45 protein-coding genes (1 of these 45 running past the window's edge) are annotated in these 57,671 nt (G+C 62.9%); 38 read left to right on the top strand and 7 right to left on the bottom strand.

Going from position 1 to position 57,671, the window contains the following annotated elements:
• From acnA to BTM36_RS06730, 4 genes are all read right to left on the bottom strand, one after another.
• A protein-coding gene (acnA, locus tag BTM36_RS06745; RefSeq protein ID WP_006463273.1) for an aconitate hydratase AcnA crosses the window boundary here: on the bottom strand, nucleotides 1-1,356 show its start. It extends 1,356 nt beyond the left edge of the window; the window shows 1,356 of its 2,712 coding nt (coding positions 1-1,356); it begins with the start codon at nucleotides 1,354-1,356; its stop codon lies off the left edge, out of view.
• Nucleotides 1,357-1,508: 152 nt separating this feature from the next.
• Nucleotides 1,509-2,057 (bottom strand): hypothetical protein, encoded by a 549-nt coding sequence (locus BTM36_RS06740; protein ID WP_077235669.1) that lies wholly within the window; start codon nucleotides 2,055-2,057, stop codon nucleotides 1,509-1,511.
• 21 nt (nucleotides 2,058-2,078) lie between these two features.
• Nucleotides 2,079-3,080 carry a CoA ester lyase gene (locus BTM36_RS06735; RefSeq protein ID WP_077235668.1) on the bottom strand — a complete coding sequence of 334 codons (1,002 nt, stop codon included), beginning with the start codon at nucleotides 3,078-3,080 and terminating at the stop codon, nucleotides 2,079-2,081.
• Nucleotides 3,081-3,200: 120 nt separating this feature from the next.
• Nucleotides 3,201-4,190 (bottom strand): malate dehydrogenase, encoded by a 990-nt coding sequence (locus BTM36_RS06730; protein ID WP_034350453.1) that lies wholly within the window; start codon nucleotides 4,188-4,190, stop codon nucleotides 3,201-3,203.
• Nucleotides 4,191-4,654: 464 nt separating this feature from the next.
• Here BTM36_RS06730 and BTM36_RS06725 point away from each other — a divergent pair, with 464 nt between their 5' ends.
• From BTM36_RS06725 to rlmD, 20 genes are all read left to right on the top strand, one after another.
• Nucleotides 4,655-5,440: a GntR family transcriptional regulator gene (locus BTM36_RS06725; protein WP_006463277.1), complete on the top strand. Its 786-nt coding sequence runs from the start codon at nucleotides 4,655-4,657 to the stop codon at nucleotides 5,438-5,440.
• 162 nt (nucleotides 5,441-5,602) lie between these two features.
• The gene (gene sdhC, locus BTM36_RS06720; protein ID WP_039875248.1) at nucleotides 5,603-6,013 is read left to right on the top strand and encodes a succinate dehydrogenase, cytochrome b556 subunit; all 411 of its coding nucleotides are present in this window, start codon (nucleotides 5,603-5,605) and stop codon (nucleotides 6,011-6,013) included.
• Between the two features lie 2 nt (nucleotides 6,014-6,015).
• On the top strand, nucleotides 6,016-6,381 hold the full coding sequence (sdhD, locus tag BTM36_RS06715; RefSeq protein WP_041310935.1) for a succinate dehydrogenase, hydrophobic membrane anchor protein: 366 nt from the start codon (nucleotides 6,016-6,018) through the stop codon (nucleotides 6,379-6,381).
• Nucleotides 6,382-6,383: 2 nt separating this feature from the next.
• On the top strand, nucleotides 6,384-8,162 hold the full coding sequence (gene sdhA / locus BTM36_RS06710) for a succinate dehydrogenase flavoprotein subunit (RefSeq protein ID WP_077235667.1): 1,779 nt from the start codon (nucleotides 6,384-6,386) through the stop codon (nucleotides 8,160-8,162).
• Between the two features lie 11 nt (nucleotides 8,163-8,173).
• Nucleotides 8,174-8,884, top strand: coding sequence for a succinate dehydrogenase iron-sulfur subunit (locus BTM36_RS06705; RefSeq protein ID WP_006463281.1), 711 nt, complete (start codon nucleotides 8,174-8,176; stop codon nucleotides 8,882-8,884).
• A 132-nt stretch (nucleotides 8,885-9,016) separates the two neighbouring features.
• On the top strand, nucleotides 9,017-9,301 hold the full coding sequence (locus BTM36_RS06700; protein WP_008329929.1) for a succinate dehydrogenase assembly factor 2: 285 nt from the start codon (nucleotides 9,017-9,019) through the stop codon (nucleotides 9,299-9,301).
• A 159-nt stretch (nucleotides 9,302-9,460) separates the two neighbouring features.
• On the top strand, nucleotides 9,461-10,762 hold the full coding sequence (gene gltA / locus BTM36_RS06695) for a citrate synthase (protein WP_006463286.1): 1,302 nt from the start codon (nucleotides 9,461-9,463) through the stop codon (nucleotides 10,760-10,762).
• Nucleotides 10,763-11,135: 373 nt separating this feature from the next.
• Nucleotides 11,136-14,000, top strand: a complete 2,865-nt coding sequence (locus tag BTM36_RS06690; protein ID WP_077235666.1) for a 2-oxoglutarate dehydrogenase E1 component — start codon at nucleotides 11,136-11,138, stop codon at nucleotides 13,998-14,000.
• An 83-nt stretch (nucleotides 14,001-14,083) separates the two neighbouring features.
• A complete protein-coding gene (gene odhB / locus BTM36_RS06685; protein WP_006463290.1) occupies nucleotides 14,084-15,325 on the top strand; it encodes a 2-oxoglutarate dehydrogenase complex dihydrolipoyllysine-residue succinyltransferase in 1,242 nt (413 codons plus the stop codon).
• A 212-nt stretch (nucleotides 15,326-15,537) separates the two neighbouring features.
• Complete coding sequence (lpdA, locus tag BTM36_RS06680; RefSeq protein ID WP_006463291.1) at nucleotides 15,538-16,965, top strand: dihydrolipoyl dehydrogenase; 1,428 nt, start codon at nucleotides 15,538-15,540, stop codon at nucleotides 16,963-16,965.
• Between the two features lie 128 nt (nucleotides 16,966-17,093).
• Nucleotides 17,094-18,191, top strand: coding sequence for a cell division protein ZapE (gene zapE, locus BTM36_RS06675; protein WP_077235678.1), 1,098 nt, complete (start codon nucleotides 17,094-17,096; stop codon nucleotides 18,189-18,191).
• An 11-nt stretch (nucleotides 18,192-18,202) separates the two neighbouring features.
• Entirely contained in the window at nucleotides 18,203-19,123 is a 921-nt protein-coding gene (locus BTM36_RS06670; protein ID WP_077235665.1) for a hypothetical protein, read from the top strand.
• Between the two features lie 101 nt (nucleotides 19,124-19,224).
• A complete protein-coding gene (locus BTM36_RS06665) occupies nucleotides 19,225-19,431 on the top strand; it encodes a YdcH family protein (protein WP_006463294.1) in 207 nt (68 codons plus the stop codon).
• A gap of 254 nt (nucleotides 19,432-19,685) precedes the next feature.
• Nucleotides 19,686-21,803 carry an ATP-dependent DNA helicase gene (locus BTM36_RS06660; RefSeq protein WP_174616818.1) on the top strand — a complete coding sequence of 706 codons (2,118 nt, stop codon included), beginning with the start codon at nucleotides 19,686-19,688 and terminating at the stop codon, nucleotides 21,801-21,803.
• 1 nt (nucleotide 21,804) lies between these two features.
• Nucleotides 21,805-22,752 (top strand): flagellar brake protein, encoded by a 948-nt coding sequence (locus tag BTM36_RS06655; protein WP_077235663.1) that lies wholly within the window; start codon nucleotides 21,805-21,807, stop codon nucleotides 22,750-22,752.
• Nucleotides 22,753-22,824: 72 nt separating this feature from the next.
• Nucleotides 22,825-23,562 carry a 5'/3'-nucleotidase SurE gene (surE, locus tag BTM36_RS06650; protein ID WP_077235677.1) on the top strand — a complete coding sequence of 246 codons (738 nt, stop codon included), beginning with the start codon at nucleotides 22,825-22,827 and terminating at the stop codon, nucleotides 23,560-23,562.
• Complete coding sequence (locus BTM36_RS06645) at nucleotides 23,559-24,533, top strand: protein-L-isoaspartate(D-aspartate) O-methyltransferase (protein WP_077235662.1); 975 nt, start codon at nucleotides 23,559-23,561, stop codon at nucleotides 24,531-24,533. The genes surE and BTM36_RS06645 overlap by 4 nt, the downstream gene beginning before the upstream one ends.
• A 229-nt stretch (nucleotides 24,534-24,762) precedes the next feature.
• Nucleotides 24,763-25,749 carry a peptidoglycan DD-metalloendopeptidase family protein gene (locus BTM36_RS06640; RefSeq protein ID WP_077235661.1) on the top strand — a complete coding sequence of 329 codons (987 nt, stop codon included), beginning with the start codon at nucleotides 24,763-24,765 and terminating at the stop codon, nucleotides 25,747-25,749.
• Between the two features lie 3 nt (nucleotides 25,750-25,752).
• The gene (gene rpoS / locus BTM36_RS06635; RefSeq protein ID WP_077235660.1) at nucleotides 25,753-26,775 is read left to right on the top strand and encodes an RNA polymerase sigma factor RpoS; all 1,023 of its coding nucleotides are present in this window, start codon (nucleotides 25,753-25,755) and stop codon (nucleotides 26,773-26,775) included.
• 177 nt (nucleotides 26,776-26,952) lie between these two features.
• Nucleotides 26,953-28,314: a 23S rRNA (uracil(1939)-C(5))-methyltransferase RlmD gene (rlmD, locus tag BTM36_RS06630; protein WP_077235659.1), complete on the top strand. Its 1,362-nt coding sequence runs from the start codon at nucleotides 26,953-26,955 to the stop codon at nucleotides 28,312-28,314.
• 87 nt (nucleotides 28,315-28,401) lie between these two features.
• Here rlmD and BTM36_RS06625 read toward each other — a convergent pair whose 3' ends face one another.
• Nucleotides 28,402-29,091, bottom strand: a complete 690-nt coding sequence (locus BTM36_RS06625) for a Bax inhibitor-1/YccA family protein (protein WP_077235658.1) — start codon at nucleotides 29,089-29,091, stop codon at nucleotides 28,402-28,404.
• 279 nt (nucleotides 29,092-29,370) lie between these two features.
• Here BTM36_RS06625 and ndk point away from each other — a divergent pair, with 279 nt between their 5' ends.
• From ndk to BTM36_RS06550, 15 genes are all read left to right on the top strand, one after another.
• On the top strand, nucleotides 29,371-29,796 hold the full coding sequence (gene ndk, locus BTM36_RS06620) for a nucleoside-diphosphate kinase (RefSeq protein WP_077235657.1): 426 nt from the start codon (nucleotides 29,371-29,373) through the stop codon (nucleotides 29,794-29,796).
• 96 nt (nucleotides 29,797-29,892) lie between these two features.
• On the top strand, nucleotides 29,893-31,065 hold the full coding sequence (gene rlmN / locus BTM36_RS06615; RefSeq protein ID WP_039875259.1) for a 23S rRNA (adenine(2503)-C(2))-methyltransferase RlmN: 1,173 nt from the start codon (nucleotides 29,893-29,895) through the stop codon (nucleotides 31,063-31,065).
• Nucleotides 31,066-31,365: 300 nt separating this feature from the next.
• Nucleotides 31,366-32,451 carry a helix-turn-helix domain-containing protein gene (locus tag BTM36_RS06610; RefSeq protein ID WP_077235656.1) on the top strand — a complete coding sequence of 362 codons (1,086 nt, stop codon included), beginning with the start codon at nucleotides 31,366-31,368 and terminating at the stop codon, nucleotides 32,449-32,451.
• Between the two features lie 14 nt (nucleotides 32,452-32,465).
• On the top strand, nucleotides 32,466-33,728 hold the full coding sequence (gene ispG, locus BTM36_RS06605; protein ID WP_006463306.1) for a flavodoxin-dependent (E)-4-hydroxy-3-methylbut-2-enyl-diphosphate synthase: 1,263 nt from the start codon (nucleotides 32,466-32,468) through the stop codon (nucleotides 33,726-33,728).
• Between the two features lie 163 nt (nucleotides 33,729-33,891).
• Nucleotides 33,892-35,247 (top strand): histidine--tRNA ligase, encoded by a 1,356-nt coding sequence (hisS, locus tag BTM36_RS06600; RefSeq protein ID WP_077235655.1) that lies wholly within the window; start codon nucleotides 33,892-33,894, stop codon nucleotides 35,245-35,247.
• A gap of 43 nt (nucleotides 35,248-35,290) precedes the next feature.
• Nucleotides 35,291-35,935 (top strand): tetratricopeptide repeat protein, encoded by a 645-nt coding sequence (locus BTM36_RS06595; protein ID WP_077235654.1) that lies wholly within the window; start codon nucleotides 35,291-35,293, stop codon nucleotides 35,933-35,935.
• A 136-nt stretch (nucleotides 35,936-36,071) separates the two neighbouring features.
• The gene (gene bamB / locus BTM36_RS06590; RefSeq protein WP_077235653.1) at nucleotides 36,072-37,271 is read left to right on the top strand and encodes an outer membrane protein assembly factor BamB; all 1,200 of its coding nucleotides are present in this window, start codon (nucleotides 36,072-36,074) and stop codon (nucleotides 37,269-37,271) included.
• 27 nt (nucleotides 37,272-37,298) lie between these two features.
• Nucleotides 37,299-38,642 carry a ribosome biogenesis GTPase Der gene (gene der / locus BTM36_RS06585; RefSeq protein WP_006463310.1) on the top strand — a complete coding sequence of 448 codons (1,344 nt, stop codon included), beginning with the start codon at nucleotides 37,299-37,301 and terminating at the stop codon, nucleotides 38,640-38,642.
• 139 nt (nucleotides 38,643-38,781) lie between these two features.
• Entirely contained in the window at nucleotides 38,782-39,021 is a 240-nt protein-coding gene (gene hfq / locus BTM36_RS06580; protein WP_006463311.1) for an RNA chaperone Hfq, read from the top strand.
• A gap of 39 nt (nucleotides 39,022-39,060) precedes the next feature.
• Nucleotides 39,061-40,185 (top strand): GTPase HflX, encoded by a 1,125-nt coding sequence (gene hflX / locus BTM36_RS06575; protein WP_006463312.1) that lies wholly within the window; start codon nucleotides 39,061-39,063, stop codon nucleotides 40,183-40,185.
• An 89-nt stretch (nucleotides 40,186-40,274) separates the two neighbouring features.
• A complete protein-coding gene (gene hflK / locus BTM36_RS06570) occupies nucleotides 40,275-41,633 on the top strand; it encodes an FtsH protease activity modulator HflK (RefSeq protein ID WP_077235652.1) in 1,359 nt (452 codons plus the stop codon).
• The gene (gene hflC / locus BTM36_RS06565) at nucleotides 41,633-42,526 is read left to right on the top strand and encodes a protease modulator HflC (protein WP_077235651.1); all 894 of its coding nucleotides are present in this window, start codon (nucleotides 41,633-41,635) and stop codon (nucleotides 42,524-42,526) included. The genes hflK and hflC overlap by 1 nt, the downstream gene beginning before the upstream one ends.
• A gap of 292 nt (nucleotides 42,527-42,818) precedes the next feature.
• Nucleotides 42,819-43,979 carry an ATP phosphoribosyltransferase regulatory subunit gene (locus BTM36_RS06560; protein WP_077235650.1) on the top strand — a complete coding sequence of 387 codons (1,161 nt, stop codon included), beginning with the start codon at nucleotides 42,819-42,821 and terminating at the stop codon, nucleotides 43,977-43,979.
• A gap of 3 nt (nucleotides 43,980-43,982) precedes the next feature.
• Entirely contained in the window at nucleotides 43,983-45,296 is a 1,314-nt protein-coding gene (locus BTM36_RS06555; RefSeq protein ID WP_006463316.1) for an adenylosuccinate synthase, read from the top strand.
• Between the two features lie 50 nt (nucleotides 45,297-45,346).
• Nucleotides 45,347-45,877 (top strand): phosphoribosyltransferase, encoded by a 531-nt coding sequence (locus BTM36_RS06550; protein WP_077235649.1) that lies wholly within the window; start codon nucleotides 45,347-45,349, stop codon nucleotides 45,875-45,877.
• A 112-nt stretch (nucleotides 45,878-45,989) separates the two neighbouring features.
• Here BTM36_RS06550 and BTM36_RS06545 read toward each other — a convergent pair whose 3' ends face one another.
• Both BTM36_RS06545 and BTM36_RS06540 read right to left on the bottom strand, forming a co-directional pair.
• Nucleotides 45,990-47,075: an SDR family oxidoreductase gene (locus BTM36_RS06545; protein WP_077235648.1), complete on the bottom strand. Its 1,086-nt coding sequence runs from the start codon at nucleotides 47,073-47,075 to the stop codon at nucleotides 45,990-45,992.
• Nucleotides 47,076-47,091: 16 nt separating this feature from the next.
• On the bottom strand, nucleotides 47,092-48,273 hold the full coding sequence (locus tag BTM36_RS06540) for an MFS transporter (protein WP_077235647.1): 1,182 nt from the start codon (nucleotides 48,271-48,273) through the stop codon (nucleotides 47,092-47,094).
• 134 nt (nucleotides 48,274-48,407) lie between these two features.
• Between BTM36_RS06540 and BTM36_RS06535 the strand changes: the two genes are divergently transcribed.
• The 3 genes from BTM36_RS06535 to pbpC all read left to right on the top strand — a co-directional run bounded on the left by BTM36_RS06535 (nucleotide 48,408) and on the right by pbpC (nucleotide 57,539).
• Nucleotides 48,408-49,289 (top strand): LysR family transcriptional regulator, encoded by an 882-nt coding sequence (locus BTM36_RS06535; protein WP_077235646.1) that lies wholly within the window; start codon nucleotides 48,408-48,410, stop codon nucleotides 49,287-49,289.
• Nucleotides 49,290-49,392: 103 nt separating this feature from the next.
• Entirely contained in the window at nucleotides 49,393-55,272 is a 5,880-nt protein-coding gene (locus BTM36_RS06530; RefSeq protein ID WP_077235645.1) for an MG2 domain-containing protein, read from the top strand.
• Nucleotides 55,269-57,539, top strand: a complete 2,271-nt coding sequence (pbpC, locus tag BTM36_RS06525) for a penicillin-binding protein 1C (RefSeq protein ID WP_077235644.1) — start codon at nucleotides 55,269-55,271, stop codon at nucleotides 57,537-57,539. Before BTM36_RS06530 ends, pbpC begins: the two co-directional genes overlap by 4 nt.
• Nucleotides 57,540-57,671 lie beyond the last annotated feature (132 nt).

The raw sequence follows: 57,671 nt of genomic DNA, 5'->3' as shown, positions 1-57,671 counted from the left end.
GGCCAACAGGCCGGCAGCCAGCAGCACGCTCGGGTTGGACGTATTGGTGCAGGAGGTGATGGCGGCGATCAGCACGTCACCATTGTGCACATCCACGCCGTCGGCGTTCTTGTAGGCAGCGGTGAGGTCTTCAGCCTTCTTGTTGAAGCCGTTCTCGGAAGTCGGCTTGGTGAACAGGTCGGCGAAGGTGGACTTGACGTTGCCGATCTCGATGCGGTCTTGCGGACGCTTCGGACCTGCCAGCGAGGGAGCGACGGTACCCAGGTCCAGCGAGACTTCCTGGGTGTAGTCGATCTGGCCGGCCTTGGGCACGCCATACAGGCCCTGGGCCTTGAAGTAGGCTTCGAAGGCGTCGATCTCGGCCTTGGTACGGCCGGTACCCTTGAAGTAGTCGATGGTGGCATCGTCAACCGGGAAGAAGCCCATGGTGGCGCCGTATTCCGGAGCCATGTTGGCGATGGTGGCGCGGTCGGTCAGCGACAGCGATTCGGTGCCTTCACCGAAGAATTCGACGAACTTGCCCACGACCTTGGTCTGGCGCAGCAGTTCGGTGATGGTCAACACCAGGTCGGTGGCGGTGACGCCTTCGCGCAGGGCGCCGGTCAGGTTCACGCCGACCACGTCCGGGGTCAGGAAATAGACCGGCTGGCCCAGCATGCCGGCTTCGGCTTCGATGCCGCCCACGCCCCAGCCGACCACGCCGATGCCGTTGATCATGGTGGTGTGGGAGTCGGTGCCGACCAGGGTGTCAGGGTAGTAGACGCCGGTCTTGTTGTGCACGCCGCGTGCCAGGTACTCCAGGTTGACCTGGTGGACGATGCCGAAGCCCGGGGGCACCACACCGAAGGTATCGAAGGCTTGCATGCCCCACTTCATGAACTGGTAGCGCTCGTTGTTGCGCGAGAATTCCAGCTTCATGTTCAGGTCCAGCGCCTTCTTCTCGCGGAAGTGGTCGATCTGCACCGAGTGGTCCACCACCAGGTCCACCGGGACCAGCGGTTCGATGTTCTTGGGGTTCTTGCCCAGCTTGCTGGCGACATTGCGCATGGCGGCCAGGTCGGCCAGCAGCGGCACGCCGGTGAAGTCCTGCAGCACCACGCGGGCGACCACGAAGGGGATCTCATCCACGCGGGCAGCCTTGGCACCCCAGTTGGCCAGTTGCTTGACGTGTTCTTCGGTGACCTTCTGGCCATCGCAGTTACGCAGCACCGATTCCAGCACGATACGGATGGACACCGGCAGGCGCGAGATATTCACGCCCAGCGACTTTTGCAGGGCGGGCAGGGAGTAGAACTTGCCCTTCTTGGAATCGGAAATCTTGAATTCCTTCAGGGTGTTCAATGTGTTGCGAGACATGGCCTCTTCTCCTTAATTTGGCAATTTAGTGATGCTAGCTAGTCGAATCCGGTTTGCGCTGCAATGGTGAACTGCGGGGTGCTGCCTGATTCTGTGATTCTTTGTTTCTCTGGTACGGCTGGGGTCTGGTCCGGGAAGCGCGGCTTCCCGTGTCAGTTCTGCTGCGGCGCTGCGGCAACGGTCGGGTTCGCTGCCGGTGCGGCGGCGGCCTTCATCTGCTCGGCGTTCTTGCATTCGTTGGCCAGCTGCTGACCCTTCTTGGAGTCCAGCAACAGGCCCTTGGCGGGGATACCGATCCAGACCAGGCCCATCTTGCGGTTTTCGAAGCGGTTGGCGCCGGTGGTGGTTTCCACACGGGTCAGGCGGTGGATGCGCTTGTCCCAGCGGATGGCGATGTGCTTGTCGTCGGTCTCGTTCTTCCAGATGGTCAGCTTGTGGCCCATTTCGCACTGGAAGTCGGCCGACAGGGTGCCGCCCAGTTCGGGTTCGCTGTCGTCATCCTCGGCGTCCGACGAGAAGGGCATCTTGGAAGCCGGAGCGGCGGCGGCAGCGGCTGCGGCCTTCTTGGCCGGCGCCTTCTTGACCACCTTCTTCTTGGCAGCGGGCTTGGCGGCGGTGGCGGTCTCGGCCTGTGCCGGGCTGATGCCGGCGGTGGCGAACAGGGCGCCCAGCAGGGCGATCAGGGTCAGGTGCTTTTTCATGTGCGGTGATCGAAACGGTCTTTACTGCGTGGTTGAGGGGGAGTCGCCGGCGGCGAACCAGACTAGGGTTTCCGGCGGCAGCGCCACGCCAGTGGCGTGGGCGCGTTGCAGGATACTCCAGTAATAGCGATAACTGGCCCGATCGTGCAGGTTGCCCAGGTGCTGGATCGGACCCCATTGCACCGACTGCGCCTTGAGCAAGATCTGTGCCGCCAGTTCGGCCTCCTCGGTGGAGGGCGACATGGCCTGCACGATGGGACGGATCTGGTCCGGATGGATGCTCCACATCCGGGTGTAGCCAAATTCCTGTGCCGCGCGGCGCGCATCATCGGCCACGGCGGCGGGATTCTTGATGTCGGTGGTCACGTTATGCGACGGCACCTTGCCGTGCGCATGGCAGGCGGCGGCAATCTCCAGCTTGGCGCGGCGCACCAGCGGGTGGTCGAACTGCCCGGGGGAGCGCATGGCGCTGCCGGGGATGGCACCGTAGTGTGCCGAGACGAAATCCATGACCCCGAACGACAACGACTGGACCTGGGGCAGGGCGGCGATGCGTGCGGCATCGGCCAGCGCGCCGTGGGTCTCGATCAACACCTGCACCGGCAGTTGCGCACGGCCGGCGCCAGCGGCCACGCGGTTGATGCTCTCCAGTGCGTGAAGCACGTCGGCAATGCCTTCCGGCTTGGGCAACATCACGTAGGCCAGCTCGCGCGCAGCGGCGCCGCAGATGATGGCCACGTCCTGCTCGAAATGCGCATGGCCCACGTCATGCAGGCGCGCGCCGATACGGCGGTGGACATTGTCGGGGCCGGCGATGAGCGAGGCGACCAGCTCGGCGTGCGCGGCTTCATTGCCGGCGGCGGCGCCGTCTTCGCAGTCGAAGGTGATGTCGAACCGGGGACCGAGTTCCTCCTGCAGGGCCATCGACTTGCGCATCAGCTTTTCGGAGCCGGCGTAGTGATCGCACACCGGGAGCGAAACCGGCTGCTGGGCACCTGGGAACAAGACCTGGGAAGGATGCATTGCTGCGAATGGGACTGGGGTAAGGTTGTCGGATCGATCGGTATTGCGATATTGCGGGTATTGCCGGTATTTCAGTAAGACGACGGGCGCGGCGATTGAAGACCGCCGCGCCCTGGTCAATTAGCCGACCAGATGCTTCACGCCTTCACGCTCTTCCAACAGCTCCTTGAGGGTGATGTTGATGCGCTCTTGCGAGAACTCGTCGATCTCCAGACCCTGGACGATCTTGTACTCGCCGTTTTCGGTGGTCACCGGGAAGCCGAACATGGTGCCTTCGGGGATGCCGTAGGAACCGTCCGAGGGAATGCCCATGGTGGTCCACTTGCCGTTGGTGCCCAGCACCCAGTCACGCACGTGGTCGATGGCCGCGTTGGCTGCCGATGCTGCCGAGGACAGGCCGCGGGCTTCGATGATGGCCGCGCCGCGCTTGCCGACGGTGGGCAGGAACACGTTCTTGTTCCATTCCTGGTCGTTGATGGTGTCCTTGACGGAGGCGCCATCGGCGGTGGCGAAGCGGTAATCGGCGTACATGGTCGGCGAGTGGTTGCCCCAGACGCACAGCTTTTCGATGGCCGAGACTGGCTTGCCGATCTTGGCCGCCACTTGCGACAGCGCACGGTTGTGGTCCAGGCGCAGCATGGCGGTGAAGTTCTTGGCCGGCAGGTTCGGTGCCGACTTCATGGCGATGTAGGCGTTGGTGTTGGCCGGGTTGCCGACCACCAGGACCTTGACGTTGCGCGAGGCGACGGCGTCCAGCGCCTTGCCCTGCACGGTGAAGATCTGGGCGTTGGCTTCCAGCAGGTCCTTGCGCTCCATGCCGGGGCCGCGGGGACGGGCACCCACCAGCAGGGCGATGTCGGCATCCTTGAAGGCGGTCATCGGATCGCTGTGGGCGGTCACGCCAGCCAGCAGCGGGAAGGCACAGTCATCGATTTCCATGATGACGCCCTTCAACGCCTTCTGTGCCTTCTCATCGGGGATTTCCAGCAGTTGCAGGATGACCGGCTGGTCTTTGCCCAGCAGGTCGCCGTTGGCGATGCGGAACAGCAGGGAGTAACCGATCTGACCGGCGGCGCCGGTGACGGCAACACGCATGGGGGCTTTAGCCATGTTGAATCTCCAAAAGAGGTGATGAAAAAAAGCGTTCAGACTGCATGAAGCGCACGTTGCGGTCGCGTCGCGGAGAGCGCGGCAGGGCCGTCTGCGGTTGCTTCTGGTTTGCGCAGGAAATTGCGCGACTTCCTCGAATTCTTGTTAGGCCGCCATGATACCGTCGAAAACGCAGCGAGTCAGTTGCTTTCGGTTCGGGCTCTGCCGACAAATCAAAAACCTGTCAAACTTGTGCTCTGCGTGCATGAAAACGCCGCCTTCGATAGGTCTGGATGAGAGCGATTCTCGTTAGCGCCCTCCGGCCTGTAAATCGCACCCGGTCTGCCTTGCAGGTCTTCAGGTTGCTCGCGAGTGTAGGCCTGCGAAAGAGCGCTGTCAATCAATATCTTATGTCTTATATAAGACATATTATTGCCTAGTTTTTGCTGGACGCCGGAAGGGATTTTGTGGTGAAATTCGAGGTTATGAGCTCGATCCTGCCTAATTCGAACAACGCCGACGCGCATGCCGCGGGGGCGGGTGCTGCCAGTCCTGCGCCCACCTTCAGTCCGTTGTACCAGCAGATCAAGGCGCTCATCATGCAGCGCCTGGAGGCCGGTGAGTGGAAGCCCGGCGAGCTCATTCCCAGTGAAGTGGAGCTGGGCAATCGATTCAAGGTCAGTCAGGGCACGGTGCGCAAGGCCATCGACGAACTGGCGGCCGAAAACCTGGTGGTGCGCCGCCAGGGCAAGGGGACCTTCGTTGCCACCCATCATGAGACCCAGGCGCAGTTCCGCTTCCTGCGGTTGATGGCCGACAGCGACGAGCCGCAGCGTCCCGAGAACAAGATCATCGAAGTCAAGCGCGTGCGCGCGTCGGCCGAAGTGGCCCGTCAGCTCGACATGAAGTCGGGCGACTCCGTCATTTTTATTCGCCGGGTAAAATCGTTCAATGGCGTTCCCATCATCCTCGAAGACATCTGGCTGCCCGGCGCCATCTTCAAGGGGCTGACGGCCGAACGCCTGGTGGAATACCGCGGGCCGCTGTATGGCCTGTTCGAGTCGGAGTTCGGCACGCGCATGATCCGTGCCGAAGAGCGCATCCGTGCCGTCGGGGCGGATATGGATGCGGCAGAGTTTCTGGGCGTGGCGCCCCAAACGCCGTTGCTGAGTGTGGAGCGGGCTTCATTTACCTATGGCGACAAGCCGGTGGAAATGCGGCGCGGGCTGTACCTGACGACGAATCATCATTACCAAAGCGAGTTGAGCTGAGCGGACGACGCTGTTTTGTCCCGGGTCGGTGGCAACCGACCGTGCAGCGGGAGGGGCCGGGCGCTAGGCCCTGCCGGCATGCTGCGAAGCGCAATAAAAGTTGATGGTGATTTCGAAAATCGGCGAAAATTGCATATTGTTTTAAACTGAGGAGAACCTTGTATGTCTGAAGCCGCTAAACCACAACGGCCGCAATTTCGTAACATACACCTAACCCAAATTGCCGGCTATCGCATGCCCCTGGCGGCTCTGGTCTCGATCATGCACCGCATCAGCGGTCTGTTCCTGTTCCTGATGCTTCCTTTCATCCTGTTCCTTCTGGACAGCAGCCTGCTCTCGGAAGGTACCTTCGCCTATCTCAAGGGCTTCACCTCCGGCTGGTTCGTCAAGCTGGTCATCCTGGCTCTGTCCTGGGCCTACCTGCATCACTTCTGCGCCGGCATCCGCCACCTGATCATGGACAACCACATCGGTCTGGACAAGGACAGCGCACGCAAGTCCTCGGCAACTGTCCTGGTGATCAGCATCGCGCTGATGATCCTGGTCGCATTGAAACTGTTCGGAGCTTTCTGAAAATGGCTGATAACAACATCGGACCCAAGCGCCTGGTCGTCGGCGCCCACTATGGCCTGCGTGACTGGCTGGCGCAACGCGCCACCGCCGTCGTGATGGCCGTCTACACCGTGATCCTGCTGGTGTGCTTCTTCACCTCGACCAACTTCAGCTACCAGGGCTGGGCGGCGCTGTTCTCGCATCAATGGTTCAAGGTTGCCACTTTTGCCGTGTTCATGGCGCTGTTCTTCCACGCCTGGATTGGCGTGCGTGATGCGCTCATGGACTACGTCAAGCCCGTCGGCGTTCGCCTGGTCCTGCAAGTTGCCACCATCGTGTGGCTGATCGGTTGCGCTGGCTATGCTGCGCAGATTCTCTGGAGAAACTAATCGTGGCTGCAATCAAATCCGCCATCACTACCCGCCGCTTTGACGCGGTCATCGTCGGCGCCGGTGGCTCCGGCATGCGCGCCTCGCTGCAACTGGCCGAAGCCGGCCTGAACGTCGCTGTCCTGTCCAAGGTCTTCCCGACCCGCTCGCACACTGTGGCTGCCCAAGGCGGCATCGGCGCTTCGCTGGGCAACATGTCGGAAGACAACTGGTACTGGCACATGTTCGACACCGTCAAGGGTTCGGACTACCTGGGTGACCAGGACGCCATCGAATTCATGTGCCGCGAAGCACCGAAGGCCGTCTACGAGCTGGAACACTTCGGCATGCCCTTCGACCGCAACCCTGATGGCACCATCTATCAGCGTCCGTTCGGCGGCCACACTGCCAACCTGGGTGAAAAGCCGGTGCAGCGCGCCTGTGCTGCTGCCGACCGTACCGGTCACGCACTGCTGCACACCCTGTACCAGCGCAACGTGCGCGCCAAGACCCACTTCTTCGTCGAGTGGATGGCGCTGGACGTGATCCGCAACGAAGAGGGCGACGTCCTCGGCGTGGTGGCGCTGGAAATGGAAACCGGCGAAATCATGATGCTGCACGCCAAGACCACCCTGTTCGCCACCGGCGGCGCGGGTCGTATCTGGGCCGCATCGACCAATGCCTTCATCAACACCGGCGACGGCATGGGCATGGCGGCACGCGCCGGCCTGCCGCTGCAGGACATGGAATTCTGGCAGTTCCACCCGACCGGCGTAGCCGGCGCGGGCGTGCTGATCACCGAGGGTGTGCGCGGCGAAGGCGGCATCCTGATCAACAGCAACGGCGAACGCTTCATGGAGCGCTATGCGCCGACCCTGAAGGACCTGGCACCGCGTGACTTCGTCTCGCGTTCGATGGACCAGGAAATCAAGGAAGGTCGCGGCGTCGGTCCCCACAAGGACCACGTGCTGCTGGATCTGCGTCACATCGGCGCCGATACCATCAAGAAGCGTCTGCCCTCGATCCTGGAAATCGCCCACAAGTTCGCCAACGTCGATGCGACCAAGGAACCGATTCCCGTCGTGCCGACCATCCACTACCAGATGGGTGGCATCCCCACCAACATCCACGGCCAGGTGGTCGCGCCCAAGGGCGGTTCCATGAAGGAAGTGGTGCAGGGCATGTACGCCATCGGCGAATGCGCCTGCGTGTCGGTGCACGGCGCCAACCGCCTGGGTACCAACTCGCTGCTGGACCTGGTGGTCTTCGGTCGCGCCGCCGGTAACCACATTGTCGGCAGCCGCCTGCAGGACCAGAGCCACAAGCCTATCCCGGCCGGCGCCCTGGACCGTTCGCTGGAGCGCATCGCCCATCTGGAAAACAGCACCGGTTCCGAGCGTGTGCAGGACGTCGCCAACGACATCCGTGCCACCATGCAGAAGTACTGCGGCGTGTTCCGTACCGATGCCCTGTTGAAGGAAGGCTATCAGAAGATCATGGAACTGGACGAGCGTCGCAAGCACGTCTCCTTCAAGGACAAGTCCAAGGTCTTCAACACCGCCCGCGTGGAAGCGCTGGAGCTGGACAACCTGATCGAAACCGCCAAGGCCACCATCACCTCGGCCGAAGCCCGCAAGGAGTCGCGCGGCGCCCACGCGCAAAGCGACTACGAGCAGCGCGACGACGTGAACTGGCTCAAGCACACGCTGTGGTTCTCCGAGGGGAATCGTCTCGACTACAAGCCGGTCAACCTGCAGCCGCTGACCGTCGAGACCTTCAAACCTAAAGCACGTACTTTCTAAGAGGTCGCAACATGACTCGCACCCTGAAATTCAAGATCTATCGTTACGATCCGGACAAGGACGACAAGCCGTACATGCAAGACCTGACGGTGGAACTCAAGCCCACCGACAAGATGCTGCTGGATGCCCTGCAACGCATCAAGTCCGACGTCGACGATTCGCTGGCGCTGCGTCGCTCCTGCCGCGAAGGCGTGTGCGGCTCCGACGCCATGAACATCAACGGCAAGAACGGTCTGGCCTGCATCACCAACCTGAACGAACTGACCGAGCCCATCGTTCTGAAGCCGCTGCCCGGCCTGCCGGTGATCCGCGACCTGATCGTGGACATGACCAACTTCTTCAAGCAGTACGATTCGATCAAGCCCTACCTGATCAACGACAGCATCCCGCCCGAGAAGGAGCGCCTGCAGTCGCCCGAGCAGCGTGAAGAGCTGGATGGCGTGTACGAGTGCATCCTGTGCGCCTGCTGCTCGACCTCCTGCCCGTCGTTCTGGTGGAATCCGGACAAGTTCGTCGGCCCGGCCGGCCTGCTGCAAGCCTACCGCTTCATCGCCGACAGCCGCGACGAAGCCACCGGCGCGCGTCTGGACAACCTGGAAGACCCGTACCGTCTGTTCCGTTGCCGTTCGATCATGAACTGCGTCGATGTCTGCCCCAAGGGTCTGAACCCCAACAAGGCCATCGGCAAGATCAAGGAATTGATGGTCCGTCGCTCGGTGTAAGCCGAATGGGTATGATGCCTGCCAGAGCCGCCGTGCATGGCGGGCTGCAGCGAGGGGAAGCAGGGCTGGAAGCGGCTTCCCCGACCGGTTCCTTCAGGTTTGGTCCGGTTGAAGTGAATGGAAAGACAAGAAATGAGCGAGTTCATGACTGAACAGCGTCATCAGGATGATCCGGCCAAGCGAGCAAGACTGCGCTGGCGCGCGCGCCGCGGGCTGCTGGAGAATGACCTGATCCTGACGCGCTATCTGGATGCCAACGAGGCACAGATGAGCGACGACGAGGTCGATGCCTTCTCGCGCCTGATGGACCTGACCGACAACGACCTGATGGACCTGCTGCTGGCCCGCAAGGAGCCGGAAGCGGCGGTTGATCTGCCCCAAGTGCATGCGTTGCTGAAGAAACTGCGTACTGCCTGACTGTTGCACGAATATTGCGCCTGGCCACAAGCCAGACCGATTTTGCTCGATCGCGGCCTGTTCCAACTCGCCACCCGGCGCATCCGAACCATGATGCCGCCCGGCTTGCGGTCGCGGCTTTTGATTAACGGTTTCACCATCCCAGCAAAAGGAAAAGCTATGTCCAATACCGATATCAAAGCTACCCTGTCGTTCTCCGACGGGTCTCCGTCCGTAGATTTTCCTATCTACAAGGGCAGCATCGGTCCTGATGTGATCGATATCCGCAAGCTGTACGGCGCCACCGGCAAGTTCACCTACGACCCCGGCTTCATGTCGACGGCTTCCTGCAACTCCTCCATCACCTATATCGATGGCGACAAGGGCGAGCTGCTGTACCGTGGTTATCCCATCGAACAGCTGGCGGTGAACTGCGACTTCCTGGAATCCTGCTACCTGCTGCTGCACGGCGAGCTGCCCACTGCCGACCAGAAGGCCGAGTTCGTCACCACCGTGACCCAGCACACCATGGTCCACGAGCAGATGAATTTCTTCTTCCGTGGTTTCCGTCGCGATGCCCACCCGATGGCCGTACTGACCGGCTCGGTCGGCGCGCTGTCGGCCTTCTACCACGACTCGCTGGACATCTCCAATCCGAATCACCGCGAAGTGTCGGCCATCCGCATGATCGCCAAGCTGCCGACCCTGGTGGCCATGGCCTACAAGTACAGCATCGGCCAGCCCTTCGTGTATCCGCGCAACGACCTGTCGTACACCGCCAACTTCATGCGCATGATGTTCGCCAACCCGTGCGAAGAGTACAAGGTCAATGAAGTGCTGGTGCGCGCGCTGGACCGCATCCTGATCCTGCACGCCGACCACGAACAGAACGCCTCGACCTCGACCGTGCGTCTGGCCGGCTCCTCCGGTGCCAACCCGTTCGCATGTATCGCCGCCGGCATCGCCTGCCTGTGGGGCCCTGCCCACGGCGGTGCCAACGAAGCCGCACTCAACATGTTGGAACAGATCGGCTCGGTCGAAAACATCCCCGAGTTCATCAAGCAGGTGAAGGACAAGAACTCCGGCGTCAAGCTGATGGGCTTCGGTCACCGCGTCTACAAGAACTACGACCCGCGTGCCAAGCTGATGCGCGAAACCTGCTACGAAGTCCTGAACGAACTGGGCCTGCACGATGACCCGCTGTTCAAGCTGGCCATGGAGCTGGAAAAGATCGCTCTGGAAGACGACTACTTCGTTTCCCGCAAGCTGTATCCGAACGTCGACTTCTACTCGGGCATCGTGCAGCGCGCTCTGGGTATCCCGACCTCGATGTTCACCTGCATCTTCGCCATGGCCCGTACCATCGGCTGGATCGCCCAGTGGAACGAAATGATCTCGGACCCGGAACAGAAGATCGGTCGTCCCCGTCAGCTGTTCGTTGGCTCGCCGCGTCGCGACGTGCCGCCGATCGACAAGCGCTGATCGGTCTGCCAGCTGTCGCTTGTTGTCTGCTCGTTGTCGGGCAGACAACAGGTGGTGCAAGAGGCATCATCCCGTCCCCCGGGAGTCGATGGGGGAGGGTGGGAAGCCCGTATGACAAGGCTTTGCGGTCAAGGGTTGGTTGCCGGAAACGCCCGTTGCTTCTGGTTTCAAATAAAAAAGCGAATCCCTTAGGATTCGCTTTTTTATTTGATATTAGGAGATATAATTCCGATGCGCTGACTGGATGACGTACAGAAGTTCAGGTAGACAAGGTCCTTCCCCACAACTTGATGCAATCCGCTAACCGGTCAGGCCGTGTCGCGGAAGGTGTAGAAACCCGCTAATCTCGCGAAGCGCGAAGAAAGGTGAGCAAATGACAAAGCTCTACGAGCAATACAACATCAACTCCTACCTGTTCGGTGGGAATGCTCCGTACATCGAAGAACTGTACGAAGCCTACCTGAACAATCCTGGCTCTGTCCCCGATAACTGGCGTGCTTATTTCGACGCCGTGCAACACGTCCCCGCCACCGACGGCTCCACCCGTCCCGATGTGGCCCACGCTCCGGTGATCGCATCCTTCGCCGAACGTGCCAAGCAAGGCCCCATCCGCACCGTCATCGCATCCGCCGACTCCGACATGGGTCGCAAGCGCGTCGCTGTCACCCAGCTGATCGCCGGCTACCGTGACCTCGGCTCCCGTTTCGCCAACCTGGACCCGCTGCAACGCCAGGAACGCCCCAACATCCCCGAACTCGATCCCTCCTTCTACGGCTTCACCGATGCCGACATGGACATCGTGTTCAACATCAACAACACCTACTTCGGCCCGGAAACCGCGTCCCTGCGTGACCTGCTGCAGATGCTGCGCGACACCTACACGCGCTCCATCGGCGCCGAGTTCACCTACATCTCGGACATGGCCGAAGTGCGTTGGCTGGAAGAGCGCCTGGAGCCGACCCGTGCCGTGCCCAGCTTCTCTTCGGACAAGAAGAAGCACATCCTGGAGCGCCTGACCGCTGCCGAAGGCCTGGAACGTTACCTCCACACCAAGTACGTCGGCCAGAAGCGCTTCTCGCTGGAAGGCGGCGAATCCTTCATCGCCTCCCTGGATGAAACCATCCAGCGCGCCGGTGAAAAGGGCGTGCAGGAAATCGTGATCGGCATGGCCCACCGTGGTCGCCTGAACGTGCTGGTCAACATCCTGGGCAAGACCCCGCAGGAACTGTTCTCCGAGTTCGAAGGCCGTCACGCCGACGACCTGCCAGCCGGTGACGTCAAGTACCATCAGGGCTTCTCCTCGGACGTGTCCACCCCGGGCGGCCCGGTCCACCTGTCGCTGGCCTTCAACCCGTCCCACCTGGAAATCGTCAACCCGGTGGTCGAAGGTTCGGTCAAGGCCCGTATGGATCGCCGCGGCGACAAGGATGGTTCGCAAGTGCTGCCGATCCTGGTGCACGGTGATGCCGCCTTCGCCGGCCAAGGCGTGGTGATGGAAACCCTGAACCTGGCCCAGACCCGTGGCTACGGCACCGGTGGTACCGTCCACATCGTCATCAACAACCAGATCGGCTTCACCACTTCCGACCCGCGCGACTCCCGTTCGACGCTGTACTGCTCGGACGTGGTCAAGATGATCGAAGCCCCGGTGCTGCACGTCAACGGCGATGATCCGGAAGCCGTCGTGTTCGCCACCCAGATCGCTGTCGACTACCGCATGAAGTTCAAGAAGGACATCGTGGTCGACATCATCTGCTTCCGCAAGCTGGGCCACAACGAGCAAGATACGCCTGCTCTGACCCAGCCGCTGATGTACAAGAAGATCGCCCAGCACCCTGGTACCCGCAAGCTGTACGCCGACAAGCTGGTCACCCAGCAGACCATCCCCGCCGACGGCGGTGAAGAACTGGTCAAGGCCTATCGCGCCGCGATGGATGCCGGCAAGCACGCCATCGACCCGGTGCTGACCAACTTCAAGAGCAAGTACGCCGTCGACTGGCTGCCGTTCCTGAACCGCAAGTGGACCGATGCTGCCGAGACCGCCGTGCCGATGGCCGAGTTGAAGCGCCTGGCCGCCAAGATCACTACCGTCCCTGAAGGCTTCAAGGTGCACTCGCTGGTCGAGAAGGTCTTGAACGACCGCGCCACCATGGGCCGTGGCGAGATGAACCTGGACTGGGGCATGGGTGAACACCTGGCCTACGCCAGCCTGGTCTCCTCCGGCTATGCCGTGCGCCTGACCGGTCAGGATGCCGGCCGTGGCACCTTCACCCACCGCCACTCGGTGCTGCACGACCAGAACCGCGAGCGTTGGGATGCCGGTACCTTCATTCCGCTGCAGAATGTGGCCGAGAACCAGTCCACCTTCACCGTGATCGACTCGGTGCTGTCCGAAGAAGCCGTGCTGGCCTTCGAATACGGCTACTCGACCGCTGAACCGAACACCCTGACCATCTGGGAAGCCCAGTTCGGCGACTTCGCCAACGGTGCCCAGGTCGTCATGGACCAGTTCATCAGCTCCGGCGAAGTGAAGTGGGGCCGTGCCTCGGGTCTGGTGCAGATGCTGCCCCACGGCTACGAAGGCCAGGGTCCGGAACACTCCTCGGCACGTATCGAGCGTTACCTCCAGCTGTGCGCCGACAACAACATGCAGGTCGTGCAGCCCACCACCGCTGCGCAGATCTTCCACCTGCTGCGTCGCCAGATGATCCGCCTGTTCCGCAAGCCGCTGATCATCATGACGCCGAAGTCGCTGCTGCGTAACAAGGATGCCGGTTCGCCCCTGTCCGACCTGGCCAAGGGTTCGTTCCAGACCGTGATCCCGGAAGTCGATGAAACCATCGACGCCAAGAAGGTCAAGCGCATCGTCGCCTGCTCGGGCAAGGTGTACTACGACCTGGTCAACGCCCGCAAGGAACGTGGTCAGACCGATACCGCCATCATCCGCGTCGAACAGCTGTATCCGTTCCCGCACAAGGCGTTCGCGGCTGCACTGAAGCAGTTCCCGAACTTCAACGAACTGGTGTGGGCGCAGGACGAGCCGCAGAACCAGGGCGCATGGCTGCAGATCCAGCACAACATCTTCGAGAATCTCTCCGAAGGTCAGAAGCTGGCCTATGCAGGCCGCCCGGCCAGCGCCTCGCCGGCCGTCGGTTACTACGACAAGCACTACGCACAGCAAAAGGCGCTGATCGAAACCGCCTTCGCCAAGCTCAAGGGCTTTGTCCTGACCAAGTAAGCATTGTTGTGAACGGGGCGTACTGCGAGGGCAGTACGTCCCTGTTTCCATAAAACGAATCACCCGAAAATCGGAGAACCCTAATGGCTCAAATCGAAGTAAAAGTCCCGCAGTTGTCGGAATCCGTCGCAGAAGCGACCCTGTTGCAATGGCACAAGAAGGTCGGCGAACCTGTCGCCCGTGATGAAAACCTGATCGACATCGAGACCGACAAGGTGGTCCTGGAACTGCCCTCGCCGGACGCCGGCGTCATCACCCAGATCATCAAGGCTGACGGCGCTACCGTCGTGGCCGGCGAAGTCATCGCCATCCTCGACACCGACGCCTCCGCCCAGGTCGCCCCGACCGAAGTCAAGGCTGCTCCTGCTCCGCAATCGACCAACGAACCGACCCCGGTGGCTGCTCCCGAGCTGGCTTCCAAGGGCGATGTCGCCATGCCCGCCGCCGCCAAGCTGCTGGCCGACAACAACCTGTCGACCTCGCAAGTCACCGGTACCGGCAAGGATGGCCGCGTGACCAAGGGCGACGTCCTGGGCGCACTGTCGGCTCCTGCTGCGGCTCCCGCCGCTGCCGCCAAGCCGGCCCTGGCTGCTGTTGCCGCACCGGTCAAGGCTGGTCTGGAAAGCCGTCCGGAACAACGCGTGCCGATGAGCCGCCTGCGTGCCCGCGTGGCAGAGCGTCTGGTGCAATCGCAATCGACCAACGCCATCCTGACCACCTTCAACGAAATCAACATGCAGCCGGTCATCGACCTGCGCAACAAGTACAAGGACAAGTTCGAGAAGGAACACGGCGTCAAGCTGGGCTTCATGTCCTTCTTCGTCAAGGCTGTCGTGCACGCCCTGAAGAAGTACCCGATCGTCAACGCCTCGGTCGACGGTAACGACATCGTCTACCACGGCTACTTCGACATCGGCGTGGCCGTCGGTTCGCCGCGCGGCCTGGTGGTGCCCATCCTGCGTGATGCGGACCAGATGTCGATCGCCGACATCGAGAAGAAGATCGGTGAATTCGGCCAGAAGGCCAAGGACGGCAAGCTGTCCATCGAAGAACTGTCGGGCGGTACCTTCACCGTCTCCAACGGCGGTACCTTCGGTTCCATGCTGTCGACCCCGATCATCAACCCGCCGCAATCGGCGATCCTGGGCATCCACGCCACCAAGGAACGTGCAGTGGTCGAAAATGGCCAGGTCGTGGTGCGTCCGATCAACTTCTTCGCCCTGTCCTATGACCACCGCATCATCGACGGCCGCGAAGCCGTCCTGTCGCTGGTGGCCATCAAGGAAGCCCTGGAAGATCCCGCCCGCCTGCTGCTGGACCTGTAATGACCGCCGGAGGGGCTACTGCGCAACCTGATCTCGCTGCTGCGATGCTCGCCGTACGACAGTACGGCTGCGCTTCTCGCAGCGACCTCGGGCTGCTCGCTACGCCCCTCCGACGGCCCACAGAGTCAACTAGGCGCTGAAAAGCTCAAAGCGTTCAGCGCTTTTTTGTATCCGCGGATAGCTTGTCCGCGACAAACAGAATTGGAAATGACATGAGCAAGAATTTTGACGTCGTCGTCATCGGTGGCGGCCCCGGCGGCTACATCGCTGCCATCCGCGCAGCGCAACTGGGCTTCAACACCGCCTGCATCGACGAATGGAAGAACGAAAAGGGCGGCCCAGCACCGGGCGGTACCTGCACCAACGTCGGTTGCATTCCCTCCAAGGCGCTGCTGCAATCGTCCGAGCACTACGAACATGCCAACCACGGCTTCGCCGAGCATGGCATCGAAGTCAAGGGTCTGGGTCTGAACCTGGACAAGATGCTGGGTCGCAAGAACACCGTGGTCAAGCAGAACAACGACGGCATCCTGTACCTGTTCAAGAAGAACAAGGTGTCCTTCTTCCACGGCCGCGGCTCCTTCGTCAAGGGTGATGCCAACGGCTACGAGATCAAGGTTGCCGGCGCTGCCGAAGAAACCATCATCGCCAAGCACGTCATCGTCGCCACCGGCTCCAACGCCCGCGCACTGCCGGGCGCCGAGTTCGATGAAAAGCTGATCCTCTCCAACACTGGCGCACTGGCCATCTCCGAAGTGCCCAAGAAGCTGGGCGTGATCGGTGCCGGCGTGATCGGCCTGGAAATGGGTTCGGTCTGGCGTCGCCTGGGCGCGGAAGTGACCGTGCTGGAAGCCCTGCCGACCTTCCTGGGTGCCGTCGATGAACAGATCGCCAAGGAAGCCCAGAAGCTGCTGACCAAACAGGGCCTGGCCGTGAACCTGGGTGTGAAGATCGGTACCATCAAGGCCGGCAAGAACAGCGTCTCCGTGGAATACACCGATGCCAAGGGTGAAGCCCACACCGGCGAATTCGACAAGCTGATCGTCTCCATCGGTCGTACCCCCAACACCATCGGCCTGAACGCCGAAGGCGTGGGCCTGAAGCTGGACGAGCGCGGCTTCATCGCCGTCGACGGCGACTGCAAGACCAACCTGCCCAATGTGTGGGCGGTGGGTGACGTGGTGCGCGGCCCGATGCTGGCCCACAAGGCCGAAGAAGAAGGCGTTGCCGTGGCCGAGCGTATCGCCGGTCAGCATGGTCACGTCAACTTCAACACGATTCCCTGGGTCATCTACACCTCGCCGGAAATCGCCTGGGTCGGCAAGACCGAGCAGCAACTGAAGGCCGATGGCGTGCAATACAAGGCCGGTACCTTCCCGTTCCTGGCCAACGGTCGCGCCCGCGCGCTGGGCGATACCTCGGGTATGGTCAAGTTCCTGGCCGATGCCAAGACCGACGAAATCCTGGGCGTGCACATTGTTGGCCCGATGGCTTCCGAGCTGATTTCCGAAGCCGTGGTGGCCATGGAATTCCGCGCTTCGTCGGAAGACATCGCCCGCATCTGCCACGCTCACCCGTCGCTGTCCGAAGCGACCAAGGAAGCGGCCCTGGCCGTCGACAAGCGCGCATTGAACTTCTGATGCGCGATCAATGCGACAATACGCGTCGCCCGCACCTGCCACGCTCGTGTTGCACGCGTATTAAGCATTGAGATGCCAACCCAATGGGCGAGCCTGGCTCGCCCATTGTCGTTTTACAAGACCACACCATGGATGTCCGTCAATTCTACGAACAGTCGCTGTCCCAGCGCGGTTATCAATCCGACGAGGCGCAATTGCGCGCCATCGAGCGCCTGCAGCGCGCCTATGAGGAATGGGTTGCCTACAAGGCGCAGCGTGCCTCGACCTTCAAGCGCCTGATCAGCCGGCCGTCCGTGCCGCGCGGCGTCTACATGTGGGGCGGGGTGGGGCGTGGCAAATCCTTCCTGATGGACAGCTTCTATTCGGTGGTGCCTGTGGTGCGCAAGACGCGCCTGCACTTCCACGAATTCATGCGCGATGTGCATCGTCAGCTGGATGAGCTCAAGGGCATCGCCGATCCGTTGGACGAGGTCGCCAAGCGCATCGCCAAGAAATACCGCCTGATCTGCTTCGACGAATTCCATGTCTCCGACATCGCCGATGCGATGATCCTCTACAACCTGCTCAAGGGCTTGTTCGATCATGGCGTCTCCTTCGTCATGACCTCCAATTACGAGCCCAGCACGCTCTATCCGGACGGCCTGCACCGCGACCGCATGCTGCCCACCATCGCACTGCTGAAGGAAAAGCTGGACGTCATGAACATCGACGCCGGCATCGATTACCGCAAGCGCGTGCTGGAACAGGTCAAGGTCTATCACACGCCCTTGAACGCCAAGACCGATGAGGAGTTGCGCAGTGCCTTCGCGGCCGTGGCCGAGGCGGCCGATGAAGATCCGCGGGTGCACATCGAGGCGCGCGAGATCCGCGCCCTGCGCCGCGCCGGCAGCGCCATCTGGTTCGATTTCGCGACCCTGTGCGGCGGCCCGCGTTCGCAGAACGACTACCTGGAGCTGGCCAGCCGTTTCCAGACCGTGATCCTCTCGGGCATCCCGCGCATGTCGGCGGCCATGTCCTCCGAGGCGCGCCGCTTCACCTGGCTGATCGACGTGTTCTACGACCACAAGGTCAAGCTGATCATGTCGGCGGCAGTCGAGCCGGACGAGCTTTACACGGTGGGGACCCTGTCCAACGAGTTCCACCGTACCGTTTCACGTATCATTGAGATGCAATCGAAGGAATACCTGGACGCGGACCGGCGCTCGATTGCCGACAGCCTCTCCTGAACATTTACCTGATGGACAAGAACCACATGCAAGGTCTTTTCGCCGATGCCAAGGGCGTCACCTCTTCCCTGTGCGGCCTGATGCTGGCGCTGGCCAGTGCCACCTGCGTGGCGCAGGCACAGGGGACGACTGCCGTCAGCCCCGAGGCGGCTTCCCCGTCGCTGCCGGTGCGAGCAGCCACGGCACCGGTGGCCGCGACACCTTCGACATCCTCGGCCACACCGGCAACTTCGGCCGCGCCCATGAGCCGTGAGCGGTTTGACGAGCTGGAAGCCCGCGCACCGATTACCACGCGTTTCCCGGCCGGCAGCATCAAGTCCGACGAGCAGGCACAGAAGGCACTGGACGAAGCCGCCGAAGACCGGCAGGCAATGGACCTGCGTTACATCCTGGACCAGCGCGCCTGCTACCCCAAGTTCCTGGTGGCGGATTGCCTGGAAGCAGCACGCGACCGCAAGCGTCTGGCTGAAAAGCGCATCAAGCAGGTCGAGTACGAGGCCAAGGTCTTCCAGCGCCAGGCGACGGTGGACGATCGTGACCGTTCCCTGGCCGATCAACGCGCCAAGGATGAGCAGGACGCCGCCCGCCGCCAGCAGGAACAGAAGGACAAGGAAGCCAGTTCCGCACGCAAGGTGGAGGAAAGCAACGCCAAGAACCGCGAGGTTCAGCAACGTATCGACCAGAACAAGGATGTGCCGGCCGATTACCGCGTACGTCAGCATGAAGCCGAAGTGCGTCGTCAGCAGGCCGAGGAGGCCGCCCGCGCACCGGAGCGCGCAGCCAATGCCGCGCAGCGCCAGCGGCGCATCCAGGAAGCAGAAGAGCACCGTCTGGAAGTGGAGCGTAAGAAGGCCGAGAACGAGCGCGAACGTGCCGAACGCAAGAAGAAGCAGCAACAGGATTCGTCGACCACTGCTCCGGCAGCCAAATAACTGCTTAAGCAGGGTGGCGACCCAGCGGTACGCGCGCGTCGATTGGCGCGCGCGTGCCACTGGATTACACTAGCAAGCACATCCGCAACCAGCCAGCCATCATGACCAGTACGCATCGCGAAGATATCCAGCGCCGCATCATCGAACTTGAAGTCGAGCACCGTGATCTCGACAGCGTGATCGACATGCTCATCCGCGATGCCCGTTCCGAGGATCTGCAATTGCGACGCCTCAAGAAGCGCAAGCTGCAATTGAAGGATCACATCGCCCTGCTGAAGATGCAGCTGGTTCCCGACATCCCTGCCTGAGCGCCTGTTGCTGGCGCTGCCACCGCTGCGTGCGCCCACCGATGAGGCTCTCCCTCGAATTGCCGCGAGTGCGGCACTACCGCTTTCTCACCACTTCGAAGTGACCGGCCGAGTCCGCGTAGAATAGCGGCTTCTTCCATTGACGTGCTGAAGCCGCAGGTAGCTGATCAAGCCTGCCTTCCCGTTTTTTCTACAGGTTTGCCGCAGTGACTGCTCCAGAAACTCCCACCGATATCGTCGATAGCAGCGCCAGCATGGTTCCCGCGGGTGACGAGGATGCGTCTCCTGGCGTACATGATGCCGAGATCGATCGCCTCTTCGGTGCCGGCGGTCCGCTGGGTGGTGCCGTGGGCAGCTACCGGCCACGCCATGCCCAGACCGAGATGGCCAAGGCCATTGCCACGGCCATTTCCGAGCAGGGAACGCTGATCGCGGAGGCCGGTACCGGGACCGGCAAGACCTTCGCCTACCTGGTCCCCGCCTTGCTGTGGGGCGGCAAGACCATCGTCTCCACCGGGACCAAGACCCTGCAGGACCAACTGTTCAACCGCGACATTCCTACCGTGCGCAAGGCGCTGCATGCGCCGGTGTCGGTAGCGCTGCTGAAGGGCCGCAGCAATTACGTGTGCCATTTCCACCTGGAGCGCACGCTGCAGAATGGCCGCCTGACCGCGCGCGAGGATGTTGGCTATCTGCGCGAGATCTCCCGCTTCGTCAAATCCACCTCGTCGGGGGACAAGGCCGAACTGACCAAGGTCCCCGAGACCGCCTCCGTGTGGAACCTGGTGACCTCGACCCGCGATACCTGCTTCGGCGCCGAATGCCAGTATTACCAGGATTGCTTCGTCATGAAGGCGCGCAAGGAAGCGCAGCAGGCCGACGTGGTGGTGGTGAACCATCACCTGTTCTTCGCCGACGTCGCCCTGAAGGACAGCGGCATCGCCGAGCTGCTGCCCTCGGCCAATACGGTGATCTTCGACGAGGCGCACCAGTTGCCGGATACGGCCACGCTGTTCTTCGGCGAGACCATCTCCACCTCGCAGATCCTGGAGCTGTGCCGCGACGTGCTGGCTGAGGGCCTGAGTCATGCCCGCGACGGCGCCGACTGGGCGCGCCTGGTGGCACCGGTGGAGCGTGCGGCGCGTGACCTGCGCCTGGCGTTCCCGGAGGATTCGATCCGCCTGGCGCTGAACCAGATCGCCCCGTCCAGCGCATTCTTCCCGGCCCTCGACACGCTCAAGGATTGCATGGACGACATGATCGCCGTGCTGGACAAGCAAGCCGAGCGTGCCGAAACCATCGAACAATGCCGCGACCGCGCCAACGAGTTGCTGCGCCAGCTGGAAAACTGGGGCACGCCCGATGAAATCGCCAAGGCACAGGCGGAAGCGGCTGCCAAGGCGAGCGCTGCCGCCAAGTCCGAAGGCGAGCCTGGCGAGGCCGGCACCGAGCCTGCTCAGAAGCCTTTCTATGTGCTGTGGATCGAGGCCTTCCAGTCGTCGCTGCAGTTGCATCGCACCCCCCTGTCGATTGCGCCTATCTTCAACAAGCAGCGGGAAGGCACCCCGCGCTCATGGATCTTCACTTCGGCCACTTTGGCGGTGAAGAAGGATTTCAATCACTATGCGGCCCAGATGGGGCTGTGGAACGCGCCGGCGCAGTCCTGGCCCAGTCCCTTCAACTATGGCGAGCAGGGTCTTCTGTATGTGCCGCAGAACCTGCCGCAACCCAATTCCTACGAATACACCGACGCCGTCATCGACGCCGCGCTGCCTACCATCGAAGCTGCGGGTGGGCGCTGCTTCTTCCTGTGCACCACGCTGCGCGCCGTCAACCGTGCCGCCGAACGCTTGCGGGCGGAGTTCGAGGCGCGCGGGCACGCGTTTCCCCTGTTCGTGCAGGGCGAGGCCGGTCGGACCGAGCTGCTGGACCGTTTCCGCGCCGCCGGCAATGGCGTGCTGATCGGCAGCCAGAGTTTCTGGGAAGGCGTGGATGTACGTGGTGACGCGCTGTCGCTGGTGATCATCGACAAGCTGCCGTTCTCGCCGCCGGACGATCCGGTGCTGGCAGCACGGATCAGCGAGATGGAAAAGCAGGGCTTGAACGGTTTCGTGCATCATCAGTTGCCGGCGGCGATCATCAATCTAAAGCAAGGTGCCGGGCGCCTGATCCGGGACGAGGGTGATCGCGGGGTGCTGATGATCTGCGATCCGCGCCTGATCACCAAGAACTACGGCCGTCGCATCTGGCAGAGCCTGCCGCCGTTCAAGCGTACCCGCGAGCTGGACGTGGTACAGGCCTTCTTCCGCGAGCAGGATGAGCGCCGGGCGGCCGCTGCAGCGGGCGAGGGCAACGGCCCGGAAGCCGGCTGAGATGGCCGACCTCACCTCCCTGGTGCCGGTACGGGCCTCCGCGCTGATGGTAGGCAAGCCGGCGCCCTGGCCGATCTACAACGAAGCCGGCAAATTGTTGCTGGCGCGCGGTACCTTGATCGACACTGCCGATCAGTTGGCCGGCCTGATCGAAAACGGTCTCTATCGCAATGCCCGCTGGATCGCCGAGCCTGATACCGAGTCGGTGCCGCTGCCGCAGGCGCGTGACGTACTGCGCCGCAAGCAAGGTGGCAAAAAGGCGGTCAAGCCCACGGCAAACGTGCGTGGCCAGGAAAGCGTGATCACGCTGGACGAGGTGCGCTGGAATATCGGCGACACCTTGTGGCTGCAGTTTGCCGACGATGCGACCCAGCGCTATGCAGTCTCGCTGGTGGGCTGCCTGCCCAATCGGAGCATCCTGGTCACCGCGCCGCAGAAGGAGGGCAAGCAGCTCTTCGTGCGCGATGGCCAGCCCTTCGTGGTGCGTGCCCTGACAGGGCGTCGCGCCTATGCCTTTGCAGCCCAGTTGCTGAAGTACCAGCAGACACCGTTCGTCTACCTGCATCTTTCACTGCCCAAGGAAATACGCTCCACCGTGATCCGCCAGGCCACGCGGGTGGCGGTGGGTGCCGAAGGCTATCTGACGCTGGACGGTGCCAATCCGCTGCCGGCCAGCGTGATCGATCTCAGCCTGGGCGGGGCCTCGCTGGTGGCGACCTCGCTGTCGGGCAAGGTGGCGGCGCAGAAGGGCGTGGTGGGGCAATTGCGCTTCGTGGCGGCCGTGGCCGACCAGCAACTGAGCCTGGACCTGCGGGTGGTGCTGCGCGCCGTCGAGGCGCTGGGCGAGGCTGATTTCCATCAGTACGGCGTGGAGTTCTCCGGCCTGAGCGTGCGCGACAAGCTGGTGCTTGCGGCCTATGTCTACCAGGAACTGAGCCAGCAGGAGTAGGGCCGCAGCAGGGTGCCAAGAATGTCGCTGGCGGGGGCTGCCCAACGCCCGGCTTCGGTTAAAATTCAGGCCATGAAAATCCTCATCAGCAACGACGACGGCTACCTCGCCCCGGGCATCAACGCCCTGGCGGAGGCACTTGCCCCCATCGCCGACATTACCGTCGTCGCGCCGGACAGCAACCGTTCCGGCAGCTCCAATTCCCTGACCCTGGATCGTCCGCTGTGGGTAGAGCAGGCCGCCAACGGCTTCTACTACCTCAATGGCACGCCATCCGATTGCGTCCACGTGGCGTTGACCGGCCTGCTCAAGGAGCGTCCGGACCTGATCGTCTCCGGCATCAACCAGGGCCAGAACATGGGCGACGATACGCTGTATTCGGGCACCGTCGCGGCGGCCACCGAGGGTTTCCTGTTCGGGATTCCATCGATCGCGTTTTCGCAATTGCACAAGGGCTGGGCCGAGCTGGATGCGGCGGCGCGCATCGCCCGCGAGATCGTGGAGCGTCGCTTCGACGCCCTGCCGCAGCCGTATCTGCTCAATGTCAATATTCCCAACCTGCCGTATGCGCAGATCAAGGGCAGCCTGGCCACGCGCCTGGGCAAGCGGCACATGTCCGAGCCGGTGCACAAGCTGACCGATCCGCATGGTCGCGACCTGTACTGGATAGGTCCGGCCGGGGCCGCTCGCGATGGTGGTGAGGGGACCGATTTCCACGCCGCCGCCAATGGCTATGTCTCGATCACGCCGCTGCAGATCGACCTGACCCACGCCACCCAGCTGGACAACCTCAAGAAAGCGCTTGCATGAGCGACAAGTCCAGCCGCTTCCCGCTGAGCCTGTCCTCGGTGGTGGACAAGAAAAAGACCTCTGGCGGCGGCCGGGATCGAGATGTGGCAGGCCGGCCCCAGGCGACGACCCAGACTGCGGCCAAGAATGCCGCCCAGTCATCCCAGCGGGCCGCGGCGCTCAAGCCGGTTCAGCAGGGGCTGGCACAGGCCCTGCGCGCGCCGCCGGTGCCACCACGGGCTCCGGTGGTTCCCGCCCAGCGTCTGCTCAGTGCCGCACCGGCGCCGCGTACGGCGATCAAGAACGTCATGACGGTGACCCAGACCAACGATTCCCACCATGCCTCGCCGCTGGCCTCGGAAGCCGTGCGCAAGGCCATGGTGGCGCGCGTAGCCAAGCAGGGCGTGGCCGATGCCAAGGTGCTGGCAGCGATGGAGGCGGTGCCGCGGCACATGTTCGTGGAGCCGGGGTTGGCCAGCCAGGCCTATATCGACGCTTCGTTGCCGATCGGCCATCACCAGACCATTTCCCAGCCCTACATCGTGGCGCGGATGATCGAGATCATGCGCCAGAACCGTCACGGCGGACGCCTGGACCGCGTGCTCGAAATCGGCACCGGCTGCGGTTACCAGGCCGCAGTGCTATCGCGGGTGGCCGGCGAAGTCTATTCGATCGAGCGCATCAAGCCCCTGCATGAACTGGCCAAGACCAATCTGCGTCCATTGCGGATAGCAAATATCCGCTTGCATTACGGAGATGGTATGCTTGGCCTGCCGCAAGTGGCGCCTTTCGACGGCATCATCCTTGCCGCAGCCGGACTGGAAGTGCCGCAGGCCCTGCTGGAGCAGTTGGCCATCGGTGGCCGGCTGGTCGCCCCGGTGGGCGAACGTCAGCAAGTGCTGGAATTGATAGAACGCGTCGGCCAGCGTGATTGGCGGCGCAGTACCCTGGAACAATGCCATTTCGTGCCGTTACGGCCGGGTACGGTGTGATGCGGTCGCCCCGGCAAGGGGCGATGGTCACAGGTGGCAGGCAGCATCGGCGGATATCAGGATCCGCCAGGCATCATCGAAACAGGGAACGGGCGGCAACAAGCACAAGCATCCAAGCCGCGGATCGATGAAGAGAGCGGATGGGCAGGCAAGGGGGCCGCATTTCCCTGATGAACTTCTGGCGCTGGCTGCGTGTCAACTAGCGTCGTACAAAATCTTACGTAAGAGCATGAAGAAAATTCGTTTGGCTGTATTGGGCAGTGTCGTCAGTTTGCTGGCCGCCTGCGGCTCGACACCGAATCAGCAGCCGGCGCCCGTCGTCGACCGCACCACCAGCACCGTCAAGCCAGTGGACAATGCCGTCGTGGCGCCGGCTCCGGTTCCTTCTGGGCGTGGCTATTACACGGTCAAGAAGGGCGATACCCTGTATCGCATCGCGCTGGATGTCGGGCAGAACTGGCGTGATATCGTGGCCTGGAACAACCTGACCAACCCGAACGACATCAAGGTCGACCAGGTGTTGCGGGTGGCGCCGCCTGATCGCGTCGGCGGTGCGCCGCAGACCGCTGCCGTGGTCGCGGCACCGGGCGCTGGTCTGGATGTGAGGCCGCTGGGCGCGCCGGGAGCAGCGGCGCCCGTAACGTCGGCGCCGATGGCGTCGGGCGGCAACAAGACCGGGCCGCGTGGTGACAAGCGTGCCTATTCGGACAGCGCCCTGGCCGAGCTGGAAAAGCCGGATGCAGCCCCGGCGGCGGCTCCGGTGCCTCCGGCAGTGGCCACGGCCAAGCCGGAGGCTCCGCATGCCGCCGACAAGCCGGCAGCAGCAAGCCAGCCGGCAGCCGGTGACGATGAGGGTGTGTCCTGGATGTGGCCGGCCGACGGCAAGGTGGTCGGGACCTTCGAAGGCGGCAAGAAGGGGGTCGATATTGCGGGCAAGGACGGTCAGTCGGTGCTGGCGGCCGCCGGTGGCAAGGTCATGTATGCCGGTAGCGGTATTCGTGGCTATGGCAACCTGGTGATCATCAAGCATACCAACAACCTGTTGTCGGCCTATGCCCACAACAAGACCATCCTGGTGAAGGAAGGCCAGAGCGTGACCAAGGGTCAAAAGATCGCTGAGATGGGTAAATCCGACAGCGACAGCGTCAAGTTGCACTTCGAGATCCGCCAACAGGGCAAACCTGTTGATCCCTCCAAATACTTACCGCCACGCTAGCGTATGACAAGCAATCGCCGCGATCACTTGCCAGACCAGGACCCTCGCGAAGAGGACATCGACGATCCCATTGATGAGATCGATGAACCGGAAGTGATCGATGGCGATGCCGATGCGGCCGCCGAGCAGCCCCAGGAAGCGGCACCCGCCGAGGGAGTGGACGAGCTCAAGAAGGTGCTGGCCGCCGAACTCTCCACCGACACCACCCAGCACTACCTCAACAAGATCGGCGCCAAGCCCTTGCTGACGGCCGCCGAGGAGCTGCATTTCGCCACCCTGGCCAAGCAAGGCCAGTTCGAGGCGCGCCAGAAGATGATCGAGCACAACCTGCGACTGGTGGTGTCGATCGCCAAGCACTACATCAATCGTGGCGTGGCCCTGCTGGACCTGATCGAGGAGGGCAACCTCGGCCTCATGCGCGCCATCGACAAGTTCGAACCCGAACGCGGTTTCCGTTTTTCCACCTACGCCACCTGGTGGATACGCCAGAGCATCGAGCGCGCCATCATGAACCAGGCGCGCACGGTGCGCCTGCCGGTCCACATGGTGCGCGAGCTGAACCAGATTCTGCGCGCCAAGTACCACCTGGAAGCACAGCATCGGGATGGTCGCGATGCCGGGGCGGAAGATATCGCCCATCTGGTGGGGCGGCCGGTGGAAGAGGTGCAAGACGTGCTGGCCTTGTCCGAACATGCGGCCTCGCTGGACACGCCGTTGGACAACGATCCCCAGGCCAGTCTGATGGACCTCTTGCCCAGCGCGGTGGAGGAGCATCCCGATACCCGTGCCGAAAGCCAGGAAACCGCTTTGCTGATCCGGGAGTGGCTGAAGAGCCTGTCGGAAAAGCAGCGGGTGGTCGTGGCCCGTCGTTTCGGCCTGGATAACGACGATCCCTCGACCCTGGAACAGCTCGCCGGCGAGATGGGCATCACCCGGGAGCGCGTGCGCCAGGTGCAGCAGGAGGCACTGGTCAAGCTCAAGCGGCTGCTGACTTCGCGCGGAGTGGGACGGGACGCCCTGTTCTGAGTCGACCTGCGGGGCGTGGCTCATCTGCGCTCCTGCTGAATTTTCGCTGATTTCTTTCGATTTCCTTCATCCAGCCGTGTCCGGATGTGCGACGCGCTTCCCTCCCGGTCCCGGATCGCGGACAATACCGCTTTTGTTTTCGGCCGCGGACTTCGGTCCCACCCAGTGGTTTCCCTCATGCAACAAGACATCATCATTGAAATCAAGTCGCTCGATATGGACGGGCGCGGCGTTGGTCACCTCGAAAACGAGGATGGCACGCAAGGCAAGGTCATCTTCGTCGAAGGCGCGCTGCCCGGTGAACGGGTCAGTTTCCAGTCCTATCGCAAGAAACCGAAGTGGGAAGCCGGTGAGATGACCGCCTTGCATCGCGAGTCTTCTCTGCGGGTCAAGCCGCGCTGCGACTATTTCGGTACGTGCGGTGGCTGCGCCATGCAGCATCTGGAGCCTTCGGCCCAGGTTGCCATGAAGCAGCGCGTGCTGGAAGACAATCTCTGGCATCTGGGCAAGACCAAGGCAGAGGTCATGTTGCGGCCCATCTATGGTCCGACCTGGGGTTACCGTTACCGCGCCCGTATTTCGGTGCGCCATGTGGCCAAGAAGGGCGGGGTGCTGGTGGGCTTCCACGAAAAGCGCTCTTCCTTCATCGCCGATATGAAGACCTGCGAGATTCTGCCCCCGAGTGTCTCGGCCATGCTGGTGCCGCTGCGTGAGCTGGTGGCCGCGCTGACCATCCGCGACCGGATGCCGCAGATCGAACTGGCGGTGGGCGAGGGTGATGATGGCAACAAGGTTACCGTACTGGTGTTGCGCATCATGGAGGCCCTGGCCCCGGCCGACGAGGTCTTGCTGAAGGCCTTCGCCGACCAGTACCGGATCGAATGGTGGCTGCAGACCAAGGGGCCGGACACGGCCGCGCCGTATTACCCGGCCCAGTCGAAGTTGCAGTACACCTTGCCTGAATTCGGCATCCGCATGCCTTTCAAGCCCACCGATTTCACTCAGGTCAATCATCAGATCAACCGCGTGCTGGTGGCACGCGCGCTGCGCCTGCTGGATGTGCAGCCGCAAGACCGTGTAGCTGACTTGTTCTGCGGTCTGGGCAACTTCACGCTGCCCATCGCCACGCTGGCGCGTGAGGTGGTGGGTATCGAGGGCAGCACGGCCTTGACCGAGCGCGCCCTGGACAATGCCAAGGTCAATGGTGTGGATGCCAAGACCAGTTTCTACTGCCGCAATCTCTTCGAGGCCAAGCCCGAGGATTTCGTGGCCCTGGGCAAGTTCGACCGCATGCTGATCGACCCGCCGCGCGAAGGTGCCATGGAAGTCTGCAAGGCCCTGGTGGAGTTGCTGCCGGAGCAACAGCACCTCAAGCCCAGGCGTATCGTCTACGTCTCCTGCAATCCCGCTACCCTGGCGCGCGATGCCGGAATGCTGGTCCATCTGGGCGGTTATTCACTCAAGTATGCGGGCGTGGTGAACATGTTCCCGCATACCGCCCACGTCGAGTCGATCGCGGTGTTCGACCTGCCGGAGTAAGGCCGCGGCCGGTTGATCCGGCGTACCAATGAAAAAGCCGGCTTGCGCCGGCTTTTTTGTTGCTCAGGATGCAAGAGATATCGTTTGTCAGTCGCGGTTGCCGCCCACGATACCCAGGATCGACAGCAGGTTGGCGAAGACGTTGTACACGTCCAGGTAGATCGCCAGCGTGGCGGAGATGTAGTTGGTTTCGCCGCCGTTGACCACCTGTTGCACGTCAAACAGGATGTAGGCCGAGAAGATGGCGATGGCCACCACCGAAATGGTCAGTTGCAGCGCCGGCAGGTGCAGGAACATGTTGGCCAGCGAGGCGACCAGGATCACCAGCACGCCCGCGAACAGGAATTTCCCCAGGCCCGAGAAATCACGCTTGGAAACGGTGGCGATGGTGGCCATGCCGCAGAAGATGATCGCGGTGCCGCCGAAGGCGGTCATGATCAGCCCGGCGCCGTTGGAAAAGCCCAGCGTGAACTCGATCAGGCGCGACAGCATCAGGCCCATGAAGAAGGTGAAGCCCAGCAGGAAGGCCACGCCCCAGCCGGAATTCTTGGTCTTCTCGATCGCATAGAAGAAGCCGAAGGCGATCGCCAGGAACAGCACGAAGCCGATCATCGGGCTGGCGGCAAAGAGGTTCAGGTGCATCTGCACGCCCAGCCAAGCGCCCAGCACGGTCGGGATCATCGACAGCGCCAGCAGCCAGTAGGTGTTGCGCAGCACGCGGTTGCGGGTGGCCAGGCTCGTGGTCGAGTGGCCGAAGGTCGTGTCCAGTTGGTTCATGTGTCCTCCGAAGCGTTGAATGCGAGCCAGAGAATAACACGGCGGCTCGTTGTTAAGACAAGTCTTCCCTCCTCATGGTTCGCGCCCACTTTGCTGACTTGTTCTGCCACTTGAACCGACAAGCAATGCCCCACTGCAGTGCACGCCGCGAAAGATGTGTGCCAGACATCTCAAAGGAGGTGAATTGACATGATATCTGATGGTTTCATGCTAAAATACAAGGTTCATTGAATTATCAATTCTTGGCTTTAAGCCATTATTTTTATTGGAGTTTTTCTCATGGCAATTGAACGCACCCTGTCGATTATCAAGCCCGACGCCGTCGCCAAGAACGTGATCGGCCAGATCTACACCCGTTTCGAAAACGCTGGCCTGAAGGTCATCGCTGCCCGTATGGCACAACTGTCGCGCGCCGAGGCGGAAGGCTTCTACGCCGTGCACCGCGAGCGTCCTTTCTTCAAGGATCTGGTGGACTTCATGGTTTCCGGTCCGGTCATGATCCAGGTGCTGGAAGGCGAAGGCGCGATCCTGAAGAACCGCGACCTGATGGGCGCTACCGATCCGAAGAAGGCTGACAAGGGCACCATCCGCGCCGACTTCGCCGACTCCATCGATGCCAACGCCGTGCACGGTTCGGACGCTGAAGAAACCGCCAAGGGCGAAATCGCCTATTTCTTCCCGGCGCTGAACGTCTATTCGCGTTAATCTGTTCCTGTTTTCCATCGGTCTTCCGGATCGGAGCGGAAACCGGCGCTGCAATTCCTGTCGCGTCTTTCCGTCCTGGTCCCGACCGCAAGCATCATGACTACAGCTCTCACCAATCTGCTGGATATGGATCCCGCGCAACTCGTCGCCTACTGCGGCGAGTTGGGTGAGAAGCCGTTTCGTGCCAAGCAGTTGCAGCGTTGGATACACCAGTTCGGGGTGTCTGATTTCGATCAGATGACCGATCTGGCCAAATCGCTGCGCGACAAATTGAAGACCCGCGCCGAAGTGCGTGCGCCGGCCATCATCAGTGACCATACCTCCACCGACGGTACACGCAAGTGGCTGGTCGACGTGGGCCAGGGCAATGCGGTGGAAACCGTGTTCATTCCTGAAGAAAACCGCGGCACGCTGTGCGTTTCCACGCAGGCGGGCTGTGCCGTGAATTGCCGTTTCTGCTCGACCGGCAAGCAGGGCTTCAACCGCAATCTGACCGTTGCCGAGATCATCGGCCAGCTGTGGATGGCGGAATTCGAATTACGCAAGACCAAGGGTATCGAGGGCGGTCCCAAGGGCGAGCGCCAGATTACCAACGTGGTGATGATGGGCATGGGCGAGCCGCTGCTCAACTTCGAGCCGACCGTGACCGCCTTGCGCCTGATGCTGGACGACAATGCCTATGGCCTGTCGCGCCGTCGCGTGACCTTGTCCACCAGCGGCGTGGTGCCGATGATCGACAAGCTGTCCCAGGAGTGCCCAGTGGCGCTGGCGGTGTCGCTGCATGCCTCCAACGACGCGCTGCGCGATTCGCTGATCCCGCTGAACCGCAAGCACCCCCTGCGCGAGCTGATGCTGGCATGCAAGCGCTATCTCGAATTCGCGCCGCGTGACTTCATCACCTTCGAGTATTGCATGCTTGATGGCGTCAATGACACCGACACGCATGCCCGCGAACTGGTCGCGCTGGTGAAGGAAGGCGAGACGGCCATCCCCTGCAAGTTCAACCTGATCCCCTTCAATCCCTTCCCCGAGTCGGGCCTGAAGCGTTCCCACAATCCCCGCATCAAGGCGTTCGCGCAAATCCTGATGGATGCCGGTATCGTGACCACCATCCGCAAGACGCGTGGTGACGACATCGACGCTGCCTGCGGGCAGTTGGCCGGTGAGGTCAAGGACCGCACCCGGGTGCAGGAGCGCATGCAGAAGATGGCGGAGTATCAGGACAAGTACGGCCGTGATTTCGGCCGCATCGTGGAGATCTCCGGGTGACGGCAAGGGGCCTGGATACCCTGGCTGGTTGCGCATCACCAGCCCTTGCCGTGGTGGCGAGGGCAGATGCACCTCTTTTTTTCGAATCCGTTGCAGGGGCGTCGATGTTGCGCTGGGGCGCAAGCATCGCACGTCCTTTTTGTGTTCTTGTTGAAATGATTGCGTGTGCTGCCGCTGAGCGGCAGGGCATGCTGAAGTGGTCGAAATTCCCGGGAGGGGCGCGACGCGGGTCGCGCAGGGACGCTCCAGAAGAATCCGGCCAGGGCCGGTTAAAAAAAGCTTTTCCATGTGGAGCATTTGATGAGTGATCAACAAATGAACGAAATGTCGTCGCAACAACCGCAGGATGCAGGTCAATCGTCCCAGGCCGTCCTCTTGCCGGGTGCCATGCTGGCCGCTGCACGCCAGAAGAAGGGTTGGTCGGTGGAGCAGGTGGCCAGCCTGGTCAAGCTGGCACCGCGCCAGATCCAGGCCATCGAGGCCGACAATTACGCCGCCCTGCCTGGCCTGGCCGTGGCGCGGGGCTTCGTGCGCAGCTATGCCAAGGTGCTGGGGCTGGACGCCAATGCCTTGACCGCTGCCATGCCGCAGGAGTCGGCCGTGGCGCAGCGCGATCACATCGTGCCGCAGCATTCGCTGTCTACGCCTTTCTCGGAAGGTCCGTTGCCGGCCATGATGATGAGCACCCGCGGCAATAGCTCGGCCTTGCCCATCGTGGCGGGCGTGATCGTGGTCGCCTTGCTGGCCGGTGCGGCTGCGGTGCGCTGGACCGATCTGGGTGCAGCAGTGCCGCAACTGGCCTGGTTGAAGTCGCACAAGAACGAAGCGTCGGCCCCGGAAGCGGCGCAAAATGCTGAAACCGTCTCTTCCGATACACCGGTCAATGCCCGTGTCGATACGATTGTCGAGCCGACCGGAAATGAGGCGGCCAAGGAATCATCGGCTGCTGCCACCGCAACGCCCGCGCCCGCTCCGGTAGCGTCCGTCGCTGCTCCTGTGGAGGCGGCGACCCCGGCCTCTGCGCAACCGGCTTCGACCGTGACGGCGGCGCCTGCTTCGGCCACATCGTCCTCATCGTCTTCATCACCCTCGTCGTCTGCCCAGATGGCCGCGACCACTGTTCCCAGTGGCCTCAACATCGTCAACAGCAAAGACCTGCTGCGTCTGACCTTCCGCGAGGACTCCTGGGTCGAGATCCGTCGTGCCGACAAGAGCACCGTGATTTCGCGCCTGCTCAAGGCCGGCACCACCGAAACCTTCGACGTCTCCGACGCCACGACCCTGATCATCGGCAATGCCTCCGGCGTCGACGCCACCTTGCGCGGCCAGCCGCTGGACCTGAAATCCCCGGGCGGCAGCAACGTCGCACGGCTGAACCTGAACTGAACCGTCTGCCTATCATGTCTTCCTCCCCGATCGCTTCCGGGCCGCTGGCCCGCCGCAACAGCCGCCGCGTGATCATCAGCCACGGTGCGCGGGAGATCGTTGTCGGCGGTGGTGCGCCGGTGATGGTGCAATCGATGACCAACACCGATACCGCCGACGCCATCGGGACGGCGATCCAGATCAAGGACCTGGCCCGCGCCGGCTCCGAAATAGTCCGGCTGACCGTCAATACGCCCGAAGCGGCGGCAGCGGTGCCGGCCATTCGCGAGCAACTCGACCGCATGGGCGTGGATGTGCCGCTGGTGGGCGATTTCCACTACAACGGCCACACCCTGCTGACCGACTATCCCGAGTGTGCCCAGGCCCTTTCCAAGTACCGCATCAATCCCGGCAACGTCGGCAAGGGTGCCAAGCGCGACACGCAGTTCGCCCAGATGATCGAGGTGGCCTGCAAGTACGACAAGCCGGTGCGCATCGGCGTCAACTGGGGCAGCCTGGACCAGGCGCTGCTGGCGCGCATCATGGACGAGAACGCCGGGCGTGCCGAACCCTGGTCGGCGCAGGCGGTGATGTACGAAGCACTGGTCACCTCGGCCATCGAAAACGCCCAGCGTGCAGAAGAGCTGGGCATGGCCGGCGACAAGATCATCCTGTCCTGCAAGGTCTCCGGTGTGCAGGACCTGATCGCGGTCTATCGCGAACTGGCACGCCGTTGCGACTATCCCTTGCACCTGGGTCTGACCGAGGCCGGCATGGGCAGCAAGGGCATCGTGGCGTCCACTGCCGCACTGTCGGTGCTGCTGCAGGAAGGTATCGGCGACACCATCCGTATTTCGCTCACCCCCGAACCGGGCGGCGATCGTACCAAGGAAGTGGTGGTCGGCCAGGAAATCCTGCAGACCATGGGCCTGCGCAAGTTCACCCCGATGGTGATCGCCTGCCCAGGTTGCGGTCGCACCACCTCCACCGTGTTCCAGGACCTGGCAGACAAGATCCAGACCTTCCTGCGCGAGCAGATGCCGGTATGGAAGGGCAAGTACCCTGGTGTGGAGGCCATGAATGTGGCCGTGATGGGTTGCATCGTCAACGGCCCGGGTGAGTCCAAGCACGCCAATATCGGCATCAGCCTGCCCGGCACCGGCGAATCCCCGGCGGCACCGGTGTTCATCGATGGGGAAAAGAAGATGACCCTGCGCGGCGAACGCATCGCCGAGGAATTCCAGAACGTGGTGCTGCAATACGTCGAATCACACTATGGCCAGGGCAGCCATGCCTGATTGAGCTGCAGGATTGGGCTGCAGCTTGGGCCGCCCAGCGTGGCTGGAGGCGGCAGGCCATGCGTTACACTTGCCCACTTGCGCTGGACCGCTCGCATGAATGATGCGACAGGTGACAGCTTCCAGAATTGAAGTTTCAAGACAACACTCTCCGGTATTCGGTATGTCAGAACAAAAGAAAGTCGAAAAAATCGTTGGCGTCAAAGGGATGAACGACATCCTGCCCGCCGATGCGCCCTTGTGGGAGCTGTTCGAGAACACCGTGCAATCGGTGCTCAAGAGCTATGGTTTCCAGCAGATCCGCACCCCTATCGTCGAACCGACCGCGCTGTTCGCACGCGGCCTGGGCGAGGTGACCGATATCGTCGAGAAGGAAATGTATTCCTTCACCGACTCCATGAACGGCGACAACCTGACCCTGCGTCCGGAAAACACCGCCGGCGTGGTGCGTGCCGCCCTTGAGCACAACCTGACCTATGACGGCCCAAAGCGCCTGTGGTACGTCGGCCCCATGTTCCGCCACGAGCGTCCGCAGCGCGGTCGTTATCGCCAGTTCCACCAGGTGGGAGCGGAGGCAGTTGGCTTCAGCGGCCCGGACATCGATGCCGAACTGATCATGATGTGCCAGCGCCTGTGGGATGACCTCGGCCTGTCCGACATCCGCCTGGAACTGAACTCGATCGGCAACGCCGAAGAGCGCAACAAGCACCGTGCCGACCTGATCGCCTATTTCGAGCAGCACAAGGACCTGCTGGACACCGACGCCCAGCGCCGCCTGCACGCCAATCCGCTGCGTATCCTCGACACCAAGAATCCGACCATGCAGGAAATGGTCAACGCCGCCCCCAAGCTGCTTGACTACCTGGGCGAGGAGTCCCGCGCGCACTTCGAAGGCGTGCAGAAGATCCTGCGTCACAACAACATTCCGTTCACCATCAATCCGCGCCTGGTGCGCGGCATGGACTACTACAACCGTACCGTGTTCGAGTGGGTCACCGACCAACTGGGCTCGCAAGGCACGGTCTGTGGCGGCGGCCGCTACGACCCGCTGATCGAAATGTTCGGCGGCAAGCCGACGCCGGCCTGCGGTTTTGCCATGGGCGTGGAGCGCCTGCTGGAGCTGATGAAGGCCAACGGCGAGCAATATGCGCCCAACCAGTGCGATGTCTATCTGGTTCACCAGGGTGATGATGCCCAGCTGCAATCTTTCGTCCTGGCGGAACGTTTGCGGACTGCCGGGCTCGATGTTGTGCTACATTGCGCATCGTCTAATGGTGGTGGTTCGTTCAAGGCGCAGATGAAGCGCGCCGACGCCAGCGGCGCCGCCTTCGCCATCATCATCGGCGAGGACGAGCTCAAGGCAGGCACTGCCACCGTCAAGCACATGCGCGAAGGCAACGCCGAGGAAGGGCGCGCCAACCAGAGCAACATGGCATTCGATGCCGTGGTCGACTACATCGTGGAGCAGATCGTCGGCGACCACGACCACGATCATGATCACGTGCACTACCACCCCTGAGCAAGCGTCATCCGTCAACACAGTTTTCTAATCGCAGAGTTACATGGCATACGATCTCGAAGAACAAGAACAGCTTGATTCCATCAAGGCCTGGTGGGCGAAGTACGGCAACCTGGTGACCTGGGCGCTGATCATCGCGCTGGCCGCCTATGCAGCCTGGACGGGCTGGAACACCTACCAGGCCCGCCAGTCCGGACAGGCCTCGGTGTTATACGAAGAGCAGCAGAAGTCGTTCGCCGCCAAGGACAATGCCAAGGTGCAGCGCGCTGCCAGCGACATCCAGGACAAGTTCAGCGGCACGGCCTACGCCGAGATGAGCGCCCTGGTGGCTGCCCGTTCGGCCTTCGATGCCAATGACATCGAGACCGCCAAGAAGCAGCTGCAATGGGTGATCGATCACGGTCGCGGCAAGGAATACAAGGCTATCGCCGCAGTGCGTCTGGCTGGCGTGCTGCTGGATGCGAAGTCCTATGATGAAGCCTTGAAGCTGCTCTCCGGCGACTATCCGGCCCAGTTTGCCGGTGCCATCGCCGACCGCAAGGGTGATGTGCTGCTGGCCCAGGGCAAGCGCGATGAAGCGCGCTCCGCCTACAAGCTGGCCCTGGAAAAGAGCGACGCCAAGGATCCCGGTCGCCAGCTCATCCAGATCAAGCTGGACGCCATCGGCGGCGAAGCGCCCAAGGCCTGATCGGCTGACTGATATCGCGCCGGCATGAGGTCCGTCACGGCGGGCGTCGTGCCTGCCGCCTGGGTTGCGGAGAGCATCCCGGGAATTGAACCGCAATCCCACCGCGAATCCATTCATCGCTTAGAGGAAACAGAATATGCGTAGTGTGACAGCCACCGCTGCCCAGGCAACATCCTTTGCTCGTTCCCCTCGCACCGGTAAGCTGGTGCTGAAGCTGGCTGCGGTCGCAGCCGTGGTTACCTTGTCCGGCTGCTCGCTGTTTTCCAGCAAGAAGGATCCGAATCCGCCGGCACCGCTGGTCGAATTCACGCAGAAACTGCGCGTACAGACCGCCTGGTCGGTCTCGGTGGGCAAATCCGGCAGCTTCCAGTTCAGCCCGGCCTACGCCGCCGGCAGCATCTTTGCCGCTGCCAATGATGGCAGTGTGGTCCGCATCAACGCCCAGAACGGCCAAACCCTGTGGCGCAGCCGCACCGACATGGACCTGACCGCCGGTGTCGGCACCGATGGCAGCACCGTGGTGGTGGTGGGCCAGAAGGGCCGTATCCAGGCTTTCGATGCTGCTTCCGGCAAGCCTACCTGGAACGCCCAGGCGCCCAGCGAAGTGCTATCCTCGCCGGCAGTGGGTGAAGGTCTGGTGGTCATCCGCAGCATCGACAACCGCGTGACGGCGTATGATGCCGACAATGGCAGCCAGCGCTGGATGGTCCAGCGTAACGTACCCTCGCTGACGCTGCGCAATGCGCCGGGCATCGCGATCGGTTCGCAGACTGCCTTCGTGGCGTTGCCAGGTGGCCGTCTGTCGGCCCTGGCTCTGAATAACGGCGGTCCGCGCTGGGAAGTGCCGGTCGGCGATCCGCGCGGCACCACCGAGCTGGAGCGTATTTCCGATGTGTCCGGTGTGCCGGCGCTGGGTTCGCGTGATATCTGCGCCGCGTCCTACCAGGGCCGTATTGGTTGCTTCGACTTGTTGAATGGCAATGTGCGCTGGATCAAGGAGTTCTCCAGTGACGTCGGCGTCAATCTGGACGATGCCTATGTCTATGCTGCCGATATCGGCGGTGCCGTCACCGAATTCGCCCGCGATACCGGTGCCGTCATCTGGCGCAACGATCGTCTGAAGAATCGCATGCTGTCGGCCCCGATCGCCGTGGGCAAGGCGGTGGCAGTGGCTGACTACCAGGGCTATATTCACTTCCTGTCGCGTGAAGATGGTGCCTTCGTGGCGCGTCTGTCCACCGACGGTAGCGCAATCCAGGCGCCCCCGGTCTCGACCGGGTCGTCTGTCGTTTTCCAAACCAAATCAGGAACAGTGGTCTCCGTCGTCGCTGAATAAGTGACGAACGACCCTTAAAGAAAAGAAATGAAACCGGTAATTGCACTTGTAGGCCGTCCCAACGTCGGCAAATCGACGTTGTTCAACAGGCTCACCCGCAGCCGCGATGCGCTGGTGGCGGACCTGCCCGGCCTGACGCGCGATCGTCACTACGGCGAAGGCCGGGTCGGCGAACGTCCGTTCCTGGTGATCGATACCGGTGGCTTCGAACCCGTCGCCAAGGACGGGATCATGTATGAAATGGCCAAGCAGACCAAGCAGGCCGTGGTCGAGGCCGATGTCGTGGTCTTCATCGTCGACGGCCGCCAGGGGCTTACGCCGCACGACAAGACCATCACCGACTTCCTGCGCAAATGTGGACGTTCGGTGATGCTGGTGGTCAACAAGTCCGAAGGCATGAAGTACACCTCGGTCACGGCCGATTTCTACGAACTGGGCATGGGCGATCCTTACGTGATCTCCGCTGCCCATGGTGATGGCGTGGCCGATCTGGTGGAGGAAGCACTGGACCAGATCGAAGCCCAGCGCGCCCAGGAGCCGGAGCCGGAAGAGGCTGCCGTGCGCGGCACCAAGATCGCCATCGTCGGCCGCCCCAACGTCGGCAAATCGACCCTGGTCAATACCTTGCTGGGCGAGGAGCGCGTGATCGCCTTCGACATGCCCGGCACCACCCGCGACTCGATCGAGATCCCATTCGAGCGCGAAGGCCGTCACTACACCCTGATCGACACCGCAGGCATCCGCCGCCGCGGCAAGGTGTTCGAAGCCATCGAGAAGTTTTCGGTGGTCAAGACCCTGAAATCGATTTCAGACGCCAACGTCGTGCTGCTGCTGCTGGACGCCCAGCAGGACATCTCCGAACAGGACGCCCACATTGCCGGCTTCGTGCTGGAGTCGGGCAGGGCGCTGGTGGTCGGGGTGAACAAATGGGATGGCATGCAGAGTGACCAGCGCGACCAGATCAAGATGGATCTGGAGCGCAAGCTCAATTTCCTGTCCTTCGCCAAATTCCACTTCATCTCGGCGCTGAAGTCGACCGGCATCGGCCCGCTGATGAAATCCATCGACTCGGCCTACGCCGCCGCCATGGCCAAGCTGAGCACGCCGCGCCTGACCCGTGCGCTGGAAGAGGCGCTGGAGCACCAGCAGCCGCGTCGCAAGGGTTCGATCCGTCCCAAGCTGCGCTATGCGCACCAGGGTGGTCAGAACCCGCCGGTGGTGGTGATCCACGGCAATGCCCTGGAAGCCATCGACGACAACTATAAGAGATATCTGGAAAAGCACTTCCGGGAAACTTTCTCTCTGGTGGGCACTCCACTGCGTATCGAGTTCAAGTCGGGCAAGAATCCTTTCATCCGGCAGGAAAAATAAATCGTAAACCTGCTATTCGATCAATGTTTTTGGCGTTGGAGCGAAAATCGTTTAAATTGAATAGCATAAAGTTGGTAAAGCACTTGATATTCTTTGAAGTGCCTCCAAGTCCTAATCACAACAACACCGTGGAGCTGCCATGAGCAACAAAGGGCAATTGTTACAAGACCCATTCCTGAACGCATTGAGAAAAGAGCACGTTCCCGTCTCTATCTATCTGGTCAACGGCATCAAGCTGCAAGGCCATGTGGAGTCTTTCGATCAATACGTGGTCCTGCTGCGCAACACCGTTACGCAAATGGTTTACAAACACGCCATCTCCACCGTCGTGCCTGCACGTGCGGTCAACCTCAGTCTCGAATCCTCGTCCGACGAATAATGGTCTACCTGGCCGGCTTGACGCCGTGGGCATTCTGACATGCGTGCCGCGTTAGTCGGCCTGGACTTCGGCAAGAACGACTTCGCCGCAAGTCTGGATGAGCTCTTCCTTTTGGCAAAATCGGCTGGTGCAGAACCGGTGATCACCATCACCGGTCGTCGCGCCAGCCCGGATGCCGCTCTCTTCGTTGGTACCGGCAAGGCACAGGAAATCGCCGACGCCGTCGCCGACCTCCAGCTCGAACTGGTCATCTTCAACCATGCCCTGTCACCGGCCCAGCAACGCAACCTGGAGCGAGTGCTCAAGGTCCGTGTGCTCGACCGTACCAGCCTGATCCTTGATATCTTTGCGCAGCGCGCCAAGAGCCACGAGGGCAAGGTGCAGGTCGAACTGGCCCAGTTACAGCATCTCTCGACCCGTCTCATTCGCGGCTGGACCCACCTGGAACGGCAAAAGGGCGGTATCGGCCTGCGCGGTCCCGGTGAAACCCAGCTGGAAACCGACCGGCGCCTCCTGGGCGAGCGCGTCAAGGCGCTGCGCGCCGTGCTGGCCAAGCTGCGTCGGCAGCATGCCACCCAGCGTCGTGCGCGTGGGCGCAGCGAAACCTTCTCGGTCTCGCTGGTGGGTTATACCAACGCCGGCAAGTCGACCATCTTCAATGCCATGGCCAAGGCGGGCGTGTATGCCGCCAACCAGCTTTTTGCCACGCTGGACACGACCTCACGTCGCGTCTACCTGGGCGAGGTGGGACACGTGGTCATTTCCGACACCGTCGGCTTCATCCGCGAACTGCCGCACCAACTGGTGGAAGCCTTTCGTGCCACGCTGGAAGAAACCATCCATGCCGACCTGCTGCTGCACGTCGTGGATGCCGCCAGCCCGGTGCGGATGGAGCAGATCGACGAGGTCAACCTGGTCTTGAAGGAAATCGGCGCTGACCACGTGCCCCAGATCCTGGTCTGGAACAAGATCGACGCTGCCGGCCTGGAACCGGCGGTCGAGTATGACGAGTATGGTAAAATCCAGCGGGTTTTCGTCAGTGCCAAGTCTGGTGCTGGCCTGGATCTGCTGCGCGAAGCGATCGCCGCTTCGCTCAAGGCCGCCTTGGAGGCCAGGGGTCGCAGCCGTTCCACGCCAGTCGATTCCGTAGACATGCACGCCTGAGCCGTTCGAGGGGACGGCCTTTCGCACGTTCCCGGCGCGCATTCCTCCTTGATTCTCTTAATCCATCACTTCAGACGGATCGCAAACGCATGCTTGTGTCTTTATTCAGGAAAATCGGTGTCAAGTTTTCGTTGAACGACCCCCAATGGGGACGTGGTTCGCAAAACGACAACCGCGAGAATCAGAATAACGGAAGTAACGGCGACAAACGGCCCGAAAAACCGTCCGGCAACAACGACGGTCCGCCCGACCTCGACCAGCTCTGGCGCGACTTCAACCAGCGCATCGCCGGCCTGCTCGGCCGCAAGGGTGGTGGTGGCTCCGATGGCGGCAACGGTGGCGGCGGCTTCAATCGCGGCGACGTCAAGGGCGCCGGCATCGGTGTGGGCGTCATCGCCGTCATCGTCGCCTTCCTCTGGCTGGCCAGTGGCTTCTTCATCGTGCAGGAAGGCCAGACCGCCGTGGTTACCACCTTCGGCCGCTACAGCCACACCACGCTGCCGGGCTTCAACTGGCGCTGGCCTTACCCCATCCAGGGGCATGAGATCGTCAACATGTCCCAGGTGCGTACCGCCGAGATCGGCTATCGCGGCAGCGTGCGCAACAAGCAGCTGAAGGAATCCCTGATGCTCACCGATGATGAAAACATCATCGACATCCAGTTCGCCGTCCAGTACAAGCTCAAGAACGCCGCCGAATGGCTGTTCAACAACCGCGATCCGGACGATTCCGTGCGCCAGGTGGCCGAAACCGCCATCCGCGAGATCGTCGGTCGCAGCAAGATGGACTTCGTCCTCTACGAAGGCCGTGAAAAGGTCGCGCTGGACGTGAGCCAGCGCATGCAGCAGATCCTGGATCGCTACAAGTCCGGTGTGCAGATCACCAACGTCACCATGCAAGGCGTGCAACCGCCCGAACAGGTGCAGGCTGCCTTCGACGACGCCGTCAAGGCCGGTCAGGACCGTGAGCGCCTCAAGAACGAAGGCCAGGCCTATGCCAACGACGTGATCCCGCGCGCCTCCGGTGCCGCCTCGCGCCTGCTGGAAGAAGCCGAAGCCTACCGATCCCGCGTGGTGGCCAATGCCGAAGGTGATGCCTCGCGCTTCACCCAGGTCCAGGAAGCCTATGCCAAGGCCCCGGCCGTCACCCGCGACCGCATGTACATCGAGACCATGCAGCAGATCTTCGCCAATACCACCAAGGTCATGGTCGATGCCAAATCCGGCAGCAACCTTCTGTACCTGCCGCTGGACAAGCTGATCCAGCAAAGCGGCAGCGACGCGGCTCCGGCCGCCGGCAAGCAGCAGGCGCCCGCGGCCAGCCAACCGTCGCTGGGCGCAGCGTCCTCCAATTCGACTGCAGGAAACGACACTGTGTATTCTTCCGAGCTGATGCGTGATACCAGAAACCGCGATCCCCGTGAGTCGCGTGAAAGGGAGGTACGCTGATGGGCCGCCTCGTCACTTCCGTCATCGTCGCCGTCGTCGCGATCTGGCTGGCCTCTTCCACCATCTTCGTGGTGGACCAGCGCTCTTCGGCCATCGTCTTCGCCCTGGGCGAGGTCAAGCAGGTCATCAACGAGCCTGGCCTGCACTTCAAGCTGCCGCCGCCGTTCCAGAACGTGATGTACCTGGACAAGCGCATCCAGACCCTGGATACCCCGGACGCCGACCGTTTCATCACGGCTGAAAAGATGAACGTGCTGGTCGATGCCTACGTCAAGTGGCGCATCGTCGATCCGCGCCTGTACTTCGTCAGCTTCGGTGCTGACGAGCGCCGTACCCAGGACCGCCTGTCGCAGATCGTCAAGGCCGCGCTGAACGATGAAATCACCAAGCGCACCGTGCGCGAAGTCATCTCCAGCCAGCGCAACAACGTCATGGATGCCATCCAGGCCCGCGTGGCCAACGAGGCCAAGCAGATCGGCGTGGAAGTCATCGATGTGCGTCTGCGTCGGGTGGACTACGTGGACCAGATCAACGCCTCGGTGTTCGAGCGCATGAAGTCCGAACGCGTGCGCGTAGCCAACGAACTGCGTTCCACCGGTGCAGCCGAATCGGAAAAGATCCGCGCCGATGCCGACCGCCAGCGCGTGGTGATCCTGGCCGAAGCCTATCGTGAATCCGAAAAGATTCGCGGTGCCGGCGACGCCAAGGCCTCCCAGATCTACGCCCAGGCCTTCAGCCAGAATGCCGATTTCTACAAGTTCTATCGCAGCCTGGAGGCTTACCGCGCCAGCTTCAAGAACCGTCACGATCTGTTGGTGGTCGACCCGAGCTCGGAATTCTTCAAATACTTCAAGGGTGTGGGTGGCAACACCACCAGCGCTGCAAAGAAGTAAAAATCCGCCGAACAGGCGATAATGTGAAGCTTCCTGCGCCGCCTCCGAGTGAAGCGGGCAGGGCGAACAGGATGGATGCCGCTGGTAGAGGGCATCTTTCCTTTTTTGGTCGAACACAATGTTCCGGGATGCAATTTTCCCGGGATGCAAGAAGAGGGGCCGCAGCTTTTCCTGTACCGCCCCGGTTTTTCGTATGGCCGCTTGTTATTGCCGTGGTGGCCATTGCCATGATGGCCGTCGCAATGCACATCGCCGGTCCACGTATCCGTTTTTTTAGCTTTGACTTTTGTTTATGCCTAACTGGCTTCTTCCCGAAAACATCGCCGATGTCTTGCCCTCCGAAGCGCGCAAGATCGAGGAACTGCGTCGCCGCCTGCTCGACAATTTCCGCCTCTATGGCTACGAAATGGTCATGCCGCCGCTGCTGGAGTACCTTGAATCCCTGCTCACCGGGGCCGGCCAGGACACCGACCTGCGCACCTTCAAGCTGGTCGACCAGCTCTCCGGTCGTACCCTCGGCGTGCGCGCCGACATGACTACCCAGGTGGCGCGTATCGACGCCCACCTGCTCAATCGCGCTTCCGTGACCCGCCTGTGCTATGCCGGCAGTGTCCTGCATACCCGCCCGACCGGCCTGCATGCCACCCGCGAACCGATCCAGATCGGCGCCGAGATCTACGGTCATGCCGGCATCGAAGCCGACGCCGAAATCCAGGAACTGGCCTTGAATTCGCTGGCCTTGGCCGGCATGCGCACCATCCGCCTGGACCTGTGCCACGTCGGTGTGCTGCGCGCCATCATCGCCAACGACCCCGCCGCCAAGCGTCAGGAAGCCAACCTGTTCGGCCTGCTGCAGGCCAAGGACCTGCCTGGCCTGCAGGAAATCACCGCCGGCTTCCAGGAAGGCACCCGTGCCGCGTTGCTGGCCCTGCCCAACCTGTACGGCGACATCTCCGTCATCGCCCGCGCCCGCATCACCCTGCCGGCACTGCCCGGCATCGGCCAGGCGCTGGACGAGCTGCAGGCCCTGGTGGAACTGGCCGCCGGCCATGAAGGTGCGGCCGTCACCATCGATCTGGCCGACCTGCGCGGTTATCATTACCACAGCGGCGTGATGTTCTCCGCCTATGTGCCGGGCCTGCCCAATGCGGTGGTGCGCGGCGGCCGCTACGACCATGTGGGTGAAGCCTTCGGCCGTGCGCGGCCGGCTACCGGCTTCTCCCTGGACCTGCGTGAACTGGCACGACTGATGCCAGGCGCAGAACGAAAACGCGCCATCCTTGCCCCTTGGGGTAGGGACGCCGGTCTGCGTGAGAAAATAGCGCAATTGCGGCAAGCGGGAGAGATCGTGATCCAAAGCCTTCCCGGCCACGAACACGATCAGGACGAATTCGATTGCGACCGTGCACTCGAATTCAGCAATGGAAACTGGATTATCAAAAACTTGGGTTGAGTCATGTTACAGAACAGCAATGCAAAGAATGTCGTCGTCATCGGTACGCAATGGGGCGACGAAGGTAAGGGCAAGATCGTCGATTGGCTGACCGATCACGCGCAAGGCGTGGTGCGTTTCCAGGGCGGCCACAATGCCGGCCACACGCTGGTCATCGGTGGCAAGAAGACTGCGCTGCAACTGATCCCCTCGGGCATCATGCGCGAAGGCGTGGCCTGCTACATCGGCAATGGCGTGGTGCTGTCGGTGCCCGACCTGCTGCGCGAGATCGACAAGCTCGAAGCCGCCGGCGTGGAAGTGTGCTCGCGCCTGAAGGTGTCGGACGCCTGTCCCCTGATCCTGCCCTATCACGTGGCCCTCGACGTGGCCCGCGAAGCCGCCCGTGGCGATGCCAAGATCGGCACCACCGGCAAGGGCATCGGCCCGGCCTATGAAGACAAGGTGGCCCGTCGCGCCATCCGCGTGGCCGACCTGCTCAACGAAAAGCGCTTTGCCGAGAAGCTGCTGGCCAACCTGGACTACCACAACTTCGTCCTGACCCACTACCTGAAGACCCAGCCGGTGGACTTCCAGAAGACCCTGGACGAAGCCCTGGCCAACGTGCCGCGTATCAAGCCCATGGTCACCGACGTCTCCAGCGACCTGTACGCCATCCACCAGGCCGGCGGCAAGATCCTGTTCGAAGGCGCGCAAGGCAGCCTGCTGGACGTGGACCACGGCACCTACCCGTTCGTCACCTCCAGCAACTGCGTGGCCGGCAATGCCGCCGCCGGTGCCGGTGTCGGCCCGGGCATGCTGCACTACATCATGGGCATCACCAAGGCCTACACCACCCGTGTCGGTTCCGGCCCGTTCCCGGCCGAACTGCCCACCGATGTCGGCACCGGCAAGCACCTGGCCTCGGTCGGCCATGAATTCGGTACCGTCACCGGCCGTGCCCGCCGTTGCGGCTGGTTCGATGCCGCGCTGCTGAAGCGCTCGGTGCAGATCAACGGTGTCTCCGGCATGTGCCTGACCAAGCTGGACGTGCTGGACGGCCTGGAATCGCTGAAGCTGTGCACCGGCTACAAGTTGAACGGCAAGACCGTCGACATCTTCCCGGTCGGCGCCGAAGAAGCCGCAGCCTGCGAACCGATCTACGAAGAAATGCCGGGCTGGTCCGAGACCACCGTCGGCGCCAAGTCGCTGGATGCACTGCCGGCCAATGCCCGGGCCTACATCAAGCGTATCGAGGAACTGGTGGGCGTGCCCATCGACATGATCTCCACCGGTCCCGACCGCGAAGAGACCATCGTCCTGCGTCACCCGTTCAAGTAATCAGGCCATCGCCGTAAAACGTAACAAAGCAAGACGAAGCAATCAATAATATGAAGATCTCTGACGATAAAGACCTCTGGGTCTCCTGGGACGACTACAACCGCCTGATCGAACGACTGGCGCTGAAGGTCTATGAATCCGGCTACCAGTTCGACCAGGTGCTGTGCCTGGCGCGCGGCGGCCTGCGCCCGGGCGACGTGATGTCCCGCATTTTCGATGTCCCGCTGGCCATCCTCTCGACCAGCTCCTACCGCGAAGCCGCCGGCACCATCCGCAGCTCGCTGGACATCGCCAAGTACATCACCATCACCAAGGGAACCCTGGGTGGCCGCATCCTGCTGGTGGACGACCTGGTCGATTCCGGCGTCACCCTGCAAAAGGTGATGCTGCACCTGAAGGAGCACTACCCGGCCGTCACCGAGATCAAGAGTGCCGTGTTGTGGTGGAAGGCCTGCTCGGTCGTGGAACCCGATTTCCACATCGACTACCTGCCCACCAATCCGTGGATCCACCAGCCCTTCGAAGAGTACGACGGTCTGGGCCCGCACCAGCTGGCGGCCTGGATCAAGAAGGGCGCCTGAGTATCGTCTTCACCAACGATGCTTCAGATGTGAAAAGAGCTTGCCGCGGCAAGCTCTTTTTTTGTCCGTCGTATGGATCCGTCGTACTTGTCTGATGCGCGGATCGGGACCATCAGGACCAGGGAATGACCTTCTGCTCCTTGAAGGTATCGAAGAGCCGGTAGAACATCTGCTCCGTCTCCACGTATTCATGGAAACCCAGCCGGCGCGCCTTGCTGCCATCGCCGAACATGTCGTAATCCCAGGAGAACACGAAATCGGCAAATTCCCAGGCCGACAGTGAAGCATAAGGATGCGCCTTCAGTCCATGCGCGGTGACGATACGTTCCCACAAGGGCGCCTTGTCCGCCATCACCTCGGCCAGTTTCAGCGGCAGCGGCGGCCCCACTTCCATGCCGAAATATTGCGCGATCCTGGGCCACATCTCGCTCCAGCGGAACAGGTCGCCATTGCCGATATTGAAAGCCTGGTTGGCCGCCGCCTCGTGGGTGGCCGCCCAGACCGTGCCCTTGGCCAGCAGGCCGGCATCGGTCATCTCCAGCAGCCTGTCATAGGCTCCGGGCTTGCCGGGAAAGCGCAGCGGCAAGCCCATCGCCTTGGACATGCAGGCATACAGCGCAATGGCCAGCGCCAGGTTCATGGGATTACCCAGTGCTGCGCCACCCACCACCGCCGGGCGTGGCGCCGACCAGCTCCAGCAGCGGCCGGAATCGATGCGCCGCTGTTCCAGCCAGCGCTGCTGGTCGAACATGAATTCGGGCGGCATGAACTGCGCATCACTTTCGCGTGCCGGTGTCTTGAAGGGACCCAGATGGCCGCCATACACCTTGTAGCCCTGCATCAGGCTCACGTGCTGCAGCCCTGGTGCGTGCCTCTCCACCGCCTCTACCGTGTTCTGCAGCATGGCCAGGTTGGGCGCCACCAGCTCGGCCCAGCTGGGGCGATGCTGGTAGGCGGCGTAGAACACATGACTGACCTGTTCCAGCGGCGCCAGCTGGCGCTCGGTGTCACTGGCATCGAGCAGATCGACGGCGACGTGGCGCAGGCGATCCTGCTTGCGGCTTTCGCCGCCACGACGCGACAGGCCGATCACCTCCCATTGCGGCAGGGACAGCAGGTGGGTCATCAACTGACTGCCGATCACGCCGTGGGCACCGACCACCAGGGCGGTCTTGCGCGGGGTTGCGTTCGGGGACATGTGAGCCTCCCCCGGTTCAGCAGGTTTCGGTACGCTGGCCGGCGGGGGCGCGCACCGGCTTGCCATCCATCTTCCAGCTCAGCAGGGCCACCGCGATGCCCGCCAGCGGCAGCAGGGCCGCCACATAGGGAACGGCATGCAGGCCCGGGCCGTGGTCGATGGTCACGCCGCCCAGCCAGGCCCCGGCCGCATTGCCCAGGTTGAAGGCGGCGATATTGGCCGAGGACGCCAGGTTGGGCGCGCCGGTGGCCTTTTCCAGTACCCGCATCTGCAGCGGCGGCACGGTAGCGAAGGCCGCCATGCCCATCAGGCCGACGCCGACGATGGCCGCGATCTTGTTGCCATTGGTCAGGCCGAACAGCACCAGCACTACCGCCAGCAGCACCAGGCTGCCCAGCAGCGTGGCCATCAGGCGCTTGTCGGCCAGCTTGCCGCCTGCCAGGTTGCCGATCACCAGCCCCAGGCCGAACAGCAGCAGGATGGGCGACACCGCGGACGGCGGGAAGCCGCTGATATCGGTCAGGATCGGGGCGATATAGGTGAAGGCCGCGAACACGCCACCGAAGCCCAGCACCGTCATCAGCAGGCCCAGCATCACCTGCGGGCGCATCAGTACGCGCACTTCCTTGCCGAAGTCAGCCTCTTCACCGCCTTGCGAGCGCGGCACCAGCACAGCGGTGGCGGCCAGGGCGATCACCCCGATCACGGTCACTGCCCAGAAGGTGGCGCGCCAGCCGTAGCTCTGGCCCAGCCAGGTGCCGAAAGGCACGCCCAGCACATTGGCCACCGTCAGGCCGGTGAACATCAGCGCGATGGCAGAGGCCTGCTTTTCCTTGGGGACCAGGCTGGTGGCCACCACCGAGCCGACCCCGAAGAACGCGCCGTGGGCAAAGGATGCCACCACCCGGCCCAGCATCAGCGTGGCATAACCCGGCGCAATGGCACAGGCCAGGTTGCCGATGACGAAGACCACCATCAGGGCAATCAGCAGCGTCTTGCGCGGCAGGCGGCCGGTGGTGGCAGTCACCAGCGGTGCGCCCACGAACACGCCCAGCGCGTAGCCGGTCACCAGCAGACCGGCCGAGGACAGGCTCACGCCCAGGTTGGAGGCCACTTCCGGCAGCAGCCCCATGATGACGAACTCGGTAGTCCCGATGGCAAATGCGCTGATGGTCAGCGCCCAAAGTGCAATTGGCATGGCAATCCTCTTGTTGTGGTGTGGAGTAGGCCGGCTTCTCCAGTTGGATTGCCAGCGATGTGAAGGATTGTGCGCGCAGTCTTTGTTGAGAAAAATGCCGTTACAATCAAAGAATATTTGATCCGGAGTCAACAATGAATATCCAGTCCGAGGAATTGCGCACCTTCGTCGCCGTGGTCGAGGCCGGCACCCTGTCGGCGGCGGCCGAAGTGCTGGAGCAGACCACCTCCGGCGTGAGCCGCGCGCTGTCGCGGCTGGAAGAAAAACTGGGCGCCAGCCTGCTGACCCGCACCACCCGCCGCATGGAGCTGACCGAAGAGGGCGAGGCCTTCCTGGAACAGGCCCGGGCCATCCTCGCGGCCATGGAGCAGGCTGAGGAAACGGTGCGCATGCGCACCCGCAAGCCGGTCGGCAAGCTGCGCGTGGACGCCGCCGTGCCCTTCATGCTGCACTGTATCGTCCCGCATGTCGGCGCGTTTCGCGAGGCCTATCCGGACATCGAACTGGAGCTCACCACCAATGACCGCTTCATCGACCTGGTGGAGCAGCGTGCCGACATCGCCATCCGCATCGGCGAGCTGCAGGATTCGACCTTGCACGCACGTTCCCTCAGTTCGGCCCGGCTCAACATCGTCGCCAGCCCCGGCTATCTGGCCCGTCACGGCGCCCCGGATTCGGTGGAGGCACTGGAGCAGCACCAGCTGATCGGCTTTTCGCAACCGGACATCCTCAATCATTGGCCCCTGCGCCACAGCGCCGGCGACCGCTACCAGACCCGGCCGGCCTTGCGCGCTTCCAGCGGCGAGACCATCCGCCAGCTGGCGCTGACGGGGCAGGGCATCGCCTGCCTCTCCAGTTTCATGACCGACGACGATATCGCGGCAGGACGGCTGGTGCGCCTGTTGGCGCAGAACGATAGTGGCTTCCGCCAGAAGATTTCAGCGGTCTACTATCACAACACCCAGCTGTCGCGCCGCATCAGCTGCTTCCTCGATTTTTTGCAATGCAAGCTGTGAAGAGGAAACGTTTTGCCTTAAACCAAGTCTGAGCGCCAACATTGCCGCAAGGGGGAAACGACCTGTGGCCGCCATCACACGAACTTGATCCGGAGAGAACAAGATGAAGCAAATACCCACCGGTAGGGCTGCAGGTCGCCCATGGATCACCCACTGGCCACGGCAGGTCCGTCGCCTGCTGCTGGCTGCGCTCGCCCTGGGGGCCGCGCTGCTGCCGCTGGCGCCGTCCGCCAGCGCCGCCGCTGCCAGTGTCCAGACCTTCTCGCCCCAGGGCGAAGTCCAGCGCATCCGCCAGGTAAGGGCGCGCTTCTCCGAAGCCATGATCAAGTTCGGCGACCCCAAGGCCGCCTCGCCCTTCGATGCCGATTGCGCCGTGGCCGGCACCGCCCGCTGGGCCGATGAGAAGAACTGGGTCTATGACTTCGAACGCGACCTGCCGCCTGGTACCCGCTGCAGCTTCACTCTGCGCAGCGATGCCCGCTCGGCGGCGGGCAATGCGGTGGCCGGCAAGACCCGCTTCCAGTTCAGCACCGGCGGACCGGCCGTGAGCCGCGTACAGCCTTATGACGATGCGCGCATCACCGAAGACCAGGCCTTCATCCTCTATCAGAATGGCCCGGCCACCGAAGCCTCGGTACGTCAACACCTGTACTGCGAAGCCGAGGGTATCAACGAGCGCATCCCTACCAAGGCAGTCGGTGAGTCCGACCGCAAGGCCTTGCTGCAGCAGTTCGCCAAGGGCGTCGATCCGGCCTCGGTGACCATCGTCCAGTGCCAGCAGCGCCTGCCCAATGAAGCGCACGTCAAGCTGGTCTGGGATCGCGGTATTGCCGCCGCAGCCGCACCGGCCATCGTTACCAGCAAGCCGCAGGTCTTCAGCTTCCAGGTGCGCAGCGAATTCACGGCCAGCCTGTCCTGCCAGCGCGAAAACGCCAATGCCGCCTGCTCGCCCATCCTGCCAGTGACCCTTTCGTTCTCGGCCCCGGTGCCGCGCAATCTGGCCGAGCAGATCGTGATGAACGCCAGCACCGGCAAGATCAAGCCCTCCCTGGACGGCGACAAGGATGCCGCCGTGCGCGAACTGCGCTTCAAGCCGCCATTCCCGGAAAAATCCGAGTTCAGCATCAGCCTGCCTTCCGGTTTCAAGGACGAGGATGGCCGCACGCTCTCCAACGCCGCCGCCTTCCCGCTGAAATCAGCCCTGGCCGATTTCCCGCCGCTGGCCAAATTCCCGGCCGCGCCCTTCGGCATCATCGAACTCAACGCCGATCCCACGCTGCCGGTGACCCTGCGCCGGGTCGAAGCCGGCTTGCAGCTGCGCGGCAAGGATGGTCGCGCCATGCCCGGCAAGGTGGCCGATCTCAAGGTCGATGGCGACCAGGCGGTGATCGCCTGGCTCACGCGCCTGAACAAGTATCACGAGAAATGGGGCGACCCCAAGAAGGTGGATTCGCGCAGCGTCAGCCTGCTGGCCAAGGAACCGGGCGCGAAGAAGCTCGACCTCCCCGCGCAGAAGGAGGCCAAGGACGGCGAGTGGCCCTTCGAAGTGATCGGCATCCCCTTGAAGGACCCCGGCTTCTACGTGGTCGAACTGGAATCGCAGAAACTGGGTGCCTCCCTGCTGGGCAAGCCGCAGCCCATGTACGTGCGCACCAGCGCGTTGGTGACCAACCTGGCCGTCCACGTCAAGCTGGGCCGCGCCAACGGCGCCGTATGGGTGACCCGGCTGGACGACGCCAGACCGGTGGCCGACGCCGAGATCCGCGTCTCCAATTGCGAAGGCACGTCGCTCTGGCAGGGCAAGACCAATGCCAATGGCGTGGCAATGATGCCCGCGCTGGAAGACGCCTGCGCCCATCGTCCCTACAGCGAGGACAATGCTGACAGCATCAATGGCCTTTTCGTCAGCGCCCGCAAGACCGACGAACGCGGCCGCCAGGACATGGCCTTTGCGCTTACGTCGTGGAACGACGGCATCGAATCCTGGCGCTTCAACCTGCCCACCGACATGGATCGCGCCGCCACCGTGCGCGCCACCACCATCTTCGACCGCAGCCTGTTCCGTGCCGGCGAAACGGTCTCGATGAAGCACGTCATCCGCACCGAGACCCTGCAAGGCTTCGGGCTGCTACGCAAGGAAGACCTGCCCACCCGCGTGCGCATCAGCCATCTGGGCAGTGGCCAGCAATACCAGTTTCCCCTGACCTGGCGCGGCAACAAGAGTGCCGAGACCAGCTTCATCCTGCCGCGCGAAGCCAAGCTGGGGACCTATGAAGTGGTGCTGGACCAGGGCGAGGTCGATACCAGCGCCAGCGCAAACGAGGGCGAGGCTGAAGACGGCTACGGACGCGGCAGCTATGTCACCGGCAGCTTCCGCGTGGAAGAATTCCGCCTGCCGCTGATGCAGGGCCGCATCACGCCGCCCAAGGGCGCCCAGGTCGCCATCAAGGAATTGCCGCTGGACCTGCAACTGAACTACATCAACGGCGGTGGCGCGGCCAACCAGGCCGTGCGTGTATCGTCGCTGCTGCGTTCGCGCGGGGTGAACGTCGCCGGCTACGATGGTTTCTCCTTCGACGCTCCGCGCAGCGACGACGACAGCAATGCCGACGACCAGAAGATCGTCGCCGACAAGCTCGCCGTCACCCTCGACAAGAACGGCAGCGGTCGCGCCGTCATCGGCAAGCTGCCAGTGCTGCAACGCCCGCAGGAACTGCTCACCGAGATGACCTACAGCGACCCCAACGGTGAAGTGCAGACCATCTCCAGCGTCACGCCGCTGTGGCCATCAGCGGTGGTGGTGGGCCTGCGCACGGGCAACTGGGTGTCGGTCAAGAAAAAGCTGACGCTGACCGCCGTCACCCTCAATACCGCCGGTCAGCCGCAGGCCGGTGTGCCGGTGGAAATCCGTGGCCTGGCGCGCAAGACCAATTCGCACCGCAAGCGCATGGTGGGCGGCTTCTACGCCTACGAAAACGACGAGAGCAAGCAAGACCTCGGCAAGCTTTGCGCCGGCAAGAGCGACCAGCACGGCATGTTCACCTGCGACACCGAACTTTCCGAGGCCGGCAATGTGGAACTGATCGCCAGCGCCAGGGATGGCAACGGCAATGCGTCCTCGGCCCGTTCCTCGGTGTGGGTCACCGGGCGTGGCGAAGTCTGGTTCGATGGCGAGAACCAGGACCGCATCGACATCCTGCCCGAGAAAAAGAACTACCAGCCCGGCGAGACCGCCACCTTCCAGGTGCGCATGCCATTCCGTCATGCGACTGCGCTGGTTGCCGTGGAGCGTGAAGGCGTCATCGATACCCGCGTGGTGCAACTGTCCGGCCAGGACCCCACCATCAGCGTGCCGATGAAAGCCGAGTATGGTCCCAACGTCTATGTCTCGGTGCTGGCCGTGCGCGGTCGCATGCGCGAGGTGCCGTGGTATTCCTTCTTCGTCTGGGGCTGGAAGGAGCCGCTCAACTGGTGGCATGAATTCCGCACCTATCAGGGTCCCGGCCCTATCGTCGATCTCTCCAAGCCGGCATGGAAGTTCGGCATCGCCGAAGTCAACATCGGCGATGCCGGCCATCGCCTGCAGGTGGCAGTGACGACCGACAAGCCCACCTATCCCATCCGCGCCATCGCCAAGGTGCAAGTGCAGGTGAAACTGCCCAACGGCAAACCGGCCGCCGGGGGTGAATTCGCCCTGGCCGCCGTCGATGAAGCCCTGCTGGAACTGCAGCCCAATGGCAGCTGGGATGTCTTGCGCGCCATGCTGCAACGACGCAGCTATGGCGTGGAAACCTCCACCGCGCAGATGCAGGTGGTCGGCAAGCGCCACTACGGCAAGAAGGCCACCCCGGCCGGTGGCGGCGGTGGTCGCGCCCCCACGCGTGAACTGTTCGACACCCTGCTGACATGGAAGCCCAAGGTCACCCTGGATGCCGAGGGCAGGGCGCAACTGGAGGTGCCGTTGAACGATGCGCTGACCTCCTTCCGCATCGTCGCCATTGCCGAGAATGGCGTCAGTGATTTCGGGACCGGCAGTATCAGCATCCGCTCCACCCAGGATGTGCAGGTCATCTCCGGCCTGCCGCCCCTGGTGCGTGAAGGCGACAGCTTCAACGGCAGCGTCACCGTGCGCAATACCACTACCCATGACATGACCCTCAAGGTCAGCGCACGTGCGCAGGGCGGCACGCCCGTCAGCACCCTGACGCTGCCCGAGCGCGACATCAAGATCGCGGCCGGGCAGTCGGCCGAAGTGATGTGGCCGGTGCAGACGCCGGAAGGCATCAATCAGCTGGCCTGGGAAATCAGCGCCCAGGAGCAGGGCGGCCAGAAGGCCAAGGACGCCATGAAGTTCAGCCAGCGCGTGGTACCGGCGGTCCCGGTGACGGTGCAGCAGGCGACCCTGTTCCAGCTGGACAAGAGCGCCGCCCTCAGCGTCTCCCGCCCGGCCGACAGCCTCCCCGGACGCGGTGGCCTGGCCATCTCGCTCAAGCCCAGCCTGGCCGGTGGCAGTGATGCGCTGACCCGCTACTTCGTCAACTACCCCTTTGCCTGCCTGGAGCAGAAGACCTCCAAGGCCATCGGCCTGCGCGATGAAGCGGCGTGGCAGAAGATCGTGGCCGACCTGCCGACCTATCTCGACGGCGACGGCCTGGCCTACTACTTCCCGCCCAGCGACAGCGGCGCGCGGCGTGGCAGCGACACGCTCACCGCCTACCTGCTGGCGGCCACCAACGAGGCTGGCTATGCCATCCCGCCAGCCAGCCGCGACAAGATGCTCGACGGCCTGGCCGGCTTCGTGGAGGGCAAGGTGATGCGCGAGTTCTGGTCGCCGCAGAAGGACCTGGACGTGCGCAAGCTGGCCGCGCTGGAAGCCCTGTCGCGCTACAACCGCGTGCAGCCAGCCATGCTGGGATCGATCCAGATCAATCCCAACCAGTGGCCCACCTCCGGCCTGCTGGACTGGATCGCCATCCTGCAGCGGGTCACTGCCATCCCCGAACGCCAGAAGAAGCTCGACGAGGCCGACCAGATCCTGCGCGCCCGCCTGAACTTCCAGGGCACGCGCATGGGCTTCTCCAATGAAGAGTGCGACTACTGGTGGTGGCTCATGAGCAGCGGCGACGCCAATGCCAACCGCCTGATCCTGCTGGAACTGAACAACCCGGCCTGGCGCGACGACCTGCCGCGTCTGGTGGCCGGCGCCATCGGCCGCCAGCAGCGCGGCCACTGGAGCACCACCACCGCCAACGTCTGGGGCAGCCTGGCCCTGGAGAAATTCGCCCGCAAGTTCGAATCCGAACCGGTCACCGGCAGCACCCGCGCCACGCTGGAGCAGGGTGGGGGCAACAGTGCCACCAGTGCCGCCAGTACCACCCAGAGCCTGGCCTGGAGCAGCGCCGCCAGCGGCGGCAAGCTGCAACTGCCCTGGCCGGATGGCAATGCGCAAGGCGGCAATGTGCGCTTCACACAAGAGGGCAATGGCAAGCCCTGGGTCACGCTGCAAAGCCTGGCCGCCGTCCCCCTGAAAAAGCCATTTGCGGCCGGCTATCGCATCAGTCGCAAGGTCGAGGCCATCGAGCAGAAGCAGGCCGGCGTCTATACCCGTGGCGATGTGCTGCGGGTGACGCTGGACATCGATGCCCAGAGCGAGATGACCTGGGTCGTCGTCAGCGATCCGGTGCCGGGCGGCGCGACCCTGCTGGGTTCCGGCCTGGGGCGTGATTCCACCATCGCCCAGGGCAAGCAGGACAGCCCGCGTGATCGCGGCATGGGCTGGCTGGCCTACGAGGAACGCAGCTTCGAAGCCTATCGCGCCTACTACGAGTCCATGCCCAAGGGCCGCACCAGCATCAGCTACACCGTGCGCCTGAACAATGCCGGCGAATTCAACCTGCCGCCCACGCGGGTGGAGGCCATGTATGCGCCGGAAATGTTTGGCGAAGTGCCTAACGCCAAACTGGTCGTCAAGGCGGCACCGTGATCGCCAGCGGCACGCCCTGGTCCCGCGCCGGCACACGCTGCGCGCTGGTGCTGGCCCTGCTGCTGCCGGTCAGCGCGAGCGCGCTGCCTTCGTTTGCCGAGGTGCAGCGCGACTTCCTCCCCTCCGAGGCCAGCCTGCTGGACCGCAACGGCGAGCTGCTGCAGCGCCTGCGTGTGAACATGGACGAACGCAAGCTCGCCTGGGTGAAGCTGGAAGATGTTTCGCCCGCCCTGCGCCAGGCCCTGATCGCCTCCGAAGACCGGCGTTTCTACCAGCACAGCGGCATCGACTGGAATGCCGTCGCGGCCTCGGCCTGGGGCAACCTCTGGAATACCCGGACCCGCGGTGCCTCCACCATCACCATGCAACTGGCGGGTCTGCTCCATGATGACCTGCGCCGCAAATCCGGCGCACGCACGCTGACGCAGAAGGTCTCGCAGGCGTGGATCGCGCAATCGCTGGAACGCAGCTGGCGCAAGGACCAGATCCTGGAGGCCTACCTCAACCTGGTCTCCTTCCGGGGCGAGCTGGTGGGTGTGCATGCCTTGTCGCGCGTCATGTTCGGCAAGCATCCCAGTGGACTGGATCAGGGTGAAGCCGCCATTGCGGTCGCCCTGATCCGCGCCCCCAACGCCACCCCGCGTCGCGTGGCCGAGCGCGCCTGCGCCATCCTCAAGGAGCAGGGCGCTGCCGAACAATGCAATGGCATGGATGGCCGCACCGAACTGGTCCTGGCCCGTGCCGCCGCCAAACGCGACCTGCCGGGCGCCAGCGATGCACCGCAGCTGGCCCCCCATCTGGCGCGCAAGCTTTTGAACACGGCCGGCCAGCAGGTGCGCTCCACGCTGGACGCGCCCTTGCAACGCTTCGCCTCGCAAGCCCTGCGCCATCAACTGGCCGGCCTGGCCGAACGCAACATCGAGGATGGCGCCATCATCGTCATCGACAACGCCACCGGTGAAGTCCTGGCCTGGGTCGGCTCCAGTGGCAGCTTGTCGGCGGCCGCCAATGTCGATGGCGTGGTCGCGCAGCGCCAGGCCGGCTCGACGCTCAAGCCTTTCCTCTACGAACTGGCAATTGAAAGAAAGTGGCTCACGGCGGCCTCGCTGCTGGACGATTCCCCCGTCAACCTCGCCACCAGCGCCGGACTCTACATCCCGCAGAACTACGACAAGCAATACAAGGGGTTGGTCAGCCTGCGCACTTCGCTGGGTTCTTCCCTGAACATCCCCGCCGTGCGCACGCTGGTGATGGTCACGCCGGAACGCTTCTTCCGCCGCCTGCAGGCGCTGGGCTTCAACCTGCGCGAGAGTGGCGACTACTACGGCTACAGCCTGGCCCTGGGCAGTGCCGACGTGACCCTGGCCAACCTTGCCAATGCCTATCGCGTATTGGCCAACCAGGGCCGCTATTCCCCCTTGCGCACCCGGCTGGATGACGCCCGCACCGCGCCGCGTCCGGTACCGGTGATGGACGCCGATGCCGCCTACATCATCGGCGACATCCTCTCCGACCGCAGCGCCCGCGCCCGCACCTTCGGCCTGGAGAATGCGCTGTCCACCCGTATCTGGACCGCAGTCAAGACCGGCACTTCCAAGGACATGCGCGACAACTGGTGCGTCGGCTATTCCTCGCGTTACACCGTCGGCGTGTGGGTCGGCAATGCCTCCGGTGCCCCGATGTGGGATGTCTCCGGCGTGACCGGCGCCGCACCGGTGTGGCAGGAGGTGATGCAGTACCTGCATGAACGCGGCCGCGGCAGCAGTCGGGATGCCCGCAATAGCCCGCCGCAGAAGCCGGCCGGCGTACAGGCCCAGACGATACGTTATGAACAGGACGTCGAGGCCGCCCGCACCGAATACTTCCTGCCCGGCACGGCGCAGTCCGAGATCCGCATCGCGCACGCGCGCGAAATCCGTCCGGCCATCACCTATCCGACCGCCGGCATGCTGGTAGCGCTGGACCCGGACATCCCACCGGCGCGCCAGCGCATCCGCTTCCGCGCCCATGGTGCGCCGGCTGGCAGTCGCTGGGTGCTGGATGGCAAACGCATGCCGGAGTCGGTCATGCAGGCAGGGCGGGTCAAGGCGCAGAAGGTGGCTGCTTCATCGCAGCAGAACGATGTGGAAGAACTCGGTTTCGACTGGATGCCCTGGCCGGGGCGGCATGTGCTGGCCTTGCAGGATGCGTCGGGCAAGGAGCTCGATAGTCTGCGATTTGAGGTGAGGGGGGCGGTGGAACGGCCCGCCTTGCCACAAAAGAAATAGGCGCTTTGCTCGTGTTCCCTAAAACGCAAAAGGTCGATTGATTTTCATCAATCGACCTTTTATGTTTTGCTGCGCACTGAGGCACTCGGTCACGTCCCGCGACCCCGTCTGGCCTTGCAAGGCCAGACCTTC

The organism is Herbaspirillum sp. VT-16-41, assembly GCF_001994935.1.
Taxonomy (GTDB): Bacteria; Pseudomonadota; Gammaproteobacteria; order Burkholderiales; family Burkholderiaceae_D; genus Herbaspirillum; species Herbaspirillum frisingense.
Note: the sequence above shows the minus strand (reverse complement) of the source record. Positions and strands in the feature narration are given on the sequence as shown.

What these genes read in the sequence shown, in the direction of transcription:
- BTM36_RS06740 (WP_077235669.1), bottom strand. Translation starts at nt 2,057, where the DNA reads ATGAAAAAGCACCTGACCCTGATCGCCCTGCTGGGCGCCCTGTTCGCC.
- BTM36_RS06735 (WP_077235668.1), bottom strand. Translation starts at nt 3,080, where the DNA reads ATGCATCCTTCCCAGGTCTTGTTCCCAGGTGCCCAGCAGCCGGTTTCG.
- BTM36_RS06730 (WP_034350453.1), bottom strand. Translation starts at nt 4,190, where the DNA reads ATGGCTAAAGCCCCCATGCGTGTTGCCGTCACCGGCGCCGCCGGTCAG.
- BTM36_RS06725 (WP_006463277.1), top strand. Translation starts at nt 4,655, where the DNA reads ATGAGCTCGATCCTGCCTAATTCGAACAACGCCGACGCGCATGCCGCG.
- sdhC (WP_039875248.1), top strand. Translation starts at nt 5,603, where the DNA reads ATGTCTGAAGCCGCTAAACCACAACGGCCGCAATTTCGTAACATACAC.
- sdhD (WP_041310935.1), top strand. Translation starts at nt 6,016, where the DNA reads ATGGCTGATAACAACATCGGACCCAAGCGCCTGGTCGTCGGCGCCCAC.
- BTM36_RS06705 (WP_006463281.1), top strand. Translation starts at nt 8,174, where the DNA reads ATGACTCGCACCCTGAAATTCAAGATCTATCGTTACGATCCGGACAAG.
- BTM36_RS06700 (WP_008329929.1), top strand. Translation starts at nt 9,017, where the DNA reads ATGAGCGAGTTCATGACTGAACAGCGTCATCAGGATGATCCGGCCAAG.
- gltA (WP_006463286.1), top strand. Translation starts at nt 9,461, where the DNA reads ATGTCCAATACCGATATCAAAGCTACCCTGTCGTTCTCCGACGGGTCT.
- BTM36_RS06690 (WP_077235666.1), top strand. Translation starts at nt 11,136, where the DNA reads ATGACAAAGCTCTACGAGCAATACAACATCAACTCCTACCTGTTCGGT.
- odhB (WP_006463290.1), top strand. Translation starts at nt 14,084, where the DNA reads ATGGCTCAAATCGAAGTAAAAGTCCCGCAGTTGTCGGAATCCGTCGCA.
- lpdA (WP_006463291.1), top strand. Translation starts at nt 15,538, where the DNA reads ATGAGCAAGAATTTTGACGTCGTCGTCATCGGTGGCGGCCCCGGCGGC.
- zapE (WP_077235678.1), top strand. Translation starts at nt 17,094, where the DNA reads ATGGATGTCCGTCAATTCTACGAACAGTCGCTGTCCCAGCGCGGTTAT.
- BTM36_RS06670 (WP_077235665.1), top strand. Translation starts at nt 18,203, where the DNA reads ATGGACAAGAACCACATGCAAGGTCTTTTCGCCGATGCCAAGGGCGTC.
- BTM36_RS06665 (WP_006463294.1), top strand. Translation starts at nt 19,225, where the DNA reads ATGACCAGTACGCATCGCGAAGATATCCAGCGCCGCATCATCGAACTT.
- BTM36_RS06660 (WP_174616818.1), top strand. Translation starts at nt 19,686, where the DNA reads ATGGTTCCCGCGGGTGACGAGGATGCGTCTCCTGGCGTACATGATGCC.
- BTM36_RS06655 (WP_077235663.1), top strand. Translation starts at nt 21,805, where the DNA reads ATGGCCGACCTCACCTCCCTGGTGCCGGTACGGGCCTCCGCGCTGATG.
- surE (WP_077235677.1), top strand. Translation starts at nt 22,825, where the DNA reads ATGAAAATCCTCATCAGCAACGACGACGGCTACCTCGCCCCGGGCATC.
- BTM36_RS06645 (WP_077235662.1), top strand. Translation starts at nt 23,559, where the DNA reads ATGAGCGACAAGTCCAGCCGCTTCCCGCTGAGCCTGTCCTCGGTGGTG.
- BTM36_RS06640 (WP_077235661.1), top strand. Translation starts at nt 24,763, where the DNA reads ATGAAGAAAATTCGTTTGGCTGTATTGGGCAGTGTCGTCAGTTTGCTG.
- rpoS (WP_077235660.1), top strand. Translation starts at nt 25,753, where the DNA reads ATGACAAGCAATCGCCGCGATCACTTGCCAGACCAGGACCCTCGCGAA.
- rlmD (WP_077235659.1), top strand. Translation starts at nt 26,953, where the DNA reads ATGCAACAAGACATCATCATTGAAATCAAGTCGCTCGATATGGACGGG.
- BTM36_RS06625 (WP_077235658.1), bottom strand. Translation starts at nt 29,091, where the DNA reads ATGAACCAACTGGACACGACCTTCGGCCACTCGACCACGAGCCTGGCC.
- ndk (WP_077235657.1), top strand. Translation starts at nt 29,371, where the DNA reads ATGGCAATTGAACGCACCCTGTCGATTATCAAGCCCGACGCCGTCGCC.
- rlmN (WP_039875259.1), top strand. Translation starts at nt 29,893, where the DNA reads ATGACTACAGCTCTCACCAATCTGCTGGATATGGATCCCGCGCAACTC.
- BTM36_RS06610 (WP_077235656.1), top strand. Translation starts at nt 31,366, where the DNA reads ATGAGTGATCAACAAATGAACGAAATGTCGTCGCAACAACCGCAGGAT.
- ispG (WP_006463306.1), top strand. Translation starts at nt 32,466, where the DNA reads ATGTCTTCCTCCCCGATCGCTTCCGGGCCGCTGGCCCGCCGCAACAGC.
- hisS (WP_077235655.1), top strand. Translation starts at nt 33,892, where the DNA reads ATGTCAGAACAAAAGAAAGTCGAAAAAATCGTTGGCGTCAAAGGGATG.
- BTM36_RS06595 (WP_077235654.1), top strand. Translation starts at nt 35,291, where the DNA reads ATGGCATACGATCTCGAAGAACAAGAACAGCTTGATTCCATCAAGGCC.
- bamB (WP_077235653.1), top strand. Translation starts at nt 36,072, where the DNA reads ATGCGTAGTGTGACAGCCACCGCTGCCCAGGCAACATCCTTTGCTCGT.
- der (WP_006463310.1), top strand. Translation starts at nt 37,299, where the DNA reads ATGAAACCGGTAATTGCACTTGTAGGCCGTCCCAACGTCGGCAAATCG.
- hfq (WP_006463311.1), top strand. Translation starts at nt 38,782, where the DNA reads ATGAGCAACAAAGGGCAATTGTTACAAGACCCATTCCTGAACGCATTG.
- hflX (WP_006463312.1), top strand. Translation starts at nt 39,061, where the DNA reads ATGCGTGCCGCGTTAGTCGGCCTGGACTTCGGCAAGAACGACTTCGCC.
- hflK (WP_077235652.1), top strand. Translation starts at nt 40,275, where the DNA reads ATGCTTGTGTCTTTATTCAGGAAAATCGGTGTCAAGTTTTCGTTGAAC.
- hflC (WP_077235651.1), top strand. Translation starts at nt 41,633, where the DNA reads ATGGGCCGCCTCGTCACTTCCGTCATCGTCGCCGTCGTCGCGATCTGG.
- BTM36_RS06560 (WP_077235650.1), top strand. Translation starts at nt 42,819, where the DNA reads ATGCCTAACTGGCTTCTTCCCGAAAACATCGCCGATGTCTTGCCCTCC.
- BTM36_RS06555 (WP_006463316.1), top strand. Translation starts at nt 43,983, where the DNA reads ATGTTACAGAACAGCAATGCAAAGAATGTCGTCGTCATCGGTACGCAA.
- BTM36_RS06550 (WP_077235649.1), top strand. Translation starts at nt 45,347, where the DNA reads ATGAAGATCTCTGACGATAAAGACCTCTGGGTCTCCTGGGACGACTAC.
- BTM36_RS06545 (WP_077235648.1), bottom strand. Translation starts at nt 47,075, where the DNA reads ATGTCCCCGAACGCAACCCCGCGCAAGACCGCCCTGGTGGTCGGTGCC.
- BTM36_RS06540 (WP_077235647.1), bottom strand. Translation starts at nt 48,273, where the DNA reads ATGCCAATTGCACTTTGGGCGCTGACCATCAGCGCATTTGCCATCGGG.
- BTM36_RS06535 (WP_077235646.1), top strand. Translation starts at nt 48,408, where the DNA reads ATGAATATCCAGTCCGAGGAATTGCGCACCTTCGTCGCCGTGGTCGAG.
- BTM36_RS06530 (WP_077235645.1), top strand. Translation starts at nt 49,393, where the DNA reads ATGAAGCAAATACCCACCGGTAGGGCTGCAGGTCGCCCATGGATCACC.